We start from the raw sequence: 57,671 nt of genomic DNA, 5'->3' as shown, positions 1-57,671 counted from the left end.
CCTAGAATTTCCACTCATATCCTATATAATAAAAAGTAAATAAAGAGAAAAGAAGGGGATTTCATGTATCCAACGAAATACAGAAGACGCAATACGGTAGCATTTACCGTCCTGGCGTATTTTACATTCTTTGCAGGAGTCGTCATGTTCGCAATCGGTCTATATAACGCAGACAACTTACAATTAAACGAAAAAGGGTATTATATCGCCGTCATGATTTTGGTGGCAGTCGGTGCAATCTTGACTCAAAAAGTGACGCGTGATAACGCGGAAGACAACGATATCCTGGCGGAACAGGAAAGACAATTTAACAACACAAGAATTCCTAGTGGATCTAAGGAATCTTAATAAAACTTGAAGAAATCGCACTCCTTTTGGGGTGCTTTTTGTTTAGACAGTGAAGTCGGCTTAATTAGGAGGTAAACTTATGTTTATTGTTAATGTTGAGGGTGCAATTTATCATAATGAAAAGTGGTTGTTAATCAGACGAAGCGAGAAAGAAGAACATGCTGGTGGAGAGCTGGCTCTAGTTGGCGGACAGGTTGATAAAGAAGGAGTATCATCAGACATTTTGGAAAGAACACTTATAAGAGAAATTGAGGAAGAAGTAGGCATTGAGGTTACCAATCTTCGGTATGTGAATAGTTCTTCCTTTGTAACGGATTCAGGCGAGCATGTGGTCGACATTGTGTTTCTGTGCGATCACCACTCGGGTGAAGCGTTTCCTAAGAGCGCGGACGAAGTTGATGAAGTTTTGTGGATGACAACCGAAGAAATCATAAATCATCATGATTTGCCTGGTTATTTAAAGGACAATATCAAACTGGCGGATCGATTAGCACAACATCATGCAATAGTCAGTTTTTAACGTCATGAGGAAAGACCAGAGGGGAAAAGAATGAAGAACAATCCAAGGAAAAAAGAAGATGGTTTTTTTAGACACATGTTTAGGGAGATTCGAGATTCAATCCTAGTTGAGATTATTTTAAACATCTTTACTTTTATCCCGAGACTGATTATTCGTGTAGTAAGCAATTTGTTTTAATTGCTGTATACGCCATATTAGGATCTAGCTAACATCAGTAAACTTGAAAGAACCGCTAAATAATTAACGCAAGGTAATGTAAGAATTCACATCAAAAAATGTGGGGGAATATGCAGATGTTTGAAAAGTTTAATTTTGACTTAATTCATCGCGAACGTAATGATGCAACTCCTTTAGTGGTGATGATGTGTGGTGTGGCTGGTTCTGGGAAAACCACTTTTTCACAACGATTACAAAAGGAAGGTTTTGTACGTCTTTCTATTGATGAAGAAATATGGGCTACTAATGGTCGTTGGGGGATTGATTTCCCAATGGATAAATTTGAAGAATACAGGAAAGAGGCAGAAAGAAAATTACGCATCCGTTTAATAAAGTTAATTCACGATAAACAACAGGTAGTAATTGACTTCAGTTTTTGGGATCGTGTAAGAAGGAACCAATATAAAAAACTTATAGAGGATTCTGGCGGTAAATGGAAACTTATCTATTTAAAAGTTCGTCCAAGTGATTTACGTGAACGACTTAAGTTACGTAACAAAAATTTTGATGCAAATTCTTTTCCTATTTCAGAAGAACTTTTAACTTCTTACCTAAATGGTTTTGAAGTTCCAATTGGTGAAGGAGAGATTGTAATTAGTAATTAGACCAATCAAATAGATCCCATTAAGACTTACTTCAAGTAGGTAAATACTGTATTCTAGTTCAACAGGTGTGCTTTACTTCGATGTGGGGTAAGCATTTTTTTGTTTAACTAACATTGCAGATTAGTTGAAGAATAAGGAAATTAAAGAAGACTATAGGTTTAATAATTATGAAATATTAGTTTCACTAATCCAAACAGGGATTAGTGTTTTTTTGATTGAGAGATACAATGCATTGACACGATTAAGAATCAGAGTTATATTAACCTTACGAACGTTCGGAAGGGGTAAGCGTATGACTGCGGAACAAATAAAGGAAATCGCTCTTAAATACTTTGCTCAAAATGGCTATGAAGGGACTTCATTAGCCAATATTGCGAATGATGTAGGGATTAAAAAACAATCGATATACACTCATTTCAAAAGTAAAGACGAGCTATTTCTCTTACTATGTAATGAGACATATGAGAACGAATTAGAATTTGTTTTAGATTTTATTGAAAAGAAACAGGATAGCCATATAAAGGAATTCCTATATGATTTTCTCATTGAATCAAAAGTTCGATATGAGAAACACGATTCCGCCAGGTTTTGGCTTCGCACGGCCTTCTACCCTCCTAGCCATTTGAATAGCCAGGTGATGCAGAAGGTTTATGAGTATCTGGATAAGTTAGAAGATTATTTGCTACCTATTATTGATGAAGCTATAAAAAAAGGGGAAATTAGTTCAGCTATCGAAAAGGAGAGAGTAACTGCGGCCTTTTTAGGTGTATTAGATGGTATATTCGTTGAAATGTTATATGGGGGTCCCATACGTTTGGAGAAAAGATTAGATGCTTCTTGGTATCTTTTTTGGCTTGGATTGTCCATAAAATAGATAATTAGGAGGAATTATGAATAGAAATTGGTTACTTGTCGTTTTCGCTGGTATTATTGAAATCTTTTGGGCTATGGGGTTGAAGCATTCAGATGACTTGCTTACTTGGAGTGGAACCCTTCTTCTTATCATCTTATCTTTCATAGTTCTGATGGCTGCTACAAAAAAGGTGCCTGTAGCTACCGCCTATGCTGTATTTACTGGAATTGGAACAGCAGGTACGGTATTGGTTGAGATCATTTTTTTCGGAGAACCATTTAGTTGGATTAAAATAGGATTTATACTTTTGCTCCTGGTGGGAGTGATTTGCCTTAAGCTGGTCACAACAGAATCGGATCAGAAAGAAGGTGCTGCATAAATGGCGTGGATATATCTTATTTTGGCCGGAGCGTTTGAAGTAGTTGGTGTGAATGGTATGAACTTAGTTAATAAAAAAAAGAGTATTGTATCCTTCCTAACATTAATAATTGGTTTTGCTGCAAGTTTTATTTTATTGGCTTTAGCCATGAAAAGCCTCCCAATGGGTCTTGCCTATGCTGTATGGACTGGAATTGGAACAATAGGGGGGACACTCGTAGGAATGTTGTTTTATGGGGACCCTAAAGATTGGAAACGCATTGCATTTATCGGAATTATTATTGCGGCAGTAGTCGGATTAAAATTAACAACATAATAGTGATAGATTAACGGAGGAATTGAAATGGAAGTATGGTTTACCGAAAAGCAAACAGAATCCTTTGGTATTAGGCAAGGGTAAAAACAGTGCTTCACACTGAACAAACAGAATTCCAGAAATTGGACATGATTCAAACTGAGCAATTTGGCAATATGTTATTGAACAAGGAACAAGGAAAACAATAGTTTTAGATCAAGAAAAGCTATCCCTTTGAGAATGGCTTTTTCTTATTACCCACAAGAGTTAGTTCGTAAAAGTGTACCTTTATGAACTGGTATTTCATTAAGATCTAGATGAGATTTTTATTCGTATCGAATGCCTTCTGATAACCTTTCGACGATTGGCCAATCATTGATAATCAGTTGGGACCTTGTTTTTTGGAGAATACCATTTTCATGCCACTTTTTTATAACTCGATTTAAATGACGAGGAGTAATGCCTATTAGCGAAGCGATTTCTTCTATATTATTGGTTGCGAGTTGTTTCGCAAACTTATTATCTATTTTTATAGTACATAAATAACTTGCGAGTCTTGTTTCTGCAGAAGCCAACAAATTGACGCGGGAAGCAGTTGTGCACGTCTGCAGTTTATAAGCCAATTCTTTTAATAGTAGTTGTAAAAAGTCAGGTTCAAGAGATAGGGAATACTTATACTGATCGATTGGGATAAAAAGAAATGTGCATCCCTCCTCGGCGTGTACTTCAGATTGAACTGGCACGTTTTGAAAACACTCGATATCTCCCAAAATGGAAAAGGGAGAACAGAAACGGAGTAAGAGTGATTTTCCTGTAATTTCATTGGTAGCTATACGGCATTTTCCATCTACAAGTAAGTAAAGTCCATCGATTTCAGCGCCCTCGTGTAAGATTTGATCGCCAGCTCCAAATGTTTTTAATTGAATGAACTCTATATAGGGTATAAGCACATGAAGTTGATATTCTTTGATGTATGTTTGGATTTCTATAAGTTTCATCAGTATTTCACCTTTCGGACAGATGTCCTTTTTAGTATAGCAAAGATTAGATAAGATATTAGTGAGGTGACTTATCATGAATTTTGTATTCGATCTTGATGGAACCATTTGTTTTAAAGGACAACCCTTAACGCAAGAAATTTGTGCTGCTTTAGATGAATCCCAGGCAATGGGACATGAAATTATCTTTGCATCTGCAAGACCGATACGTGACTTACTGCCAGTGTTACCGGAAAAATATCATCATTTTAGAATGGTCGGGGGAAACGGCGCTTTTCGAACTGTTGGTGGCTCTATTGAAGTGAATAGTTTTGATACAGGTACTTGCCAACAACTATTTAACATTATTGATACGTACCAAATTTCTTATTTGATTGATAGCAGCTGGGATTATAGCTATACCGGAGAGCTGACCCATCCGATTTATAAAAATATCGACCCCTTGAAGAATGCTAAAAATATTCCGATTGATTTACTGGAAAATATAGTGAAAGTGGTTCTTTTTACGAGCAACCCAGAGATACAAAGAAGTCTTGAAGCCCTCTCTTTAACCTTACACCTTCATCAAAACGAAGGAATACTTGATTTAAGTCCTCAAGGAATTGACAAGTGGGCAGGGCTGCAGCAAATAGGAGTTAAAGAGAAAGAATTTATTGCATTTGGTAATGACTCAAATGACATCTGCATGTTTAAAGCTGCAAAAGAAAGCATCTGTATAGGAAATCACCCCATCGCCCAAGAAGCCGCAAGTTTACAAGTCGCATCGGATGATGTAGCAAAAATGATATTGCACATGAGTGAGAAATATCTTGCTCAAGAGATTGAAGTTATATAGTCCGCATTAATACAAAATTTAAGAATCACCAGTTTACTTATTGTCCATTATCGGAAAAAGGAAGACCAAGTTGCTTAATTTTCAGCACTTGGTCTTCCTTTTTTTAGTGTAATTCACGAATGATTTATGAGAGTTATACTAAATTACTGATACGGGTTACAACTATAGAGTAGCGGTATCAACCGTTTTAATTGCAATCATCTTAAATCGTCATTTTAGGCGTTCTTCCATAGCGGACATACACGGCGTAAAACAACGCGGCACTTAACAGTCTAAGCCCCGAGTTCAAATACATGGCATTTTCGACTCCCCATATATTCAACAGCCAGATCCCGACTTGTGGCGCAAGAAATGCCATGAATGCTAGCAGTACGTTGTATGTGGTGATGCAGTACGTGCGAGTCGCTTCAGGTGATTGTTCAAGTAACAGATTGAACAAAAGTAAAACGACTCCAGACAAGAAGAAGCCAGATATGGTTTGGACCGCAGTTAAATAATACAAATTTGTTGATAACACCGTTAAAAAGGGAGTAGTCGCCATCCCGATAGCGGCCCATACGAAGACACGGACATTCGATTTGCGCTCCGCCCATTTCTTCCATAGCGGGAACGTCAATATCTGCATCAACATATTACCCGCGGAAAACATACTGATCCAAAAAATCGTTGCCCCAACTACACGCACATGATAAATATTGAAAATTCCCCATGCCATTTGCCAAGCAAAGTTGAAAAACAATGCTGCGACTAAAAACCATACATAATTGGAATGCTTGAAAATGGACCAATCCATCAATTTCTTTTTCAATACCGGACCTTCCGCAATAGAAGGATTTTCTTTATGCTTCATCATTAAAAAAGCTTCAACCAAGCCAAAGCCGAAAGCAATGGCAAATAAGACTTGATAGGCTGTGGTGTTCTCCGAAAAGTCCTTCATCACGATGCCAATAAGCAAAGTGGATATAAGACCAACCATCGTCAGTAAACGATTACGGTCACTAAAGAACTCGCCACGCCGCGACTCGTTAATCATGCCGCTGATCAATGTCTGCCAACCGATATTCGCCACCGTATTCGGTATGCTCATAAAGGCGATAATGCCGAGGAATGCCCATGCTTGCATAGACTCGGTAGGTAAGTAAACAAGCACGACAATTAATAAGAACATAACGCGTGCCAGGACGATTGACAGCGACACTAGTTTTTTATATTCGTGCGCTCGGTTCACCAAAATGGCTGCGGGAATGGTCATCAATAAAGCCACCAATGGAGGCAAGGAACTGATCAACCCGACTTGGTAATTGGTCGCATTCAGAATGGTAATCGCAAATATTGGAAAGAAGTTATTGGAAAAATTCATGGCAACGGTCGAAGCCATACCGTTATAAATACTAATTTTCTCGTTATAGGGTCTCATATGAATCTCCGTCATAATATAAAGAATAGGTGGATATGTTTTGAATTATAAACGTGTCCTAGGGGAATACAAGTGCTTCGAGACCCAAAATTTTTGGGACACTGTAAATTTCATACCACACTGGATACCGACAACCATTTCCTGCCGTTTCTCAGCAATTTGAAATCAAAGTGTTTACTTTTAAAAAAATACATGATATTATTATCTCGAATTAAAGATAAATTAATTCAAGATAATTCAAATGGAATTGCCATTAATATTAAAGTAAACATCATTAAGCTGAGTTGCTTTCTAATTGAAGTTTAAATTTTTTTAACCATATATCTCGAATTCGAGATAATTATATAATCACCTAAAAGGAGCGGATTTTTAATGAACGAAATAAAAGGAATCCATCATGTAACCGCGATTACCAGTAGCGCTGAAAAGAACTATGAATTCTTTACGTATTTCTTAGGCATGCGATTGGTAAAGAAAACAGTGAATCAGGATGACATACAGACGTACCATTTATTCTTTGCAGATGACAAAGGCTCTGCCGGTACGGATATGACGTTTTTTGATTTTCCAGGCATCCAGAAAGGGTCACATGGAACGAACGAAATTTATAAAACAGCATTCCGTGTCCCGACTGATGAAGCATTAGACTACTGGATTAAGCGTTTCGATAAATACGAAGTGAAACACAAAGGCATCCAAGAAGTGTTCGGCAAGAAAACCATTTCGTTCGTTGACTTTGATGATCAGCAATACATGTTGATTTCAGACGAGCACAACGAAGGAGTAGCATCAGGAACACCTTGGCAAAATGGTCCGGTGCCATTGGAATATGCAATCACAGGCTTGGGTCCGATTCACATTCGCGTTGCGGAATTTGATCAGTTGAAAGAAGTATTGGAAAAAGCGATGCTGATGCGCGAAATCGCAAAAGAAGGTTCCTTCCATCTCTTCGAAGTGGGAGAAGGCGGTAACGGGGCTCAAGTAATTGTGGAACATAACATCTTGCTCCCTCGTGGACACCAAGGGTTCGGTACTATCCATCATGCGGCATTCCGTGTGGCCGATACCAACGTCTTGCAGGAATGGATCGACCGCATGGAACAATTCGGATTCAACACATCCGGCTATGTCGATCGTTTCTTCTTTGAATCACTTTACGCTCGCGTGGCACAAGGAATTCTTTTTGAATGGGCAACAGACGGCCCAGGCTTTATGGGGGATGAACCATACGAAACGGTAGGAGAAAAACTATCCTTGCCTCCATTCTTGGAATCAAAACGCGTACAGATTGAACAAATGGTCCGTCCGATCGACACCGTTCGCAGTACATTAACCATCGATAAAGAGTATTTGTAGGGAGATGAAAGAACAAAATGAGAATTTTCAATAGACTATTTGGAACAAAAAAAGAGGAGGAAACAACAATGACAAAATTAAACATCGGAATTATTCTAGGTTCAACACGCGAAGGACGCTTAAGCCCACAAGTAGGAAACTGGGTAAAAGAATTGGCAGACAAGCGCGGAGACGCGAACTATACAATCATCGACATCGCGGATTATAAGTTGCCGTTACTTGGTGAAACCGGTGCAGACGCTTCTGGTGCAGCTGCGTGGTCTGAAGCAGTCGCAGCACAGGACGGATTCGTATTCATCGTACAAGAATACAACCACTCGATTACAGGGGCACTTAAGAACGCATTGGATTACTTGCGCGTAGAATGGAACAACAAAGCAGCTGGCATCGTTTCATACGGTTCAGTCGGAGGCGCTCGTGCGGCAGAACATTTACGTGGAATCTTAGGAGAATTATTGGTAGCAGATGTACGCGTACATCCTGCATTGTCTTTATTCACGGACTTTGAAAACGGAGCGGAACTGAAAGCGGCTCCAGTCCAAGCGGATTCCGTCAACCAAATGCTTGATCAAGTTATCCCTTGGGCAACTGCATTAAAAACGATTCGTCAATAAACTTAGTTTAAAACAAAACACAAAACGTGCATGAACTCATGCACGTTTTGTGTTTTTATTCTGGCTTCATATGTGGTAATCAATGATAGCGAAGTGTTCGCTTTGGGCATGTAAACGGATTAATCTGAACAACTGAATCTTCACCGCATGCCGTTAAGATTTTTTCTCCTTCGCACGCTCTTTTTGACCGGCTTCATACCGTGCACGCATGCGCCAACTTTGGATGAATGAGATCGAATAATACATGCCGACATAAAGAATAACAAACAGCAGAACATCCAACACAAATTTGAAAAGGGCTGCCCAAACAAATTGACCGTCACTGAACAAATTGTATTGGAAAAACTCTAATTGCAAATACGTGAATTGACTAATGAGCCACGCGGAAATGAATGCAGCAACAGCTTTCCCAAATGTCATTTTAAACACCATCCTTTATAATCGTCTCATTTTATTTCCTTCCGATATTTCAATGTGTACTTGATGCGCGGTTCCACCAGATAAACCTTTTAATTTGGATAATTCCACTTCGGTTTTTATAAACACTAACTTTGATTCATGGCCTTGAAGTGTAACGGGATAGGGGCCATTTTCATTGATTAAAGGAATCACATTGAATCGTTCTTCAAACAACACTTGGTTAGCAAATGAAACGTCAAAAGTAACTGCTTTTTCACTTAAGTTCTCAAATGGTAACTGACACTGGACTTTCATCCTCGTCTCATCCAATTTCTCAAATTCACATTGGCTGGAGTCCGATTCATAATGTATAGCGTAAATACCAGAGGCTACTGTATTTTGGTAGATGTTAATGAAGAAAAAGGGCAAGATTGCGTATAAGGCAATGGCCAGAATAACAAGTCGAGCACGATATCTTTCGAGTGAACTCGCAAGTAAGTAGACACCTAAAATAAATAAAACGAGTAGTAGGAGGCCGCCATACTTGTAACCATCCCGATCCATGATCGGAATATTCATCGCAGACGCATTCCCTGCAACAAAAGGCTCTGCATGGGGGAAAGGAAAGTTTAGAATCATCACCAACACCATCAAGCCAATCCCCATAATCAACTTTTTACTGTTTCGGACAATTTTTTGTTGATTCTTCATCATGGAGTTCCTTCTTCTAACGATTCTTCAATATTCGCTTTCTTCGGTAACCCTTTCTTTAATTGCACTATTACCCATCCGATTAAAACAGAACTGATGACGAGGACAATGGCGTTCGGTAACGCTTTCTCATATAATTCAGAGCTATTCAGTATGCCCCATTTCGGCCAAGTCGGTGCAACGTACGTCCAAATGACGGCAATCGAATTATTGATGATATGCAACAAAATCGGAATTAATAAATTGCGTGTCTTTATATATAGAAGAGAAGCGATGACACCAAAAATAAATGCGCCAAATATATCGGCGTGCAAAATCCCGAACAGAATGCTAGAAATGATGATGCCACCCCACATCGACGTTTTCTTCATCATGCGGTGCAATAAAACACCACGGAAGATAAATTCCTCTGCAATGGGACCAATAATGGCGATACTGATCAGCATAATGCCTAAATAAACCGGGTTTTCCGCCATCGGAACGGGGTCTAACAAGAAATCTACAAAGCCCGGAAACAATGGGTACAAAGCAAATAATTGTAGCCAAAATACACTTATTGAAAAAGCGATGGAAATCACAACAATGCCAAGTAAACGAGGCAACCACTCAACAGCCCCTTCTTTAAATACCACTTCACGAACAGACCGACCTTGATTTCGGAAATGGTACCAGAAGAACAAAACCGGTGTTACGACATACAAAACAAGTGTAATTCCAGCTTCAATAAATTCATCGCCATTTGGCATGAAAAGGGAGATTACCCCAAAAAGAATCCCAAATACTATGCTCAACAGAAGGAACAAACCGATAAAATAACGCGTCTTCATCTCTTCAAACATTCACTCAACCCCTATCTTTCTCTACTTACCTATACGTTATTGGGAGGAAATGGTTTCGGGTTGAAAAGGAAATTCCTCTGGCTGCGATTTTTCAGCTACTTTTCGTCTATCGGAGTATATGCTTCTTGCCAGATACACGATGATGAAAATCATCAATAGGAAACTAATCACAAGTAACGTGCTTTTCAGGACAACGTTGACATGGATATCATCAGAACTTGCTAAGAAAAGGGATTCGGTCCAAGCGGGGAATATGGACGTTTGAATAAAGACAATTGCATTATGAACAATGTGAAGGAGAATTGGAACGAATAAACTTTTCGTCTTTAAATAGATGAGTGATGCAATAACACCAAAAAGAAAAGTAGCAAACAATTTTTCCCACTGCATATGCACAGACGCAAAAGCCAAACTTGAAATCAGAATGCCGAGCCACATATTTGTTTTCTTAATTAAACGGTTCAACAAGAGGCCACGAAAGACGAATTCTTCAGAAATGGGGGCGGTTAACGTCGACGTGATCATCATGAAAATTAACAAAAACGGACTTCCAGTCGGATGTAGAATGACAAAGGGATTCAAGGTGACTAAAGAATACTGTATATAAAGGTAGAACCAATAAGAAGTCAGTGAAAAGACATTGAAAATAAGGGCAATCCCTAGGATGGATAGAACCGAAATCTTCTCTCTGCCCTCAGAAACCACGGTATGTAAAGGTGTCTTCTGCTTATAAAAGTAATAGCCAAAAAACAACAAAGCCACTGTTTCAAACGTAACGAAATCTGAAATTAGGCGTTTGTGGATTTCAGGAAGGTCGTACATGGTTAAAATCCATTCCGCTACGACTGCAAAGACAATCATCAAGCCAACAAAAACACGTATTTTCATCTCTTTAAACATCTAGGTCCTCCTCGCAAGAATTAGCCTCATTGTATTCAGACGCATCCAAAATCTCTTCTAGTTGAAACCACATGGACAAACGTATTTTCAGGTAAAAGGATTTTGATAGATCGTCATTTGAGCGAACAGAAACCGCATAATAGTCATCGTCCTTCCCATATATAGTGGCTCTCAAATCATTCTCACACTGATAAGTTTCTTCTATATATGCTACTGACAAGGCCTTCGCCTTAGATTCATGAAGCAAATTGTACATACTGAAAATGAATCCCACTACAGAAATGGCAAGAAGTACGATTAAAATACGTTTTTTCACTTGGTCACCGTCCTAATCGTGAAATTTTAGAAAAATATGTATATGGATTATTCTACCATAATAGTACTAAATTTATTTCCGACACATTTGTCAGGCTTATTAGTTGTAATTATGTAAGGTACTTAACATACTGATAATGTAGACTACAAAACTAAAAAATTACGAAAAGAATGGAAGTGAAACGATGTTTTTGGCTTGGAATGAAATTAAAAAGAACAAACTGCGCTTTCTGTTGATCACAGGTGTTTTAATGCTTGTCTCCTATCTCGTCTTTTTCCTATCGGGATTGGCAAGCGGGCTTGAAAACTTGAATAGGGAAGCGGTGGATAAATGGCAAGGGGATGGCATTGTCCTGACAAGTGAGTCAGATAAAAGCATGCCGCAGTCATCCATGACGCTTGATCAACTGGATGATATTGAAGCAGATAATGTCGCTGTTCTTGGACAGTTGAATGCCATCGCGACTTCAGGAGACATCAAAGCGAATGTTGCCATCTTCGGCATCGAGAAAGACGAGTTCATCATGCCTGATGTCACGGAAGGTGAAGCGTTCAACGGTGAAAACGAAGTCATAGCAAGTGATTCATTAAAAGAAGAAGGCTTTCAAATAGGGGATGAACTGGAACTTTCTTCTACCGATGAAAAATTGACGATCGTCGGATTTACGGAAGATGCACGGTTCAATGCAGCTCCTGTACTATATGGTGAAATGGCCACTTTCCACCGTGTGAAATTCGGGGAAGCGGCGGAACAAAATGATGACCAGATCAATGGCGTTGTCCTGAGAACAAATGATTTGAAATCCGTTACGGACAATGAAGACTTAGAAACCATTGAAATGGAAGAATTCATTCAGAACTTGCCAGGTTATACGGAACAAAATTTAACGCTGTCATTCATGATTTACTTTTTATTCGTCATTTCATCTGTCATCGTGGCGATTTTCCTATATGTCCTGACGGTGCAAAAAATCAGTCTGTTCGGCGTTATGAAAGCACAGGGGATTTCAAATGGCTACCTGTCACGTTCCGTCATTGCACAAACATTCATCTTGGCAGCGGTTGGGGTTGCAGTAGGCTTTGGGCTGACGTTATTAACAGGTGCGTTCCTACCGGCAGCGGTTCCAGTATCCTTTGATATCCCGACAATGCTTCTCTATGGATTGGTTCTCATTGTCGTGGCGATTTTAGGCGCGGTATTCTCGGTCTTGACCATTGTGAAAATTGATCCATTGAAAGCGATAGGGGGTTAACTCATGGCGATTCTAGAATTGAAAAACGTGAAGAAAACGTTTGGCACGGGACATAAAAAAGTAGAAGCATTGAAAGAAACACAGTTCACAGCTGAAAAAGGAGAACTGATTGCCGTCATCGGACCGTCTGGATCGGGGAAAAGTACATTCCTGACCATCGCGGGTGGTTTACAGACGCCGAGTGAAGGCGATGTCATCATTAACGCAAACAATATCACCGATATGAGCGAGAAGAAACGCTCTAAAATCCGTCTGAAGGAAATTGGCTTCATTTTGCAAGCATCAAACCTAGTGCCTTTCCTGACAGTGAACAATCAAATGAAGCTGCTTGATAACGTTAAAAAAGGCAATATGACGAAACAAGAACTCGAGCAACTGTATGAAGACCTCGGGATCAGCGACTTGCGACACAAGTACCCGGCTGATTTATCAGGCGGGGAACGTCAACGCGTGGCGATTGCCAAAGCGCTTTATAGTAACCCATCGATTTTACTTGCAGACGAACCGACTGCTTCACTCGACTCGGACCGCGCTTATGAAGTGATGGAGCTGCTGCAAAGAGAAACGAAAAATAAAAACACGACCACCATCGTTGTTACACACGATACGCGTCTCATCAGTTACTGTGACAAGGTATACAAAATGGTCGATGGCGATATCAAGCTTGAAGCGAAACCGGTTGAAGAAGAAATTCATTAATTTATTAGATAACACGTAAATAAAACCATTCCCTGCACAGTAGTTGCTGTAAAGGGGATGGTTTTTTGATTTTAATTAATGGCTTGATACTTCATTACATACGGAAGAATGAGAGTAGAAATAATGCCGATCGAAACCATGCTTAAAATCGTGTAACCTGTAGAGATTTCCCATTGAGAAGCTAAAAAGAAACCAAGAAGGTAAATCGGTAAGACAACCATGATAGACGCGACAATTCTTGAAGTATACAGTACCCGATGTTCTGTGCCGCATTGGCTGCATTTGATGGGTTTATACAGATAGGTATTAGACTTATAAATTTTGCTCCAGCTGAATCGGTGGGTACAACGCTCACATTTTTGTATGCCCAAGTTGATCATTCCTTTTCAAGGTATTTACCGACGGATTCCTATTACTGATAAGATTCCAGGACAGTGCAAGTAAAATGGATAAGGAACAAAACAGTAGAAATGTATTAACGTTGAAGTACTGATTGTTGAGGTGAATGGACAACGACTGGAAAGATGTAATTTGATCAATATACACCCAATCCACGTAGCCATATTCTTTTTCATTCGCATTGGCAATGACCTGACGATAGGCCAGGAAAGCACTTCGTTGATACAGGATGCCGAGAATAAAATGAGCGATGTTCGCTGCGATTACTATAAGTTTAGTAGTGCGCGTGAGACGTAAGGCATCTATAATTCGTTTCCACAAGTACACCAAGAAGAAAAACAGCACTAGAAGTATCCCCATGAAAAGTATTGCTGGATTTCCATTTCCAGAGGTTGAGCCAGGAGATGGTGTGCCCAAATTCCCTAACCAAAAGAGAGCAGCGGTGACCACAAGAATGCTGGTGACCATGAATATTTTCTTTATCATTGTGTCCTTCACCTCTTTTCCTACTTATACGAAATTGGGAGGAAATGGTTTCGGAAAAACAAAAATTTAATAGGTTTAGCGGATTAAAAACAGGGTATAAACTTGATTGGGTAGAAAATACTAGGTCAATTGTCTGAAAATAGAAGATTAGACCTTTGTTAACAATGTTATTATATGGTTTATTTAAGAGGATATAAGTAAGTCAAAGTTCGTTATTAATTTTAAGGGGGATTAAAATGGTAACTACAATTTTGGATACGGAACTGAAGGCATACTTTCAAGAAAACAAGCAACAGTTCGAATGCAACTTAATTGAAGAAGCGGTGAATGTGAAAGATAAAATAAATGATATTTTAAGAGTCGGAGATATCGACCTCATCAACAATGCGCATCGGCTTGTTTTTTATGTGCTGGAAGGGCGCGAAACAGAACTTCAAGCGTTTGCAAGGCAAGAAGGAATCGCATGGGCTACGCATTCTTTGGCGGTATCTTTCAAACTAGAATGGGTACAAGCCATTCGCAGAACGATTTGGAAATTTGTTCGAGAATTTAATGAAGGTACACCCGATATATTAAAAGGTCATTTTTTCAATTTAGAGAAACGAATAAACACCCTGATTGACCAATTTTTGAACTCATTCTTTATTGACTACTCGTCTTATAAAGATCAGTTGTTAACTGCTCAAAAAGAACTGGTGCAGAACTTATCGGTACCGGTGATTCCAATCACTTCTACGATTTCTATTTTACCTTTGATTGGAGCGGTCGATTCTTTCCGCAATAGCATCCTAGAAGAAAAAGTATTAACGGAAGTTGGAAGACTGCGTATCCAAACATTAATTATGGACCTATCCGGTATTGCCGACATGGAGTCGGAAGTCATCGATCATTTAATGAAAACGATTGATGGTTCATCCATGATGGGCTGCCGCACCGTCATCACAGGATTACGAGCGGATGTCGTCAGAAAAATGCTGACACTCGGCATCAAATTCGATAAAGACACCAAAACATACGGTACATTACAACAAGCATTAAATATCTATTTAATTAATCCAGATAAGCAATAACCATATATCCAGTACCATATTTAGAACAATGCACGAGCTGAGCGAAGGAAACTTCGTTCGGCTTTTTTTTATAGGAAATGATTGGCTTTAAGCAAATGTTTTGGTTAAATCAAAGGAGGAGTATGAAAGAACGTTAAAGGGTGGGTAGGAATGAAGAGTTACATAGAGCGCATTCAATCCGGACCTAGTCGTTAACCAATGAGAACAAAATGAAAATGGACAAAATAACGTTGTGTTGATGGTAAACAAATCACTGGTTTTCCGTTTTCCAAAGTATGAAAAAGGAATCGAGCAATTAAATCGAGAGACGGCAATTTTGGAAGCAATACATAACCGATTGAAGTTGCCGACACCTTATCCACGGTATCAATCATTCGAACCAAGAGAAGTCGGCATGGTTTTTACAGGATACCATTTAATAGAAGGTACCCATTTGTGGAAGCAAGACTTCTTAAAAATCGAGAATGAAGAAACCGTGAGTCAACTTGCCGCACAACTCGTTTCATTTCTGGTGGAACTGCATGCCACACCACTTGAGTCGATTTCTGGACTGGGTCAGAAACAAGTGAAAACTCCACAAGAAGAAATCGGTGAATTGTTTAAGAACATTCAAACCAAGCTTTATCCGTTTATGCGAAAGGATGCACAGGACCAGGTATCGCATCGATTTGAATCGTTCTTAAACGATGATCTTCAAGTCATACCTACCTTAATCCATGGTGACTTCGGATGTTCGAACATTTTATGGAATCCACAAGAAAACCGAATTTCAGGCATTATTGATTTTGGTGGAGCGGGTATAGGCGACCCTGCCTATGATTTGGCCGGAATCCTTTCGAGCTATGGAGAAGACTTTTTCAATCGATGCATCGCTCTTTATCCAAATGGGAAAGAAATTGCACAACGAGTCCATTTCTATCGGAGTACGTTTGCTTTGCAAGAAGCCTTACACGGATTAGACAACAACGATGCCGAAGCATTTGAGAATGGAATACAGGCATATAGATAACACCAGGTGCATTAAAGAGAGGGTCCACATGATGAAAAAAATAATGGTCATTGGGATATCAGCTGGCGTTGGGAAGTCAACATTTGCACGAAAATTAGGTGAATCCTTGAATCTTCCCGTAGTCCATTTAGATAAGCTATTTTGGAAACCTAACTGGGTGGAAGCTTCCCTAGAGGAATTTACAAAAGCCCAACAGGAAATCGTCATTCAAGATCAATGGATTATCGAAGGGAACTACACCAATACATTTGACCTTCGAGCAGCACATGCCGATACTATGATCTACTTGGAACTGCCTCTACAAGTGTGTCTCTTCCGGGTCGTCAAGCGTTGGTTAATGAACCTCGGGAAAACGAGGCCAGATATGACAGCTGGCTGTGAAGAAAAACTCGATTGGGCATTCATTAAATTTATCATCACAACCTACTATCCAAGAAAGCAAAAAATGAATGATCGTCTTCAAAACTTCCTGAAAACAGGCCCTGCCAAACAAGTCATTACGTTGAAGAGTAAAAAAGAAATTCAAGCGTATTTGGAGAACGTAAAGAAGTAGAACTTCAAGGGCGTTTTGGTAAACGAAACAATGGTCACTCACTTTACAAAAAAGAAGCAGCTGAAGATACAATTTCAGCTGCTCTTTGTTGTTCTTAACCAGAAAAGAACTCCTTTGAAAACCGAAATCAGTGAATTCCATGATAAAGGTTCTTCTGAAAGGGGTATTAGAATATCCTTTAATGATAAGACTGAATATTCAATCAGTATTGAGCGAAGCTGAAACGTTTCACATAACCGATGGAAAGGGAGTGGAGAACGATGGAATGGTCCTACTGGAAAGTCATCATGAGATACGGCCACGTTGGCTTACGGAAAGAAGTAAGTGTAGCCAGACACTTAATCAAACCTGCAGATTTCACCTTACTCGATGTCATGACAGATGCGCAGCACATGCCAGGAGTAAAAGCGAAGGGCATTTTATCGGCAAGACGCATCACACAGGAAGACTATCTAGTTGGAAGTCGTGAAGAAGCCGAGAACTTTTATTTGCAGAAGTTGAAAACGTTTAGTCAAATGAGCAGTTGAGGATAGGGGGTATGTTTCCGGGTTGCTATGGACAGCACTCGGATGCACCATAATCGCATGAATGAAAGAGGGATGAATGAAGTGACCTGGTCACTTCATTCGTCCCTCTTTTTCTTATCGGAAATCCAGCGGCTGGGGTCCGTCCTTCTCAACTCTTTAACCTTTATTCGACTAGTATTTTGGTTTTGGTGGACGAAAGAATAGATACTTTCTTTATAAAGAGGAAGCAACCGAAGATGCAATTTCGGCAACTCACTGCTTTCATTATCTTTTATGTATAATGACTATTCTTGAGAAAGCTAACCTATTGAAGGTATGCTAGGATAAAGTTAATTAGATTTTCCAGTAGAGTGGGGTGAAAAAGTTGAGTCAAGGATGGCAATTAAAAGAAGGGGCAGGCCAATATCATGTCGTCTCAGAAGATCAAATTTGGACAGCAATAATGAAAGTACTTTCTCCACAAGCGAAGAAGACGACTTCCTACAAGTTTGCGTTGCTTAGGGCTATCATTGAAAATCTATACAAGTCGAATGGAGATTTGGAAATCCACTTTAATATGCTCGCACAATCGTTTGCGAAGCTCTATTGGAATTTGGTGGTGCGAAACGGTTATACACAAGGTCCCCGCACCCAAATTGAAAAAGAATTACTGCTGTTTAAGGAAGTGCAATCGATTCCCGATGGCGTAACCTTCGACTCGATTCCAGAAGAAGTCAAAGGGGTGCTTGTAAAAGCCATTGAAAGAAATATAATTCATAAAGATGTAGTGGGAGCACTTTTTGCAGATACAGATGGAATCCTGTATGGGTTTGTGAAAAAAGAACGCAAAGTAAAGCTGACCCCTTCAGGATATGGATTTCTTTTAAAGTACCAAACAACGGTTTTCAAATTGGTGAATTATGAACTCGCGAAGTTTCTTCAGAAGAAAAATTCGCTTGTGACGCATGGGATATTGCTGGAGGAAATCGAAAACATTACACAACGAGAGTCACTGCTCCAGTTCCAACAATTGCTGGTAGAGAATTCAGGGAGTAGCTGCTTTTATACCGGAAGATCTTTAGACATAGGGAAAAAATCAATCGCAGTGGATCACTTTGTCCCATGGAGCTTTGTCCATTCAGATGAGTTGTGGAACTTCGTCTTGACTACGGGAGCACTTAACTCAAGCAAAGGCAGTAAATTACCAGCTGAGCGATACTTGGAGAAAATCGATGAACGCAACCGTCTATTCCAGCAAGTAGGAGACGTGTATGTGAAGCAGTACATGGAGAGCTATGACTTTATCCACTTTGTGAAACTATACAAATATGCTGAGTTAAATGGTTTTGAAAAAGGGTGGGCGCCGGTAAGTTAAATTCAGAATGGTTCCTAGAGAAGGCTTTTACAGTTTCCAATCGAATAAGTTAATACTGAGTAAATACCAATTTGTGGAATTTTATGAGTTTGGTCTGTCTATTTATGATAAAATTGTATTAATTGTAAAATGGAATGTGTTTTTCACTAAAATTATCACTGTTTAAATCTTTTCAGACCAACGAAATTATTAGAAATAAGGTGAGATATATGAAAGAAAGTAAAAGAAGAGAATTAGAACTATTACATAAACTTTGCAAGGAACAAAATATTTCGACTGCTCTTGCACAGGAATTAATTACTTCAAGTAATAAATTTTCTTATGAAAATGTAAATCAAAGTACAAGAATTAAAGAGTATCAAGAATTAATAAACTACCATACTAAACTTAAGTAGGTGATAAACAATGTTATTAAAAAAATTAGTATTTGATAATTATAAAACCTACTATGGCATTCAAGAAATTGATCTTTTTATTCCGAAAAATATTAGAGATGAAAAAGGTCAAAATATTATTTTAGTAGGTGGCCTGAACGGGGCTGGCAAAACAACAATTCTTAAAGCAATTCTATATGTTCTTTTTGGTAAAAGAGGCATGAGTGAAACCGAACATAAAAGATTGTTCTCCAATGTAATAAATAACACATTCTTCGAGGAAGGAGGTCTGGAATGCTCGCTCTCTTTAGTCTTGGAAACAGATTCTGGAGAAGAATGGAATTTAAAAGCAAAATGGTTTTTTGATAAATATAAAAGAGTTACACATGAGGAAAGAAACCTAGAAGTAAAAAAACCAGGGTCTAGTTTATCTAAAAAGGCAAGAATAGATAACATTGAAGTATACAATAAATTTATTGACCGAATAATTCCTTATCATGCAGCTCCATTTTTTATTTTTGATGGAGAAGAAATTAAGGACATCATATTAAGGCAAAATAGTCATGAAATGAAAGAAGCAATTCATAAAATTACTGGCATGGAAGCATATAAGCAACTATTATCTGATTTACAATTTTACAAAAACTCCGTTGAGAGTAAGATTGCAAAATCAGTTAGTGTTGTTAAATTGAAGAATATTAAGAATGATTTAGAAATTATAGATCAAGAAATAAATAATTTAGAAGTTAAAAGGGACAAATATCTTGCAGAGATTCGAAATTTTGATAAGTTAATTAATGCAACAAAAGAAGCACGTAATGCAAAAATGTCACGAAATTCAAAATCTCGTGAAGTGATTGTTAAAAAACAATCAAGAGTTGAAACAGAACTTAAAATCAAACAAGATGAGTTGGAAAATTATTTACAAAAATATACAATAAATATAATATTAAGAGAAAAAATATACAAACTTAAAAAACAATTAAAACTCGAAAATGAAATAAACCATAGAAGGATCCTTCAAAATGCTTCATTAACACCATATCGTAATTTCATTAGTCAGCTGCTTAATAAAAATATTGACCCTGCATTAACAAAAGAACAAGTAATTCAAATTCAAGAACTTGGAGAAGAAATATGGATAAAAGAAAATTCAATTCAAAATAATGTTTCTTCTGATTATATTGAAATTCATGATATATCAAATAATGACTATAATCATCTTGCTAATATTCCCATTAAAGATGAAATTCAAGTCACTAAATATATTAATGAAATTGAAAAATTACAACAGAGTCTTAATTCTCTAGAATTAGAAATTCGAAGCGCACCAGAATCAGTAGATTTAGATGAAGAAAATAATAAAATTGATTTGCTCACAAAAAAACTGGGTGAAATTGATTTGAGGTATAAATCTATTATGAAGAAATTAAGTTTAAAGATTGAAGAAAGAACCAATCTTAAAAATCAAGTTTCGCGATTAGCTGATCAAGATGGCAGTTTAGAAGATCTTCAAAAAACAAAAGAAGATATGGGCAAAATTATAAATACTTTGGAACAATATGTTGCTGAAGTTACTACTATGAAAGCGACATTAATAAAAGAAGAATTTTCTAAGATGCTACAAAAATTGTTTAGAAAACAAGATGAATTTGGAAATATCGAATTTGATATTAAAACTTATTCTATACGTCTTTATAATGATAAAATGCAGGAAATTAGTATAGAAGAGCGATCTGCAGGGGAAATGCAAATGATTTCTTCTGCTTTAATTTGGGCTCTTACAAAGGCTTCTGATTTGTCTCTGCCAATTGTTATTGATACTCCTTTAGGAAGACTTGATAGTTATCATAGAAATCACTTGATAAATTATTATTATAAAGAACTAAGTGAACAAGTAATTATTTTATCAACAGATACAGAAATTACAAAAGAGTACATCAAAGTGATGGAAGAACATTCTTATAAACAATATATGTTGGATTACAATGAAACAAAAAAATATACTATTATTAGAGACGGTTATTTCGATTTTATAAAAGGGTGAATTTATGTCTAATCGCAGAATGAACTTATCAGAAGAGGGTAAGAAAATACTTGATTTGATAGTTGAGATTTTAGAAGTAGAACGACCAATGGCTGTCAAGGTAGCTCTTGCAAAAGGTATTTCAGTTTCAAATGGACCAGTATTAGAGACGTTTTCTAATTCTAAAAACAAATGGACAATTCCAGATAATATAATAAAAGACAAGGAATATTTGTTATTTAAGCATCTTATTTTAAACGAGGTCCAAAAGCCTTTAGATGAAGAACACTTGCATCAACATATGTTGTTATTTATTGAAAAAGGATTACACACACTTAAACACGAATATGAAGGAAAAACTTCTCTGGAAGACTTCCGCTTAAGTATTTTATAAAAAAATTCCCACCAAATTGGTGGGAATTTTTTTATTATATTCTCTCAGAAAGAGGAATTATGTTTACAACCGTTACCGTGGGGTTGGATAATTCACCATTGTCTTGAAGAATTGGTCCATGAACGATACACTGGCCTTTTCTTAAAGAGCTCAATTTATTTTCCCAGTGTTTTTTTTCTTGAGCATCTTTAGTTAAACTAGAAGCTATATTTGATAGCTCTTGTTCTGGTGGTGAAAAATAAACCTTTTGAGATGAATTTTGTAACCTAGCCAGTTCATCAATATCTAATTGTGATTTTAGAAATTGTGTTGCATACCAAGCAGACCAACCAAATTTTCTACCCTCTGTTAATACTCTCGCGGAAGGAGACTTTTCTGTATGGTCTAAATTCTGTGCTTCATCCATAATAACTGGAATTGGTTCGTTTTTATTACCAAATCTTACAGAATAATTCCATAAATCCCATAGGATAAATTCAGTAATTATTAATTGTACATCTCTTGGAAAACCAGTTAATTGAATAATATAGATTTCGCCATTACTCTCAATATGTTTCTTCCAGTCTATCCCGTTATCTAGACTGAAGGGATTCCGATCGATTAATGGTCTTATTTGAGAAAGAGCAGTTTTAGCATAACTAGAACCATCCTCCTCGAGAAGTTGCTTCAACTTCACTAAATTTAAATTACTATTATATAATTCTAATCCTTTAGAAACAGCCTCATAGATCGCGTTAAGCTGTTGGATGCCTAATGTTTTATAGACAGCAGAAAATACGCTTTTTATGCGTTCTGCTACATCTGTATTGGATTCAGGTAATTGTATACCGCCAATGTCACGTATATTTCTTTGAAAAGGATTTATCGGTAACTTTTCGCTGTATACAATTTTTTGATTTATTTTGTCCCCTAAATATTCTACGAATTCTGGTTCTAACTGATTAGGTAAGAATCCTTCGGTATAATCGATCACAATACTTGGGATACCCAATTTTGACTTTTCCAAAAGTAAACATTGCATGAAGTATGTTTTTCCTTGCCCTGATTTTCCAGAAATCAATAAATGTCTATTAGCTAATCCATTATTTCCATATTCCCAGAATATTTCTCTACTAGAGTTTTCAGCTCGGCCAATTTTAATTCGTAACTTTTCAAGTGGAATAGAGTCCGTTTTTTCATCGTTCACTGGAACTATAATAGGATCTTCCTTTTCGATGGAATTACCCATACTTTCTTTATCGGGAGAATCATTATCTAAACCTTCAGAGACCTCAATTTCAATCAGAGTATCATCAATGCTAGGAGACTCTACTGGCATTTTGTCTGAAACATTTGTGTCGGTATTCAGAATATACATTCCTTTTTCTACAGATGTAGTTAGTGGCACACTTATTGTTTTTATTGCTGGAGAGATTGTCCCTACTTTATATATGTTAGACAGCATTTCTTCCTTAATAAAATCATTTTGTTCTTCATGCATCCATGTTCTCATCTGTTTTATTGATGCTATTAAGCCTTCATATCCATCTTTTTCTGTAAGGTTTAACAATAAAACTTCATCCTCTAATAGAGCACTTCGATGATAAGCATCCTTTTGGAAAGATAAGATTGCGCCATCACCGATATATTTAGATAGACTGTTTGAAACAATATAGTCATCTTTCAATAATTTTTCAATGACTACATCAGAGAGTGAATAATTTTTTTCAATCCAGAAGTCACTCTGCTCGAGTTTTTTTGCATTGGAGATGACCAGTTGAGCGAAGAAATTACGATAAAATCTCCCAGAAAAAGTTTCTCCCATTTCTCCCGTTAATGCATCAATGAAAATATTCTTAGTGTTTTTAACTTGTGATCTTGCTTTATTTAAGACTTCACCTTTATTTAAACCGATTTTAACTTCAATAGGATAGAAGTGAAGAGCGATTTGCCCATTATTAATTTCTAAACCGATTAATAGCAAGTCGTCGCTTTTGCTTCCTTTCATTTGAAGGTTTTTTGCAGTAAAAACACCTTCACTTTTGCTTAATCCTACCACACCGGCTACACGCAGAACTTCTTCAAGAGAGATGGGAATCCATAAGATGTTAGGATGATCAAAATAAGAAACAGAATATTTTATAGCAGATATTATACTTAATTTTTCTCTATCAAAATGTCCCTTGCTTCCAATGATTCTTAATAACCATTCACCATTAAAAGTATTAAAGGCTTTGATTGTATTAAGAACATTTTCGTCGGTTCCTTCTACATTCTTTTGAATAAGAAACTCTTTGATTACAGCATAATATTGTTGAGATTTATCCGTCACTGTAATGGCATCAAAACGACTTGACGAAGAATATTGATCACTATAATGAATTACAACTAAATTACCATTGTATTTATTAAAGAATTCTAAATCCACAGATGGGTCAACAAACGTTACCCAATAAGAAGATTTGAAAATCTTTTCTAAAGTCACTTCATCTGCCGTAGTAATACGAGATAAAATGGCTTCCCCTTTTCTGTAGCTATCATTCCCACCATTCCGCAAATTTGCTGCCAATTCATTAAAATAGTAAGCTACAGTAGTTAGGTAGTTAAGATCTTCTATGCTATTACTATAACCTTTAGTTCCGAAACCGCTCTTGTAAGTTTCCTCGTCTCTCATAGAAGGGACACTAGAATAAAGGCCTTCGATTGCTAAACCGGTATTCATATCGTTAATAGGTTGAACAGCATGATGTTCTTGGGCATGCATTTTATAAAAAGAAATATGTGCATATCTAAAGTCTGAGCTTGGCTCTTGGCTATAAAAGAAAAGTTTTTCTCTTATTATTCTTAGTACATCATCTGAATCCATGTCCTTAATCTTGTTTAACCTTAATTGGAATAATTCCTCAAATTGTTCAACTGTATCTGTACGGGCATAAATTTCAAAAGCGCTTTCTACATTCTCATCTTTGTATAAAGTTACTTCTATTGGTTTTAAATTTTCGGCACCATTTTTTTTAATCTCCTCTAACATCCATTGTAAAATCCCTCTTACAACCTCTATATCATTCGAAATGTTTATAACATTAAGTTGAAGAGGGGCCTGAGATAGTTGAATAAATAAGTAAGAGAAATGTTCTTTGAACTGTGATATTTTATCACTAACTACTTTAGCTAGATATTGATTAGCATCAGATACAGAAATTTGATTCACTGGTTTAAAAGTTAACCACTCCATGACCGCTTGCTGATGTTCGGGTTTAAAAAGTGTTTTTTCGTCATATAAAAATGGAACGAGTGAATCAGGGGTAATACGGCTTAAAATACTGTTTTCAATTTCCTCTGTATTCAACAATTCATAAACTTTTAATTTAAATGCGAGCATAATTGGGTGTAGTGGAGTAAAATACAAAGTTTCATTAGAAACAATTGTTCCTAATTTAAATATATCTCTTCCTTTTGATCCAGCTGGAGATCCATCTTTAAAAGTACTTATTTCATTTTGATATTCGTTTATATACTCTTGAGCACGGGCTTTTAAATCCGCCGTTATTGTGCATAAACTAGGGATGGTATTACTGATTTTAAAGTAAGTTATTAGACGACTATACGCCTCGCGTAAATTATCACTTAAATTAATATTTTGTGAGATGAGCTGACCTGACTCGAATTTTGCATGTTTTAGACCTTTCTCGATCCAGTAACTCTCCCACTCAAAAAATTCACGGTATTCTGAATGAAAATAGAACTCTCTGTTTTCAAGTATTAATCGGTTATTCTCTTTAATCCATTGAATATCTTGGCCAGATTCTCGTATCAATTTCCATAATCGATGACCGGTTATTGGCAGAGATTCCGGTAACTCATTTTTAAAAATAATAGGGATGCTTACTTGATCAAAATCAATTGTAATTTTTAATTCATCGTCATCATTATAAGCTTCTGGTAGAGGAACAATAGTAAGTCTTTCGTCTTGCGATACGGCAGTGCGTTGATTATTTTCTTTAATCTCTATTTTTTTACTGACTAAACCATTGCCAAAATGCAACTCTTCGTCTTCATATTGAATTTGTATGTGACCATTATCTGCATCGATTAAATAACTTGATTTATATTCATCCAAATATATAGGGTCAATAGGTAAAACCGCAATAGAAAACTCTGCTCCTAAAGCTGCTTTATTATCATGCTTATATGAGAACCGTACGAAAGTTGGTTTGTAAGGTTCAGTTTTAATCTTTGCAGTTAAATTTGTCAACATAACCTTAACGTTTAAATCTGCAGTAAAATGTCTGGGAATTTTAAGATATTGGGAAGATAGGCTTTTTGAACTTCCTACTAAACTGAAACCCATTTGAAGATCTACTTCTTTTTTGCCATCTGGGTTAAAAATAACGATATTTCTTTTTCTTTTTCCGTTAGCTTTTTCACTTAAAGGTTTGTTCCAGAGAATTAATTTATCCAAAACCTTAAGGGAGTTTAAATCGATTTTTGTCTTTTTATTTAAGTTAATAAAATCACTGTGATGTTTAAATACTTTAGGAAATTCCATCTCCATCCAGTTTTCTGCAATTAATTCATTTGCACCTGTTGGACTGAATCGATTTTCTAATTCTTCCTTATCTAATCCAAAGTTATGAACTTTTTTCACAAAATCAAATAAGTCTCTGTTTTCCTCAATTCGTTTCTTTTGTTCTTTACCGTTAAAGGTACTTAAATCAGGATCTTTAAAGAGACCGAATTTGTAGTATTCTTTATCACTAATTCTGCCTTTATTTAACGTAGAAAATATATCTTCAAAATCGAACAAGTTTATCTTAAGAAAAACTTGTTCTTTAAGGAGACTATCTAAATTATCCAATAAAATAATTTGATCTGTTTTTTCAAGAGTGCTATTTTCTATCTTGTTTTTTAAACTTACGAAAAGAGAGTTAGGATGTAGAGGCATGCCCTCTTTTTGCAAATCACTGCTACCTCCTTGAATTGAATCTAGTTGTTCCGAAACTATACTAATTAGTGCAGTATCTTTCCAAATGCCTTTCTGCTCACCTACTAAATTTCTTAACGTTACTAAGAAATCCGGTTTTACAACTTCAGAAGTATTAGCCACAACTAAATTCACTTCACCAAGTGGGAGTGAGAAAGTATAGTATTCATCACCAAGTTCATGCTTATAAATAAAAATTTGCGAATCATTTTCTTTCATTCCATTAACTAGTTTTTCCACATCAGAATCATTATCCAATTGAAGATAATATCTATCTCCAGATTTTATACCCTCTCGAGTAAAATGTTCAATTATTAATGTGGATATATATTTAAAGAATTGGTTTGACATACTGAGCATCACCACTATCGCTTTTTTTGTCTAGAATGTTTAACTTATCCAATAAAGTTATGATTTCTTTTTTAGAATATCTATCTAACGCTATTCCTCTTTTACGAAATTCTAGGAATAGATCATTAAGGGGAATCCGTTTGTTTTTCACGGATATTGCTGTTAAAAGAAGAAGGAAATCATGTTTAATATTAAAGACTTGCCCTGTACTTCCTCGACTTTTTATAAATTGACCTGAGCCTAAATCTTCTAAATTTTTCCCGTATTTATCAATAACTTCACTGCTCATACCTTCTCTTAAGCATTGAAATAAAGCTTTAAAGGCAGCAGCTAAATCTTCAGGTTCTTTTTTAGGTTCAATGTTTTTAAGTCTGGAATACTCAACAATCCATCGCTTTAATTCATTTAAATAATCTTTTTCATATTCATGTCCCATCGCTTGAATCTTTTGTTGTAATTCGTAATATGGAATAAAAGATCTCTTTCCTTCTGAATTCGGTGGATTAAGAGAATTGTGGTTGAGATGAGAGATCGTGTGAATGTGAGGAAAAAGGTTTATAGCTTTTTCTTTTATATACCTTAGTCCCTCAAGTTCACCCGCAGCCTTTCTTCTTTTACTCACACTTTCCCATTCAAGTGTGAAATATAATGGATGTACTTCGTCAAAAGTACTATCAGTAAATCGCTCAAAATTAAAGACTAACTGGCACGCGTACATGAAAACATAATAATGAGTCAATAAAGGGAAAGACGTTAAAAAATAATCTTTATACTGAGAAAGATAAATTATATCTTCTTGATATAGACTTGTAAGAGGTTCAAATAAAGCTTGATATTGTTCCTTTTTTTCCTGCTTTACTTCTTTTAATACGTCCATCTTGTTTAAAATCAATTCAGTAAGAATATCATCGGTTTCTTTACTTTTGAAAATATTCTTAATTTCCCTATTGCCTCTGACTAAAACGTCATTCATAAAATGAGAGTACTTCCCAAATTCATTTAAATTAGAATCAATCTTTATAAAATTAAACAAAAATGGATGTATCGGTTTGATCTCTTCTTGGTTAAATAAGTAGTGATCCATAAATCGAATAAAGTCATGTTTATCGTCGTCATGATTAAATTCGACACTACTGGCAATATGTTCACTTAACTCGTTTTCTTCTTGAGAGGAATAAAAATCATCATTTCTCTTTAATGATTTTTCATCAAGTTTAACCTCACAGATATTTCTAATATATTCACCAAGGACTTTGTTAAATTGCCCCTTTATTTTCCTAGTTCTTTTTGATAAAAAGGGCAACACATCTAATACTTCACCAGTTTCATGATTTCCTTTACTAAGAAGATTATTTAACTTTTCTAGATCCAGAGTAGTTTGCACCACTAATTATTACTCCCTTTCAAATACAAATGATCCAAAATCATCACGTTTAACCATGTAAAATTTATTATCTTGTGGAAAATGAACAAGCATTTCTTTCTTTTTATCTCCAAATTTATATATCTTTTCGATAAACTCTACAAACTTAATCCCATCCTCAGCATCTTGTTTATTTGGTCGATATCCAGTCTGAACCTTTCTAAGCAGTTGGTATAGTGGGAAATCAATTTCCAAATATATGTTGTCTGAATTCTCACCATTTTTATAACCCAAGACAATCGAAGTTTTGAAAGTATCAATTGACTCGTCAGTTCTCTTTGAAAGATGCTCCAAAGTTGGGCTTAAGTTTAACTTCTGAGATAATCGAAACTTTTCAGATGGATTATTAAGGTATATAAAATCCCTTTTAGGACTTCCTTTCCATTTGAAAATAGCGGATTTAATTTCTTCATAAACATTTCTAATATGTTGCAGATTGCCAATATTAAAGAAATATAAATTATTAAGATAATCTTTATAATTATGGGTGCTAATTGAAGAAGAAAATTCCTTATTAACTAAGTAATTTAATCGAACAAAAAACTCAAAAAACATATTAAAAGAGTGATTAATTAAATTATTGTCCGTTATAATTGGAACTAACCATTTGTTTGATACTTCTTCTTGAATATACTCATTAATAATAGGAGTCCAATTACTAAGCGTGTTCAAATTTACGGCTAGCTGATCAGTGTAAACGGATCTATAGTGGATGGGATCTAATTGGCTGACTGCTTCCAAAATGATCGATCTCTCTCTTCTATTAAATAAAAGGTTTGGCAGTGATTGTTCTAATACTTCAAAATCATTTAGAAGCTTTCTATTAACAACTTCATCGGGAATTAATATATCTGCTAGAAAATTTAGAAAGGCTCTCGCTGAAATTACTAATTTTTTCTTTATAATTGCTTGGATTATAAGTTGTATAATTTGTTCTTGAACAAATGAGTTTTGCATAAACTTATAATTTTCATGAACGATTGTATTAAGATGTCGATCTTCGTCTTCTTGTAAAGCTAAATAAAACGGATTATTTGAAGAAGGACTAAAAACTTTGTTAATCAAAGCAGAATAAAATGTTGATGTGGGTCCATTTACAGTAAGTTCGTATGAATGATAATCGCCAAAACTTAATAAATCGATATTTCCTCTGCTATAACTTGCAGTTATATTGTTTAAAAATAGTTCACTATTTTCGACAAATATTTTTAGATTATTATAGGTATAATTTTCATGCTTTCTATAAATAAAGTTATGCAATACACCCATATTTATTGCGAGGATTATTTTATCTGTAGAAAAGTTGATTTTCTCATCAGAAAAATTGTTCAATATTTCTTCTAGCGTTTCCATTGAGTCTTTATTTGGAGAAAAGCTTTCTGTAGCATCATTGTATATAGTGTAATTTTTTATTAACTCTGGTCTTTTTTCTTTCAGATAGGCTAATAAGTGGGATTTTCCATCTCCAACACTACCACATAATAAAATGAGATTTCCCATATTTGAATCTCTAGTGTTTAAAATATTTTCAAGATCTAATTGGATCTTACGGTCAACGTGCATGTAGTCTTTAAAAGTACTAAATTGACTTGCATTCTCAATAGCTTCTTGTGAAGAGTCCTTCAAACGAGTTAGTTCCCTCAATAAATAACTTTGATCACTTTGTAAATCCTTAGTGAGAATATTTGTTGATGTTTCTATATTTTCATTTATCTTAGCTTTAGGAAGGTCTGCTCGAACAGAACTATTACGTTTCAATTGGTTAAAATTAACTAAACCTATAAGTTCTCCAATTTGTTTTCTAACAATGTCTTCTATATTTTCTTTTGGTTTTATTTGAGGTATTTCATATAAAGGTATTTTTAATTGCTGTTCAAGAGAATAAACCTCATAAAACCATACCCCAATCTTGTACATTTCTTTATGCAGCTTAAATGCTTCTGTAATATCATTAAATTGCCCATCATGCGCAGCTTTGTTACCAGCTAAGCGGATAATATCAAAAGATCTTTGTATATCCCTCTCAAAGTAACCTTCTTTAGAGAGGAATGAAATTTTATCGTTTAACGATAGATGAAAAACCTCTAAATTCTCATGTTTAAATACTTGGGAAATAATTTCTTCTGCAAAAACTCGAGCTTTTATAATTGAACTACTTGGGTCCTCGAATATTAGATCTTCCATTTTTTTTGCAATCTGAGCTCCTATAGGGCTACTGTCTTCTAAAAAGTTTAAAAAACCTCCGTTGAAGTTCATCAATTATCAACTCCAAAATTTCATTTGTATTAATAACATTTTAACATAGGGGATTGTAAATAATAAGGAAGTTAAGTTATAATGACAAGCTAATTTTTGGGAATGCGAATAAAGGTTCGTCTTTTTCCTTGTGTTTTTTGCAAAACGGTCTTATACTATTATTAAATATTACGTACGTAAAAGGGGGCTATTACATTGGACGCGACTTTTAGTTATAATTTCCCTGCTATCCGAGGTATCCAAGCAGGAAAGGAATATTTTGTTGCTATGTGTCCACTCAGAATTATACCGAAAATATTTTTATTTGATGAAGATGAGATTCCACCGGAGCATCGCTCTCAAAGAATTCTTAACAAGGCTCGAATTCCTGAAATGACCAACTACATTGTAGATAATATAAATGATTATGTTTTTTCTTCAATTACTGCTTCTGTTGATGGTGAACTTAATTTCACTCCGTTTAATCAAGCTGCTAATTCAAAGGATTTAGGACAATTAAGGATTGCTTTAGACGCACGCTTTTTAATTAATGATGGGCAGCACCGTCGAGCAGCTATTGAGGAAGCATTAAAGTTGTCTCCAGAATTAGGGAGTGAGACAATATCTGTTGTATTTTTTCATGACGATGGGTTAAAAAAATCGCAGCAAATATTTTCCGATCTAAATAGACATGCGGTAAACACCACTTCATCAATTGGGATTTTATATGATCATCGTGATAAATTATCCATCATTACAAAAGATATAATTGCTAAGATTCCTTTATTAACAAGATACACCGATAAGGAAAGGGTTTCTTTATCTAAGAATTCCCCAAAAATATTAGCGTTGAATCATATCTATAATACTAATTTGAAGTTACTAGGTAAAAATAAGGGTGAGAATATCTCCATTAAAGATGAGGAGTTTGTGTATGATTTTTGGTCTTTATTATGTAACTCGATAATTGAATGGAATTCTGTTTTAAATAAAGAGATTAATACAAGAGAATTACGTGCTAATTATATTGTTGGACATGCGGTTTTTGTTGAAGCGTTAGGAGTGGTTGGAAAATATCTACGTGAATACCACTCAGATGATTGGACTAATTATATAAAAAAATTGTCAAAAATAGATTGGCATAGGACAAATAACTCTCTATGGTTAGGTCGTGCTTTTAATCATAATGGTCGTATACAAAAAACAAGCCAGACAATACAGTTGACGGCTATTCAAATTAAGAAGCTTATAGGTTTACCTTTAACTGACACAGAAAAGCAAAACGAAGATAAGTTTAATAAAGGAGTTGAATGAAATGAGCGCTGGATTAATTAGCGATTTATTCACAAATAAATTAAATATCGTTCAAGAAGCTAAAACTCAAATAAAAATAGCTTATAAAATGGATGATCGACCATGGGTAGTAGGATATAGTGGGGGGAAAGATTCTACTGTTGTTGTACAGTTGGTTTTTGAGGCTTTGAGTGAAATGAAAAAAGAAGAGCTTCACAAAAAAGTATATATCATCTCATCAGATACTTTGGTAGAGACACCTTTAATAATTAATTCAATAAATCAAACTTTGAGAAGAATTCAAGATGAGGCTTTAAATAGAGACTTGCCTTTTGAAACTCATAAAGTAAAACCGAAAGTAGATCAATCCTTTTGGGTAAATATTATTGGTAGAGGGTATCCCTCTCCTAACCAACAGTTCAGATGGTGTACTGACCGCTTAAAGATAGATCCAGCAAATCAGTTTGTTACGGATAAAGTTTCTTCTTTTGGAGAAGTAGTAATGGTTCTTGGAGTGCGAGAAGATGAAAGTACAACAAGAGGTAATGTGATTCGTTCCCATACTGTGGAAGGAAAACTATTTATGAAACATACTACACTTTCAAATGCATTTGTATATGCACCAATTCGTACGTTTGCATTGGATGATGTTTGGGATTACCTATTAAACCATCCCTCGCCTTGGGGAGATGACAATTTTGATTTACATCGATTATATCAAGATTCTAGTAGCGGGGAATGTCCATTAATCGTTGATAAATCTATAAAAGAAAGTGCTGGGTCTTGTGGGAACAGTCGATTTGGCTGTTGGGTGTGTACTGTTGTAAATGAAGATAAAGCACTTACTGGTTTTATACAAAGTGGCCACGATTGGATGAAACCATTGTTAGACTTCAGAAACTGGTTGGCTTCTATCCGAGATGATCGTACAAAAAGAATGAAATATCGAATGAATGGCCAAGTCTATTTTAAAGAAGTTAAAATAGAAGAAAAGGACGGGAAAAAGCAAGTTTTGATTCCCAAAAAGTCAAGCAGAGCTAAGCACTATATACCGGTTGATGAATATACAATAGTTCAGAAAAATGATCTAAAAACATATGTAGCAAACAATAATATAGATCTTAGTAATAAAATTGATCATAAAATTCTTGTGCAGTATGAAGAAGAATCTCTAGATGGCCAGATTGTCACAAAACATGCACTTTTAGGTCTAGGACCATTTAATTTAGATACAAGAAAAGAAATTTTAGAAAAATTATTAATGGCTCAAAAATATCTTCAACATCCTGACGATCCACACTACGAACTGATCAGTGTAGAAGAACTTAAGGCTATACGTAAAATATGGTTTAAAACTGGAAACTGGGAAGATTCTATACCTGCTATCTACGAGAACATTATAGGTCTCTCTTATGACTGGGAAATAGACGATCGACCACTATTTAACAAAGAACAAATATCCGATTTAGAGCTTTTATGTGATCAATACAAAATTGATCTAAAAGTTATGAAAAAACTTATCTCCATTGAAAAAGACTATGCAGGCTATAAAGTAAGACGAGGTTTAATGGAAGAAATCGGCAAGACTTTGAAACAAGACTACTTACATTTGTGAAAATGAGGTTTAACTATGATTATTAATGAGATTCAGTTAACAAATATTGGGCCATATAAAGGATTCAACCGCTTTGACCTTCGCACAGTGAACGGTAAAAATGTCATTCTCATTGGGGGCGAAAACGGAGCAGGTAAAACTACCTTGTTAAATGCAATTAAACTAGGCTTGTTTGGAGCGTATAGCTTTGGGCATAAAAATGAAAGTAATGAGTATTTTAAAAGAATAAAAAGCATGTTGAATCATCAAGCGAAGAAAGAAGAAAGTGATGATTTTAAAATAAAACTTGATTTTACTCTAATTAACAATTTCGAAAAAATTGACTACTCTTTATATCGAACATGGCATATAAAGAAAATGACTCTTAAAGAAACATACGATATTCTTGCAAATGGCAAACACTTAAGTGACTCCGAGAAAGATCTATTTCAATCACAACTTAAGGAAGTAATGCCTCCTCAGCTATTAGATTTCTGCCTATTTGACGGTGAAGAAATAGCACGAATTGTCAATAAGGATTTATTGTCTGAATACTTAAGTAAGTTATCGAGAGTTGTATTTAATTTAGATCTATTTGAGGTTCTTGAAACAGACTTGATGACATACTCAAATCAAACACTTGATTTTAACAAAATGACATCATTTGAAAAGGAATTATTCCGTTTAAATGAAGAAGAAAAACATTTAAAAGAAGAAATTAATAAAGTAACTGCTTTATTAGAGGATCTTAATAAACAAAAGCAAGAATTCAGTGAGGAATATATCTCTTTTAAACAAGACTTTGATACACATGGTGGACTAATCAAAGCTCAAAGAGATCAGATCTTAAAAGAAATAAATATATTAGAGCAGGAAAGAAAACAAAACACAGAAAAGATTAAAGAATTCGTATCTACACTTTTACCTTTCCTAATATCAAAACAATTGTTAACTAGAACAAGAAGTCAAATTGTTAATGAAGAATCTAACCATTTATTTAGACAGTTAGACCAAAAGTTATCACCAGAAAAATTAGAAGGATTGATTAGTTTGTTTTCTGATAAACTAAGCGATGAAAATATAGCTGCCAAATTAAAAATATCGTTATTGGATCTAGTTAAACCTGAAACAGTAATTAGACAAATTCATGGTGCATCATTTTCTGAAAGTAGTTTAGTTGAAAATATGTATCATTCTGTTTGTTCTAACGAGGCTATCGGTATTACTTCGATGATCAGTGAAAATAGAAAAAAGCTTGAAAATCTACAAGTTCTTCGTGGAAAACTAAAAGTAAATGATTCCACCAATGAGTTTAATTCTATGCTTAGTAATATGGAGAAACTGCAAATACAATTAGTTAATATAGATCAAAAAATAGTGAATCTTGGTTCTAAAATAACGGATTTAAGAAATAAACATAATAATCTTTCCACATCAATTGAAAAGCATCAATTAGTTATTAAAGATACGGAAAAAACTAAAAGTTCTTATCTAGAATCTCAAAAAATCATAGAATTGAGTAAAAGATTTAGAGAATTACAACTCAAGAAAAAACTTCAGGAAGTTCAAATTGAAGCATCGGTTTTGCTGAAAAAAATGTTTAGAAAGCAAAATTATATAAACTCGATTAGAATTGATCCGAAAACTTATAACGTTGTATTGCTTGATTCCCAAAGCGAAGAAATTGAAAAAACAACGTTATCTGCTGGAGAAAAAGAAATTTTAATAATTTCACTAATTGGATCTATTTTTAAGTGTTCGGGAAGAAAAGTTCCTTTCATTTTTGATTCTCTATTAGGTAGATTGGATAAAACACATAAATCAACTTTGTTAACAGAGTTTATCCCGAATTGTGGTAGACAGGCAATTATCTTATCCACTGATACTGAAATAGATGAGGTACATTATAAAATGTTGAAAAATCATATCTCTAAAGAATATATATTAGATTTTGACGTTATTAACAAAGAAACCCATATTAAGAATTATTATTTTCCTGTCATTAAAAATGAGGTGAAAATATGAATTTTCGACTTAAAACATCTAAACATACCGGAGAATTGCTAAATTCTCTTCAGAGTAGCACAAACCTAACATGGAACGTTTTGGCCCGGATTGCTATAGCACTATCAGTGAAAAATCCTGCTCAACCTCCAAAAGTAGAAGATAAAGCAGGGGTTGATATTCATCGTAATGCTTTAACGGGAGAAAATGATTACCTATTTAAAGCGATTATTAGACAACATGCCCAATCAAGTATATCTGACGAAGAATACTTTCCCGATTTGTTTAATGCTCATTTAGAACGAGGAATCATCCTCCTTGAAAATGAATATAAGCATGCAGGGAATTATGAGAAATTATTATTGAATCTATTAAAATTGGAAGAATAGGTGATGAAATGCTCTATTTAGACAATAGTGCAACTACACAAATTTTACCGGAAGTAAGAAGTGCAATGCTTCCATATTTAATGGAGGAATACGGAAACCCTTCTAGTAAATATTATTTAGTAGCTGAAAATGCTAAAAACGCTGTAAAAGACGCAAGAAATTCTATTTCCTCCTTGCTTGGTTGTACAGATCGAGAAATTATATTTACTAGTGGGTCAACTGAAAGTAATAATATGATTATTAAAGGAGTTGCAGATTATTATTCTGAAAAGGGTAATCATATTATTACCTCAAAGGTTGAACACCCTTCAGTTTTAGAGGCTTGTAAATTCTTAGAAACAAAAGGATTCGAAGTTACTTATTTAAATGTGGATAACTTCGGAAGAATTGATTTGAGTGAACTCTCCTCTATCATTACTGATAAAACTATATTGGTTTCGATAATTTGGGGTAATAATGAGTTAGGATCTTTAAATGATATGAAAACAATCTCAGAAATTTGCCTTGAAAGAGATGTATTCTTGCATACAGATGCCACGCAAGTTGTTAGTAAAGTTGCAATCGACTTAACAGAGTTTCCTGGTATTAAGTTCTTGTCATGTTCGGCTCATAAATTTCATGGACCTAAGGGAATCGGAGCGGCTTTCATACGTAAAGATCGTTATGATATATTAGCAAAAATTACCCCCCTTATGCATGGAGGGGGTCAAGAAGAGGGTTATAGAAGTGGTACATTGGCTGTCCATAATATTGTCGGTATGGGCAAAGCCGGAGAAATGTCGCAAAAGAATCTCTTAAACAACATTAAGAAATTATGTTTTTTAGAGGGGTATTTAACTACTATTCTGAATGATAAATTTAAGGGTATGCTAATATTTAATCATGATAAAGAGCATAAGATACCGGGGATATTAAGTGTTCAATTTAAGGGGATAAATAATGAAATATTAGTGAAAAAGTTAGCTCCTTTCATAGCAGCCTCTACAGGATCGGCATGTAGCTCAAGTAAACCTTCACATGTACTCGATGCAATTGGTTTGTCCATTGATCAAGTGAGAAATACAATAAGATTTTCATTATCTGCAACTATTGAAAAAGAAGACTTAAATATTTTTAATGAACTATAGATAATGACTTATGTGGAATATATGTATTTAATATATAAAGGGAGAGACGTCAGGGGAAATACTTTCAGTCGTTCTTACTTGCGCCTTTATAAACTAAGGAGAATCTGAAATGGAAGAATTAGAAACGGTATATGTGATTGAAACATTAGAAGATTTATATGTAGTGGAAGATGAAGTTTTTGAAGGGAAAGTTTTGGATGGAGTATTAGAACTAGCCACACAATTTAACTCCCGCCGAGAAGCAAATGATTTTTTAGCAGAGATGAGTGAAGCGGGAATCTCTGGAAAAATAAAGGAAGCTAAAATCTTTATTAAAGTGATGAAATAATAGTAGAAAATAAAATCATATCTTGGTTGGCTTGTCCTATTAAAGGATGGGTCTTTTTTTATTTCCAATATATATAAATTAATAATGAACTAATCTACAATAGAAAGTAAGTTAATAGAAAAGTTTGCTTGTTCAAATCGTTTAGCTTGAAGTGGTTTTATTTATGATAAATCAGATTTAAAAGGAGTTCTGTCCCTTTGGAAAAGAAAATTCACCATAAAAAAGATGCCAGTATCATTTCAGATCCGGAGGTAAGTTATTTAGAAGAAAATAAAGAAGAAATCAAAGAATATTACCCATTGATTCCACCTCATTTCCAGATTAGATTATATCAACAAAATGCAATTAAGAATTGGTTTCGTAACGATTGTCAAGGTCTATTAGAAATGGCAACGGGTACTGGAAAAACAATTACAGCTCTATCAGCTATAGCAAAATTAGGAGAGGTAACTAAACGCCTTGCTGTTATTATAGTATGTCCCTATACACATTTAGTTGACCAATGGGTTAAAGATATAATTCAATTTAATATGTCTCCGATTGTTGCTTACCGTTCAAGGAAATTATGGGAAGATGATCTAGCTAATTATGTTTCGGCATTTAATAGTGGAGTAGTCAGTCACTTTTGTTTAATTACAACTAATGCCACGTATGCCACTGCTTCAATGCAAAAAATAATTAGTTCCTTAAAAGGAGACATTGTTTTTGTTGCTGATGAAGCACATCATTTAGGTGCGGCAAAAAGCAGGAAGCATTTAAATGAAAATTTCCCCTATAGGCTTGCATTGTCTGCAACCCCTAATCGATGGTTTGATGAGGAAGGTACATCAGAATTAATTAACTATTTTGGGGGGGAAGTTGTATTTGAGTTTGGATTAGATCAAGCAATAGGACAATTTCTTACTGAATATTATTATTATCCTCACATAATCGTATTAGAGGAAGATGAGAGTGAGAAGTATTTTGAAATTACAAGAAAAATTATGAAAATGTATCCAAAAGAAGATGCTTCCAGAGATGATAATAAATCAATTGAAGGTTTATTAATTGAGCGTGCACGAGTTATTAATCATGCTAGAAAAAAGATCGGAAAATTAAAAGAAATTATGCAGGAGCATAAAGATGATAGTCATAATATCGTTTATTGTGGTGACAGTAATGTAGATGGTGAGAAGCAATTAGATACTGTTGTAAAATTACTTGGCACAGATTTAAATATGAAAGTGCATACATTTACTTCACGTGAAGATGGGAAAACCAGAAAGAATCTGTTAGAAAGATTTGAGTCAGGTGAGTTGCAGACTCTTGTAGCCATTAAATGTCTAGATGAAGGTGTAGATGTCCCGGCAACACAAAGAGCTTTTATATTAGCAAGTAGTTCAAATCCACGAGAATTCATCCAACGTAGAGGAAGAGTTCTAAGAAAACATCCAAATAAGAAATACTCTTATATACATGATTTTATTGTGATACCTAGAAACTTAGAGGATATAAAATATATTGAACAAACTTTATTTAATACTGAAAGAAATATGATAAAACGAGAATTAAATAGATTTAGTGAGTTTGCTAGTCTAGCTATAAATGGTCCGCTAGCTCACCAAAAATTAGATCAAATAAAGCATGCTTATAATTTATTAGACATATAGAGAAAATTAAAGGAGGAGTTTTGTATGAGCATGGAGAGAGAAAAAATAGAATCTTTATTAGCTGAGTTACCTGATTCTAGCGCTTTAATATTGAAAGAAATACTACAAGCAGAAAAAGAAGTCTTACATCTCAAAAATTTACAAGGGACTACAATTATTAACGATATTGTTAACATTGTAAAAGAGAGGATTAATGAATAATGTTAATTCAATACATTAAATTGAAAAATTTCAGACAATATTATCAAGAACAAACGATTGAATTCTCTAGATCAGCCAATAGAAATGTTACCGTTATACACGGTGAAAATGGATCTGGTAAAACGGCTCTTCTAAATGCTTTTAGTTGGTGTCTGTATGGATTGCATAATCTTCCAAATGAGAAAGATATCATAAATGAGCATGCAATTGCAATAGCAATAGAAGAAGTCGAAGGTTCAGTTACGATTAATTTTATTGATAGTGGAAAAGAATATACTGTAACTCGAAAGGTAAGAGCTAAAAAATCCTTACATGGTGAAATTACTTATTTTGAACCAGAAGTTCAAGTAAATTATATAGAAAAAGGTGGATTATTTAAAACAGTAAATAATCCTACTGTTGAATTAAATAGGATACTTCCTGAAGATTTAAGAACCTATTTCTTTTTTGATGGAGAAAGAATAGATAACTTATCAAAAGAAAGTGGAACTGAAGATATAAAAAAAGCAATCAAAAATATTATGGGTCTTGAAATACTTGAGAGAGCAATTACACATACAGAAAAAGCTAGGATTAGATTTAGAAGTGAGCTAAAGAAGTTTGGTAATTCTCTAATTATTAACATCATTGAAGAGCTTGATAAATTGGAAGGAAACCGCGAAGAACTAAAAGAACAAGAAATTCTTCAAAAAAGTAACTTAAGTGCATTAGATAAACAAATATTAGCAGTTGAAACCCGGTTAAAGCAAATTGAAGGAGCTAAACAATTACAATCTCAAAGAGACAATAAACAAACAGAGCTGCTTGAGACTAAACAAACGATTAAAGATATAAGAAGAAGTCTCAAAGAAAAAATGAGTAAAATCGGTTATATTGCATTTAGCTACTCAGCTACTCAAAAAGCGGATACAATTATCAAAAAAAATAGTGCCGGAGATGTATTTACAGGTGTTAGTAGTGTATTTATAGAGGAACTCATTTCTAAAGGTCAATGTATCTGTGGGAGTTCACTAACATCAAATTCCATACATTTAGACCATCTAAAACTCCTAAAAGATAGATTAAATCTTAATAATTACCAAAATAATATTTATGAAATGGTAGGCAATTTAAAAGTCATTAAAGAACGAAAGATAAATCTTATTTCTGAATTAAAAAGATTGAAGAAAAATGAAATTACTGAAATACAAAAGGTAAATATGTTGTCAGAAGAACTTGACGAAATAAGCTCAAAGCTAACAGGGAAAGAGTCTGAAGAAATTGTTCAATTAGAAAATAAAAGAGTGGCACTAGTAAATCAAAAAAGTTTGGTTGAAAGACGATTAGGCGTTATAGAAAATGATTTAGAGACCGTTCTAAAAAATATCAATGAAAAAACCACTGAACAGAAAAAGTATCAAATACTTGAAGAAAAAGGGCTATTGACCCAAAAACGCATGGATGCATTGCAGCAGCTCGAGATTGTGATGCAAGAGATCCTAAAAGTACGGGAAAAACTTGTTAAATCACAATTACAAGAGAGAATAACGAAAGTCTACTCTCAGTTTTTAAGAAAAGGTTATGACGTTCAGCTTGCAGATAACTATGAATTGAATGTCTTAAATGAAAACAAAAATATAGTTGGAATGTCCCAAGGAGAAAGACAGATTACTAGCCTATCTTTCATAGGGGCAATAGTTGACATAGCGCGAGAACACTATAAAGATCAAAAAGTTGATTTTGATGAAGGAGGTATATATCCTCTGGTAATGGATTCTCCATTTGGAGCTCTCGATTCGGATCATCGAGAAAGAATTGCAAATGGAATTTATAAACTTGCTGATCAAGTCGTTGTAATAGTTTCTTCCTCTCAATGGAAAGGAGAAGTTAGTGAGCATTTAAAAGATTATATTGGAAAAGAATATAAACTTCTTTACAATGATCCACGACAAAATAAAGTAAGACCTTATGAATATACCGAAGTTGTAGAGGTGGTTAGTACAAATGTCTAATAGAAGAATTAAACGACCTAAGAATCAAGAGGACGGTTATAAAACACTCATAGATTCAGAAGAATTTGGGGTTTTTTTAACATACAAAGATGTTTTTATGACTTCTGGAGCCCTTGGGTTTATGGAACAAAAAAGAATGAAATTCTCAAGTTCTGCGGAAGGAATTCCTTGGAGTGTTTTCACATTAGATACAGATGAGACTATAATTAATGCAATAGCGTTAGCAGAGACGGAAGATATCTCCATTCTTAGAGATGATCCAGATTCGTTTGATAAAAAGATGCAAATTTTTGAAGAATATGCAGCGGGTGGTTTTGAGATACTTTATAACCTTGTGACTGATAATCCAAAGGTTGCATTAACTTCGTTATTTGACTTTATTATGAGTATGGAAGATGAAGTGAATGATAAAGACAGAAATTTAAGAGGTATAGCAGATATGCTATCATTTTAAGCATTAAACAATTGAAATAATTAGAGAGGGATGTAACTTGAATGGATATCCTAGATATTGTGAATTCTCATCTTAAGGATCGAGAGTTACTCGTAGAAGATAAACTTCATGATATTGTAACTAAACTAAATGGTGGAGACAGTCTTGAACAGTTATCCAGTTTATATAAAGTAGAACCCGCTATAATAAAAAATTATCTTAAAAAAGAAAACTACTATCTTGATCCGAATTCCAATAAATGGTTAAAGGGTAATCTGAAAACAGAAGTTGGAGATTATATCACTACTGAACAGATAAGTACTATTCCATATAAATTATTCTACGGAAGTAATTTAACTTTTATAGCGCAACAAACTAACGTAACTATAACTACTTTAAAAGAATCACTAAAAAGGTTTAACTATAAAAAACGGTGGACTTATACTTATAATGCTAATAATCAATCCATAATACACCCGGATGTATTAAAGATTGTACATTTAATTAATTCAAAGAAATATAGTCTTGAAGATGTAGCGGAACATTTAAAAACTGATGTAAATGAATTGAAGGAAACGCTTAAAGCAGCTAACTTTCGAAAGGTGTGGACTTTAGAATCGAATGTAGAAGCTTCAACAATCGAGACAAATATTGAAGGATTAAAAATTGTAAGAGATTTAGATACAGGAACACTGGAATATATAATAACTAGTGGAACTAAGTTTTACACTAGTCTTCAAGTAAATACTATTTTAGGAATTAATTCAAACTACTATTTTAATTTGTCATCAAATAGATTTACAATGAATAAACATTTTTTACAACTTAATAAAGAATTTGCAAATAAAATAAATCTAGCAATTCCTTCACTCAACGCTACGCAGTTTGAAATGTTATATAGTGAATTCGGTTTAAAATTATTAGCAGAATTAAGCAATCGGAACGGCAATTTTATCCAATTTAGAGAATTGGAATACCAAAAACGTGACCATCAAATCGAAAATCAAAATAGTATAACTAATAACCAGATCAAAAATGATGAAATGATAAAAAATGAAAATGGAAATATTATTAAACATGCGACGGATAAACTCCAAAATGTTTCATATAAACAACATACTCCATTAGAGAAAGTTATAAAAGATGTAGAATCTTTAGAAAAGATAGTAAATAGGTTGAATAATGGAGAATCTCTGTATGATGTATCTAATGAATTTGTAATAAACAGAAAATTGAGAGTGCCATTTGTTACAAATTTACAGGCTAGATTAGAATACGAGGGATATCTTTATAACAAGGAAATGAAAAAGTGGATTAATAGTATTAAAACTGAAAAAGAGTTAAAGAATACAAAAAAAATTGACACTTCTAAAAAAGAATTAAATATTGAGGAGATAATAAGTTTTCTTAATAAGGAGAATTCATTTGTAAAGGTAGTAGACACATTTGGCATAAAAAATTCAGAGTTAAGACTTCTATTAAAAAGTAAAGGTTACAAATATGATGGCTTCTTTAAGTTATGGACAAGAAAAGATAGAAACGAATTACTAAAAAAAGTGTCTGAAGATTTAAAAGAAGGAGTACAAACACTCGCTGAGTTAGAACAAAGAGGGGTAAACACATCCGCTCTAACAAAAGAAATTCAACACCATTCAGTAATGAATCAAATTAATGAAAAAATAAATAAAAATAACAATGAAATTGAAAATGATAATGTCGATAATATATCAAGTGATGTAACAACTTCTTTGTCTAAATGTAAAAATGAAAAAGATGTAATTAAAAATGATGAGCACAATGAAAATAATAGCAAGAATCAACAAGTATTTGATGTAGAAGAAACAAAATTATTACGTCAAATGCTATTAGAATGGAAAGCTGAAAAAAGTAGTAAAGCAATAAAAAATGATTTTAATTTAGAGGTAACTTTTAGATTAAATAATAAAATACTTAAACAAATTGATAATTACTCTGAAGAGAATATGATAAGTAAATCGATGGTCTTAGAAGAAGCTTTAATACAATTTTTTGGGAATGAAAAGTTGTTAAATAATGAAAATGGGCATATAAAGATGAGTGAAAAAGATGATAGAATTAACCAAGAGAAAAATCTAAAAATCGAAAAAGAATTAGTCATTAATAATACAGCTAATCCTAATAATTGGGATTTAGCGAAAGGGAATTTTCTTATTTCATCGATATTAAATGGAACTCGTGAAGGACGAACGCTAAAATCCATTATAGAAGATGTATCCAATGAAATTGGGATTTCAGCCACTGCTTGTCAATCATATTGGAGTAATAAGGTTCCGGAAAAATATAAAGAAGAATTTTATGCCATCAAGCTAGATCAAGAATTGAACTGGTCAGATGAAGACATGAAAATACTAAATGATCTAATATTTGTAGAGTTTGCTCATCTTACACCATATGAAGTACTACCCATAGCAAGTAACAGATTGAAACGCCACATAGATGTGGTAAGAAAGAAATTGTTTGAATTACAAAGATCAAAGAGATTAAAAAATAATTAATGTTTTCCCTTTAATTATGACCATAGCCCTTTTCTAGTGGATTTGGAAGGGTTACCATCTGACTTCATTCATTATAAAAGACCTTTCCTTCCTTTGTACAAAATTAGGTTAATCCTTAGGATAAGGACCGACAGGAGTTTTGAACGTCCTCTCACCGAACGGTACGAACCGTTAGGTGAGAGGACGGGAGTAATACTTCCTTCCTACTCGATTGAAGTTTATTCAATTGTGATTTATTTATGGGAGTCTAGAGTAGTTAATGACCGTTTAATTCGCTCATTCAGTTCCTGATACTCTGCATTTTCGTACATCTTCATCATGGCCGGGCTTAGTGTCTATAAATATTTAGAAATGACATTTGAAGAAGCTCGAGAGTACTTAGGGAATCCACATCGGAAAGCGAAGAAACTTGATCCTTTTCGGGATTGGATTGTCTCATGGTTAGAAGAGTGCCCGCATTTAGGTGCGGCACATATCCAAGACTGGCTTTTGAAGTGTTATCCATTTTATATGTAAGTGAAGTGCGTGAAATCTATCAAATTGAGAAAAAGCGGTTTCGAGGCAACAAGAGGCCATTGTTGAACAACCGGTGGGTAAGTAGCTTCAGATCGACTGTACCACTCTGGGTCGCCTGAGCAGCATGTTGAAAATATTTTTCGGTAAACTATTCTGGACGTAAATGTAAATACTTTATTTCTTTTTTCTATAGCTTTTCTATTTTGAATCCAACTCTATTTATATAGGTATCTAAAGGTTCTAGACGTATTGAATTTAAAAACCAACTACTTTCATTCCATATAAAGTGAATAACAACATCTATTTGGTTAAAAGAGGAATTTGCAATCAATTCATCTCCTGAGGCATTAAGATATATTTGTAAGTTATTTTGTCCCCATTCTACAGGATTTAATGCAGAAGGTATTTTCTTTTCAAGTTCCTCTGTCCACTCATCATCCCACCACTGATCATGTAACGTGTTTTCATCTAAATTAACCGTCAAAATGTTATGGTTTGCTAAACCATCCGAATTCATACTATAGGTACAAAATGTAACAAGCTTATGTCTTGATTGGAATATTGTTGGTTGATAAACATAATCACTATAACGATTATCATATTCGAACCATCGAAATGCATACCAAACTACCATTTTTTCAGGGACAGGGATGATTTTTATATTTCCAAATTCATTAATGAATTTTAATTCATTGATAAAAAAATATAAATCACTTTTCTCCATATCAATAAAGCTAGATAAAGTAATTTCAATTGGAAATGGAACATAGGATTGATCCATTTCCTTTCGGTGAGCCACAATTAACCCTTGATCAGATCTAGAGCTAACATAATCATAAGGAAGTATGATCTCCCAAATAGAATAATCTTCAGCCAAATAAATTCACTCCATTTTATATTTTTCTAATTTATTATTCTTGAGAGGTTATTTTTATATTTGCATTATTATGTGTTGAAAAGACACACTACCCCCTAACAAGTTCGAAAAATGGAATATTTTATAAAACATGATTAATTATTTGGTTAAGTGTTAAGTGTTTCTTGCAAACTCAATATTTTTCTTAGTGCTCACATCTTACTTTATTATATTTTCATTTTTATTAAACATTAATAAAATTTGAATTAAATAAATTATATCATTTCAAATTATTCAATTTTAATCATCTCAATCATCCCTTATCGACCTCTTATAAAAAAGTGAGGAACACACAGTTCGTGCCATGAGGATCTGGCGGACATACAGGTTTGGACAAGACGTTGCTAATCAGCATGGAGGAATCCGTAAAAGACCTGGAAGCAATTCCCATGGCTCTGGGCATGGATCAATGGGGATTTGCTGGCCATTAAAAACCGGAGGGATGTTGGGACTTCAATACGCTACTCAAGCACCCGATTCACTCACAAAACTAATCGCTGGAGGAACCAGTGCAAGTAAAGAATATGGTGCTGACTCTGGCAGTATTTATTGCCATAAGAATCCGAACTTCAATCGCATCATGGAAATTATGAATCAATTGAATGATCCAGCTACTTCTGTGGAACTACGCAAGCAAATAAGTCGTGAATTGGCGTCGATGTCCTTTTATTCAGAGGAGAAATTAGATTATGCAATGACACTGCCGAACAGCGGAAAAACAGTAGGTGACCGTTTGAATTATTATATCCAGTCGGAATTTCCTACTTATGACTTGAGAGAAGAATTATTAGATGTAACAGTGCCCAGCTACATATATGCTGGGAAATATGATGCAATGTCCATATGAATATGGTATAGAGATCGCCAATTTAATACCAAACACTACGTTGACTACTTTCGAGGAAAGTAACCATAATCCATTTGTTGAGGAAGAGGATAAATTCATGGATTTTGTGAAATCGACACTTTAAATGAGAAATGCAAGATTCTATATGAAGTATTTATTTTTAATAAATGATAATCCCTATGAATTTTAATCAACGCTCCTTTGCCTAAAAATCTTCGGAATCAAACTATGTCCACCAACTTAAATTAGCTTGAAAGGTGTACCCTTTATAACTTCATAAAAAAATCCATTTTCTAAATAAAGTCTTAATACATCATTAACATCCTCTCCATATTCATCCACTACACTTAAGTTGCAAGCTCAAATCCAAGGAGGTTCTACATGAGTCAAACACGTTTGAAAAAGAGACCACTACCTATCGCAATCCTTTCATTTTTAGTTATCAGTGGAGTCGCTGGAACTTTTGCTACATTTCCATTTCATAAACGACAACGGATCCCTCTAAAAGTTAGATAAAGGAATAACAAAAATGCGATTTAAAGGAGAGTCATTAACGTGGAAATTCAACGAAAATCTTGGGGAAACATTTTTTTAATCCGATTTATCGACTTCTTAATTAAGTCCACTCAAAGAGCTAAAGCAAAGAGATTATCTTATTCAAATTCATCACACACACCTTGGATTTAACAAATCAAAATTTTTGACTTACTTAGTATGTTAAGTGAGGTGAGAAACTTGGATACTATTCGTCTTGTATGTCCTGTAAACACCAAACTGATAAAAAAATCAGGAATCACCACTTTTTTGATCACACTCTATCTGTTGGTTATTTAAATATAAAATTCTTGGAGCTCTCGTAATTCTGATTTCTAGAAAGATTTTTCGAATAGTCGATCCGAACTATTAGCAATTAAAAAAGACTGGTACCTTTTAAAGGAACCAGTCTTTAAACTTGTCTATAAAAGAGGTTTCTTATCGTTGGACAACAATGAACCGCCAACATAAGATTATCTTAAGATGGTAAGGGGAATAGTACTTTTAGCGAAATTAATACATCACGATTAAAGCTTTAGAAGGGGGAATTTTTAATGGAATCTATTTGGATTGAGTATGCTTGGGCATTGTTAATTCTAATCGGATTAGAAGGTTTGTTATCGGCTGACAATGCACTTGTCCTAGCAGTAATTGCTAAGCATTTACCCGAAGATCAGAAGAAAAAAGCAATAAACTACGGAATTATTATGGCCTTCTTTTTCAGATTCGCTGCACTTTTTGCCATTTCATTTATTGCAAACGTCTGGCAGGTACAGGCGATAGGAGCAGCTTATCTTCTTTACTTAGGCTTAAAGCATGTTATTCAGGCCAAGTTCGGGAAAGAAAATGAGAATATTCGCGTGGAAGTTGAAGAAGAATCTGCTGGGAAAGGTTTCTGGCCAACAGTAGGGAAGATTGGTTTAGCTGATCTTGCTTTTGCCATTGATTCCATTTTAGCTGCGGTTGCTATTGCGCTGGGTCTTCCGGATTCACCGCTCGATGATTTTGGTGGCATGGATGGAGGAAAGTTTATCGTTGTAGTTCTTGGAGGAATTGCTGGCCTTATATTGATTAAGTATGCAGCAACCTGGTTTGTTCAGTTACTCGATCAACGACCGGCACTGGAAACAACGGCCTATGCCATTGTTGCTTGGGTCGGTGTCAAGCTTGCTGTAATAACTCTTGCCCATGATGATATTGGTGTCCTAGACCATGATTTTCCCCACAGTACCATTTGGACATTGATTTTCTATGGAGTATTAGTGGGTATTGCACTAATCGGTTGGTTTGCACCGGCCAATAACTCACTAGAGAATGAAGAATTATAAAAGGGAAAAAAGTGTAAGGTGAGTATAAGAACAGACGGAATTTTTATGTAAGATGAGTGTTTGGCTGCCTTTACAGGGCGGCTTTTCTTATGTGTGCCAGGCATGGCAACTATCTAGGTGGTGAAAGTCCACTGTGGAGGTACACATCGACCAACCACTAAGGAAGCGCAAGGTACTTACCGTGAGGTAAGGGCTGGAGGAAGCGTGGAATAAAATCTTGGCTCGACGAACAGAAATCTGATACTAAGGCTCTATAAAGGGATGAGACTCCATAGCAAGTTAAAGTCCAAAAGATGTGCGTAACTTTATAGAGTAAATCAGGCGAGTAAAAGAGGAAAGATAGTTGTCTTACCCTGGGAGGTCTTGCGGATGTACAAAATTACAGTCGAAAACGGTTAGTCGCAAGAAGTCAGCAGAAGCCATAGTAGTGAACATGATTCATGAAGGGCCGAACAATTTATAGTGTTTCAACACCACGAATGCGTAAGTGACGTACCCCGAATGAGTTAATGGCAAAAGTATGAGCGTATCTCAGAGGATAACCAAAATGGGAGCTATCACTTACTACGTGAGAGGGAAGGAGAAACGAGTGTGGAACTTTTAGAACAGATCTTAAGCAACCAGAATATGAATGAAGCCTACCTGCGTGTTTACAGAAATAAAGGGGCAAGTGGGGTCGATGGCATAACAGTCGATGAACTGAAGGAATATCTGAGAGAGAACAAGGATGAGTTGCGCAAGCGCATCAGAACAAGAAAATACCAACCACAAGCTGCCTTACGAGTGGAAATCCCAAAAGAGAATGGCAAGATGCGCAAACTGGGCATACCAACAGTAGTGGACAGGGTCGTTCAACAGGCCATTCATCAAGTTCTCAGCCCAATATTCGAAAATCAGTTCAGCGAACTCAGTTTCGGTTTCAGACCCAAAAGAAGCTGTGAGATGGCGATTATCAAAAGCCTGGAATTTCTGAACGATGGATACGATTGGGTCGTGGACATCGACCTTGAGCGATTCTTCGATACCGTTCACCACGATAAGCTCATGCGTTTAATCGCAAACACAATAGATGATGGAGATGTCATTTCGCTTATTAGAAAATATTTGGTCAGTGGCGTCATGGTAAATGGAAACTATGAAGAAACTCCCGTCGGGACTCCGCAAGGAGGGAACCTGAGCCCCTTACTGAGCAATATTATGTTGAACGAACTGGACAAAGAACTCGAGAAAAGAGAGTTGCGGTTCGTAAGGTATGCGGACGATTCACTTATCTTTGTGAAAAGCGGAAAAGCAGCGGATAGAGTGATGAAAACCATTGTCAGGTTTATCGAGGAGAAACTCGGATTAACTGTCAATGCGGAAAAGAGTAGAATTTCTCGTCCAAAAGAGCTGAAATTCCTGGGGTTCGGATATTACTATGACTATCAAAGCAAACGGTACCAAGTGAAACCGCACCCGGTTTCAGTTCAGAAATTTCAACGGAAACTCCGGCAACTAACAAAACGAAACTGGAGTATTCCACTGGACTACCGAATCATGAAACTAAAACAAGTCATAGTCGGCTGGGTAAATTACTTTCGAATCGCAAATATGAAGAAAGCAATGACTCGGATAGATGAGAAATTGCGCTCTAGAATTCGGGTTATTATCTGGAAACAGTGGAAAGTACCCCGAAAACAAATCAAATCGTTAATTCAACTAGGCATCCCAGAAGAAGAAGCCAAGGGCTTACCATTCTGCAGAAAAGGCTATCGGTACATCGGATTATCAAAAGTGGTTCACAGAGCACTCTCAAATAAACGACTAAAGCAGAGGGGCATCCCCTCTGCTTTGGACCGTTATCTAAAAGTACACACTGTAATATAAATTGAAACGCCGTATACGAGAACCGTACGTACGGTGTTGTGAGAGGGGCGAAAATAATCATCTTATTTTCCCTCTACTCGATTGAATAATGAAGTTGAATACTCTTCCATCGGGGAGTTATAAGAGGACATGAAATGAAGAAAATTTGCCTGATATTCAATATGAATGGATAGGCAAATTTTGATGTGATCGGAATTCGAATCCTTCCATGTTTACAAAGATAAAGGCGCAGGGAGTCGTATAAACATAAACATGATAAAGTTGGCGTTTCTACAACTAGTAGAAGCGTTTATTGTTGTCAAAAATACCCCATATAATGAGTTATCAGCCGGGTTCGACTTGAATGGGTAAATTAAGGGTCAGAAAGATGATTCAACTCTTTTTCAACATCAAAGTATATTTGTAAAAGAAGAGGAATGAGGAGTTTTTACAAATATTTAACACGGAGAAAATATTCGAAACGTATACTAAATAAGGATGAAGTAAGTTTGAAGGAGTTTGTATGAAAATTAATCAACTAACGACCTTATTTAAGTACTTTAAGTTTCTGCATGCGAATCATCATCATTTCACTCAAGAATTCGTAATGAGTGAAGAGTTTAAAAGTTTAATACATAAACACAAAATAACAACGGTTTTTCAACCCATTGTGTCCTTAACAGAAAATGATACACTGGGATTTGAAATTTTAAATCGGCCAGAACCTACGCTCTGTTTTCCTACGACAGACAAGTTTTATGACTACGTTGGCCAAAGCGAAACGGTTTTTATGGTCGAAGCTTTCTTACGGGATCTTTCATTAGAAAGATATTCTGAACAGGTTATACATACGCAAAAACATAAAAATCAATTGGTATTTCTTAATATACAACCTCAGGTATTAACTGATTCAGCCTATCGAAGTGGAAAAACATTGGAGTTATTAAGTAAATATAACCTTTCACCGAGTCAGATTGTTTTAGAGTTAACCGAAAAAGAGGCAGTAATTGACTATAGTCGATTTGAAAAAATTATTGATAACTATCGTCAGCAAGGATTTAGAATAGCGGTAGATGATGCGGGTACCGGATACAATAGTTTAAAAACACTCGTATACTTAAAACCGGAATTTATAAAAATTGATAAATCGCTAATACGTAATATCCATAATAATCCTGCGCAACAGCATCTCGTCGAGTTGTTACTGGAATTTGCAGCACAATCCAATACCAATGTCATTGCAGAAGGAATTGAAACCTTATCAGAACTAAGGTTTCTACAACGTTTAGGTGTTTCTTATGGGCAAGGATATGCCTTAGGTAAACCCAACTCTCTATTATGTAATGGACAGTTACCTGCGTCATCTATTATCAACGCTTCGCCATTAGCTCAAGCTATTTTATAATTTTAACCACAAATAACGGTATATCTAAGAATGACAGAACGCCCATCTGGATAACTCAAATAATTGAGTATGGAGATGGGTTGTTTTTCGACATTATACTTCCATTTTATAGAAGAATGTTACTCTTATAGAACTACTATAAAACAGTGCAATAGAATATATAACCACTGTAGAGCTTGTTACCTTTTCAAGAATCTTGCTTCTTATTGTGACATTAAAAATTATGGAGGAATTTGTGTGATTGCCTATATCGGAGATATTGCTAAAGACACGCCAATTGTGCCATTTGAAACACCATGTCATCAAATTGATCAAGTTTTTCAAGAAAACTCAAGTTTACAAGGCATCGTTTTAATAAATCAGAAATTTGGGGCTGGGTTAATTACACGTACGTGTTTCTACCAGAAAATAGGTACTCGATATGGTTACAATCTGTACATGATGAAATCGATAGATGTCTTAGCTAATAAACACCCGTTGATTGTGGACTATTTCACATCAGTCATTGAAGTCAGCCAATTAGCCATGAATAGACCGGAAGAAGAAATATACGATGATATCATCATCGTTATGGACAAAACAATCATGGGAGTTGTCAGTATCAAAAATTTGCTCATGAAAGTGGCCGATATACAGGTTGAGTTTGCCAGTTACCTGAATCCCCTCACAAGACTCCCTGGCAACAAAATTATTAATGAAAATATTACACACGCGCTGGAACAATCAAAGGAATTCAGTCTATTATATATTGATTTAGATCGGTTCAAAGCTTACAACGATTATTATGGTTTTAAAAAAGGAGACGAAATCATTCAGCTTACTGCCGACATATTAGCTGATGCACTAGAGAAAGGTGGTTTCTTAGGTCATATTGGAGGAGATGACTACATAGTAATTTTCAATCACTATGGCTTCCATGAATTCTGTCGTAGCGTTATCCAAAGATTTGATGTGGAAATTAAAAAATATTACTCAAAGAAACATCTCGAAAAGCAGTTTATTTATTTGGAGAATCGGTTTGGAGAAATGGAAAAAATTCCTTTAGTGACACTCTCCATTGCCGTCGTCACAAACCAAAGAAAAGCCTTTAGCAGCACTGAAGAAGTGGTTGAGGAGGCTACACGTTTAAAGAAAATGTGCAAAATGAAAAGTGAAAGCTGTTTTTATGTAGAACCTACCAGTCAGGCTGGTTGTGAACTTGCATAACACCCAGAGGAGAAGGAACGTGATATGGATTATATCAAGAACTCTCTAAAAGGTCGTTTGCTTAATTACAAGTAGGTTCTATGTTAGACTTTTTGTAGGGATGGTTAAGATAGGACTATGTCAATTCAGATTAGAAGGAGCTCGATCATATGAAAGTATTCGTAGTAGGAGCAACTGGACAAATTGGGAATCACCTTATCGACCTCTTACAAAAAAGTGAGGAACATACAGTTCGTGCCATGGTTCGTAAAAAAGAGCAGGCTGAAGAATTGAAGAGCCAAGGAATTGATGTGGCCGTTGCAAGTCTTGAGGGAAGCGTTAAAGATATCGCAGATGCCGCAAAAGGTTGTGATGCGATTGTTTTTACAGCAGGATCTGGCGGACATACGGGTTTGGACAAAACGTTGCTAATTGATTTAGACGGAGCGGCTAAAACGGTTGAGGCTGCTGAACTAGCAGGTATTCATCGCTTTGTAATTGTCAGTGCGCTTCAGGCAAATCATCGTGAAAACTGGAATCAAGAAATGGTTCCATATTATGTAGCAAAACACTATGCAGATCGAATGGTTGAAACAAGCAATTTAGATTACACCATTATACGACCAGGTGCATTACTAAATGAGGCAAGCACCGGAAAAGTTACAGCATCGGCAAACCTTGGAACAGGTTCAATCCCTCGTGAAGACGTTGCTAAAACTATTTATGCTGCTTTAAATGCCCAAGAAACATTTAAGAAATCCTTTGACCTCATCAGTGGGGAAACTTACATTAATGAAGCCTTGAAACATATATAAGCGTTTGAAAATCCAAGTCATGGAATACTCATGACTTGGATTTTTTTTAAATCCACAAATACAAAAATTGCAGTGGAACATCAGACAATAATGATCGCGGCCATTTAAATCATTATTCGTTAAGAATGTTGATTAACTCAATTGCTAGTGAAAATATTTTCTTATTCTTGCTTATCCTTGAGAATCGGTGCAATCAAATCAATCCGATTTGTCCAAATACCACCAGAATAATCAACAGGCAACCTGTTCAAGTCTTCTTCCGAATCAAATCCTTCCGACCAACCTCCGTCACCTGCCACTACAATGACTCTCGTATCTACCTTGTCCATACGGTTCAGGAATTTGTTTGGCCACCCCCATATCCAAGGGGCATAATTTTCAGGGATATGAATCTGTGTATGTTTACACGCCTTAGGCATTACGCCAGTCCAGCCAACACCTATGTATGGTAGAACACAGCTTTTTAAAGTTTCTTTAGACATAACACGCATGTGAGGCATACGTTTTTTTAAAGATGCGATGGGTGCATCGCCGCCATAGACCGTCAACTGCTCGAGTCGATCTTCAGCGAGATCAGAAAGGAAGTCAGCTAGTTGTTCACCTTCTTCTGGATCATTGCTTTTGATATGAATCAATAACAATTGATTTGGAAAATGAGTCAACACTTCATCCAAGGTTGGCATGAGACCAACACCTTTCCCGCGGAAGGGGTAGGTTATGCCGTTATCGGCTGTATAGCCATAACCGATATCCATTTTCCTCAGCTCGTCCATCGTATAATCGCTTACCATTCCTTTGGCGTTGGTACGGCAATCCAAAGTCCAATCGTGGAACACGGCGAATTGCCCATCTTTTGTTGGTTTGATGTCCAGCTCGACCATATCGGCACCAGCATCAAATGCTGCTTGCATGGATGGTATTGTATTTTCGAGGTAAGGGTGAGCAGGTTCAAATATTCGCTCCGCCGTACATGTATCCCCTTCGATTCCTTCCATGCTAAACGTTTGGCCTAGACCCCGGTGGGCAAGGAGGAAGGGCTCGGTCTGTCTTTCTTTCGTGAAGTACGAGCTATTATTGAAAAACATGAACAAGATAAGTGCAATGATAAAAAGTAAGGAATTCTTTAGAAATTTTTTTCGCTTCAACGACTTCTCCTCCAAAATTTTCATACTTCCTAAAATGACGTCAAATGTTTACTTTATGTTCATTGTACTTTGTAGATGGGAATTGAAAACAGTTGATTCTTGTGGTATAAAAACTTGCACATCTCACAGTAGGACGAAACTGCGCGGTAAGCAATAAACTGGACTAATTATATTTGTTATAGGAGAAACCATTGAAAAAGTAGTAATGTTACCACGCAGTAGGCAGAAAAGATATGGCACTTAAAAATGCCTTGGACGTGATTTGTCCAGTGCATATAAGTATTATACTTTTCTATTGAGGGAATACCTTTAAAACTCTGGGGAAATACATTGAGGCTTTTTGCTATTTGTTCATAAGTAATAAAGGTGCAAAAAAGAGATTTGTTTGTGAAAGAATTAAAAACGCTATAACATAGATACTAGAATCACGACAAAAGGGGAGAAGAGCGATGAGTCCAACCAAAACCTTATCAACTGAAGAGCAAAACATGTTACTAGAAACGCTACAAAAACGCTTTGAAAAACACACAGAACGCCATGAAGGAGTCAACTGGCAGGACGTGAAAGCTAAGTTAGAAGCAAGACCGGAAAAGCTTTGGTCCCTAAACGAAATGGAACGAACTGGCGGGGAACCGGATGTCATCGGCTACGATGAAGAAGCTGGCGAATATCTTTACTGTGACTGTGCCAAAGAAAGTCCGAAAGAACGCAGAAGTCTATGCTTCGACCGTGCAGCCCTCGAAGCACGCAAAAAATTCAAACCTGAAAATACCGCGGTAGACGTAGCGTCGGAAATAGGGATTGAATTATTAAACGAAGAGCAATACCGACAGCTTCAGACACTTGGCGAATTTGACACCAAGACATCCAGTTGGGTCCAAACGCCAGACAATATTCGAAAACTCGGTGGCGCACTGTTCTGTGATCGTCGCTATGACACGGTCTTTGTGTACCACAATGGAGCCGATTCGTATTATGCTGCGAGAGGCTTTAGAGGATTATTGAAGGTTTAAAGTAGGATTAAATGGATGGCAGGGTTTATTTCAGATAGCCTTGATTCTTTATTTGGTATATTTTCAATAAAAATTTCACAACAACTCAACAAACATAAAAAAACGACCTTGAGGATCAAGATTGTTTTTTTATGTTTATTTATTGAATGGAATCATGCAATGCCTAGCATATTTTTATAGAAAACCATCCAGAAGAGCGTTTCGACTAATGGCTCTGAGATTTTGATTAATAAAAACTTCTTTTATCTTAAATACTTTAAATGTAATATTATAGAAACAATTGGAAAAATATATATTTTTATTTTTCTGAACAAGGTATAATAATCAATGGATAGGACATGCATCATTTGAAGCAATTCTTATTTCGAAAAAGGCAAATTTATCGAAAGATGAAGACGCAAAGTTACAGACCTAAGGCATTGAAGCTATGGTGGCTGGACTGCCGAAGAATAATGATTGAAAACTTAAAATAGTTTATTTCATAATTCTTCCTAGTAATTCTATTTTAATTTAGAAGAGGGGAGATTTTTTATGTCAATTTTTAAAAAAAGTTTACGAAACACTGGATTCACACTTATTATGGTTGCATTGCTAGTGTTTATGGTTGGAGTTAATCCTTCATTTGCGAATACAGATGAAACTGTCACTCCAGAACAAAAAGGTGCAGGTACAGAAACTGAAGCAGGTGAAGAAGATAAGGAGATAGAAGAACCATCATTGTTACCCGGGGACTTTTTCTACTTCATTAAAAAAATCCAAGAAAATATGCTTTTGTTAGTTACTATTGATGAAGGCAAAGAAGCGGAATTGCTTAGCGCCTTTGCCGAAGAACGGATTCTTGAAGCAACAGCATTATTTGAACAAGGCGATGAAGATAAAGCTATCGAAACACTTCAACTAGCAATCGATCAACAAGAAGAAGCTCTAAATAATTACGAAGAAATTGTTGAAGAAGATATAATTGAAGAAGAAACAAATGATGAAGGTTCTACTGAACTAGGTGGTACTGAAGAAGATGGTGCTACTGAAGAAAATGGAACTTCTGAGGAAGATGGTACTACGGAAGAAGATGAATCCCCTAAAGTAGAAGAAGCAAAAGTAAAAGCAGAAGAGAAAAAGCGAGAAGCTGCTAAGAAAGCAGAAGAAGCAAAAGTAAAAGCAGAAGAGAAAAAGCGAGAAGCTGCTAAGAAAGCAGAAGAAGCAAAAGTAAAAGCAGAAGAGAAAAAGCAAGAAGCTGCTAAGAAAGCAGAAGAAGCAAAAGTAAAAGCAGAAGAGAAAAAGCAAGAAGCTGCTAAGAAAGCAGAAGAAGCAAAAATAAAAGCAGAAAAGAAAAAGCAAGAAGCTACCGAGAAAGCAAATGAAGCATCCAATAAGTCTGAAGAAAAGAAACAACAAGGAATCACAAAAGAAGAAAAATCAAATAGTGGGAAAAAAGACAAAGAGGATTGATACTCTTTTATTCAGACTGTAGACAAAATCGTATAAATACGTGTTGTCTACAGTCTTTTTTAGATTTCATATGTGGATTTTTTTAAGAAAATATTCGTATGAGGTACCTGTGCCAAGAAAATCCTAGTTCCAATATTTAATCAAAAATTATTATTTCCATCGAATTTCTGTCCGATTTTATTGTGAAAAATGCAGGGCTTGGTTTATTTCAGGTAGCCTTAATTTTGTTTGTATGAGTTCAAAATAAATTCCACAACAATTCTACAAACAAAAAACCGACCTTAAGATTGAACTGACCTAGTGTTATGAGACACATATAAAACACCTATATTAGGCTGCCAAACATCCAAATTCTTTTGGTGTGAGGTAGCCTAATTTTTTTTGAATTCGTTCTTCGTTATAGTGACGAAGGTAT

The 57,671-nt window shown here is 35.2% G+C and carries 51 protein-coding genes, 4 pseudogenes and 1 riboswitch; of the genes and pseudogenes, 42 read left to right on the top strand and 13 right to left on the bottom strand.

Translation table 11 applies throughout. The annotated features are described in order from the left end of the window. Positions 1 to 63 precede the first annotated feature (63 nt). From M9R32_RS14190 to M9R32_RS14160, 7 genes and pseudogenes are all read left to right on the top strand, one after another. Positions 64 to 348 carry a YiaA/YiaB family inner membrane protein gene (locus M9R32_RS14190; RefSeq protein WP_016428722.1) on the top strand — a complete coding sequence of 95 codons (285 nt, stop codon included), beginning with the start codon at positions 64 to 66 and terminating at the stop codon, positions 346 to 348. A gap of 79 nt (positions 349 to 427) precedes the next feature. Then, entirely contained in the window at positions 428 to 868 is a 441-nt protein-coding gene (locus M9R32_RS14185; RefSeq protein WP_269927404.1) for an NUDIX domain-containing protein, read from the top strand. Positions 869 to 1,161: 293 nt separating this feature from the next. After that, complete coding sequence (locus M9R32_RS14180) at positions 1,162 to 1,689, top strand: P-loop nucleotide/nucleoside kinase family protein (RefSeq protein ID WP_269927403.1); 528 nt, start codon at positions 1,162 to 1,164, stop codon at positions 1,687 to 1,689. Positions 1,690 to 1,981: 292 nt separating this feature from the next. Next, positions 1,982 to 2,563: a TetR/AcrR family transcriptional regulator gene (locus M9R32_RS14175; RefSeq protein ID WP_269927402.1), complete on the top strand. Its 582-nt coding sequence runs from the start codon at positions 1,982 to 1,984 to the stop codon at positions 2,561 to 2,563. Positions 2,564 to 2,579: 16 nt separating this feature from the next. After that, positions 2,580 to 2,921: a DMT family transporter gene (locus tag M9R32_RS14170; RefSeq protein ID WP_269927401.1), complete on the top strand. Its 342-nt coding sequence runs from the start codon at positions 2,580 to 2,582 to the stop codon at positions 2,919 to 2,921. Continuing rightward, on the top strand, positions 2,922 to 3,236 hold the full coding sequence (locus M9R32_RS14165; RefSeq protein WP_269927400.1) for a DMT family transporter: 315 nt from the start codon (positions 2,922 to 2,924) through the stop codon (positions 3,234 to 3,236). Positions 3,237 to 3,263: 27 nt separating this feature from the next. Continuing rightward, positions 3,264 to 3,400 (top strand): annotated as a pseudogene (locus tag M9R32_RS14160) (spermidine synthase); the annotation flags it as partial. 141 nt (positions 3,401 to 3,541) lie between these two features. Here M9R32_RS14160 and M9R32_RS14155 read toward each other — a convergent pair. Further along, entirely contained in the window at positions 3,542 to 4,213 is a 672-nt protein-coding gene (locus M9R32_RS14155) for a Crp/Fnr family transcriptional regulator (protein WP_269927399.1), read from the bottom strand. 76 nt (positions 4,214 to 4,289) lie between these two features. Here M9R32_RS14155 and M9R32_RS14150 point away from each other — a divergent pair, with 76 nt between their 5' ends. Continuing rightward, positions 4,290 to 5,048, top strand: coding sequence for an HAD-IIB family hydrolase (locus M9R32_RS14150; RefSeq protein ID WP_269927398.1), 759 nt, complete (start codon positions 4,290 to 4,292; stop codon positions 5,046 to 5,048). A 202-nt stretch (positions 5,049 to 5,250) separates the two neighbouring features. On the opposite strand, the gene M9R32_RS14145 is transcribed toward M9R32_RS14150, so the two are convergent. After that, positions 5,251 to 6,465, bottom strand: coding sequence for an MFS transporter (locus tag M9R32_RS14145; RefSeq protein ID WP_269927397.1), 1,215 nt, complete (start codon positions 6,463 to 6,465; stop codon positions 5,251 to 5,253). Between the two features lie 372 nt (positions 6,466 to 6,837). On the opposite strand from M9R32_RS14145, the gene M9R32_RS14140 reads away from it, so the two are divergent. Further along, positions 6,838 to 7,821: a ring-cleaving dioxygenase gene (locus M9R32_RS14140; protein WP_269927396.1), complete on the top strand. Its 984-nt coding sequence runs from the start codon at positions 6,838 to 6,840 to the stop codon at positions 7,819 to 7,821. A 17-nt stretch (positions 7,822 to 7,838) separates the two neighbouring features. Beyond that, positions 7,839 to 8,435: an NADPH-dependent FMN reductase gene (locus M9R32_RS14135; RefSeq protein WP_269927395.1), complete on the top strand. Its 597-nt coding sequence runs from the start codon at positions 7,839 to 7,841 to the stop codon at positions 8,433 to 8,435. A gap of 153 nt (positions 8,436 to 8,588) precedes the next feature. On the opposite strand, the gene M9R32_RS14130 is transcribed toward M9R32_RS14135, so the two are convergent. Genes M9R32_RS14130 through M9R32_RS14110 form a run of 5 tightly spaced genes read right to left on the bottom strand, consistent with a single transcriptional unit; the run spans position 8,589 to position 11,600 of the window. After that, positions 8,589 to 8,855: a hypothetical protein gene (locus M9R32_RS14130; protein WP_269927394.1), complete on the bottom strand. Its 267-nt coding sequence runs from the start codon at positions 8,853 to 8,855 to the stop codon at positions 8,589 to 8,591. 15 nt (positions 8,856 to 8,870) lie between these two features. After that, positions 8,871 to 9,545, bottom strand: a complete 675-nt coding sequence (locus M9R32_RS14125; protein ID WP_269927393.1) for a hypothetical protein — start codon at positions 9,543 to 9,545, stop codon at positions 8,871 to 8,873. Then, entirely contained in the window at positions 9,545 to 10,384 is an 840-nt protein-coding gene (locus tag M9R32_RS14120) for a CPBP family intramembrane glutamic endopeptidase (RefSeq protein WP_269927392.1), read from the bottom strand. Before M9R32_RS14120 ends, M9R32_RS14125 begins: the two co-directional genes overlap by 1 nt. Positions 10,385 to 10,420: 36 nt before the next feature. After that, entirely contained in the window at positions 10,421 to 11,284 is an 864-nt protein-coding gene (locus M9R32_RS14115) for a CPBP family intramembrane glutamic endopeptidase (protein ID WP_269927391.1), read from the bottom strand. Continuing rightward, entirely contained in the window at positions 11,277 to 11,600 is a 324-nt protein-coding gene (locus M9R32_RS14110) for a hypothetical protein (RefSeq protein WP_269927390.1), read from the bottom strand. The genes M9R32_RS14115 and M9R32_RS14110 overlap by 8 nt, the downstream gene beginning before the upstream one ends. 184 nt (positions 11,601 to 11,784) lie before the next feature. Between M9R32_RS14110 and M9R32_RS14105 the strand changes: the two genes are divergently transcribed. Then, entirely contained in the window at positions 11,785 to 12,852 is a 1,068-nt protein-coding gene (locus M9R32_RS14105) for an ABC transporter permease (RefSeq protein WP_269927389.1), read from the top strand. Between the two features lie 3 nt (positions 12,853 to 12,855). After that, positions 12,856 to 13,551, top strand: a complete 696-nt coding sequence (locus M9R32_RS14100) for an ABC transporter ATP-binding protein (protein ID WP_269927388.1) — start codon at positions 12,856 to 12,858, stop codon at positions 13,549 to 13,551. A 71-nt stretch (positions 13,552 to 13,622) separates the two neighbouring features. Here the strand turns inward: M9R32_RS14100 and M9R32_RS14095 are convergent, their stop codons facing one another. Beyond that, on the bottom strand, positions 13,623 to 13,922 hold the full coding sequence (locus tag M9R32_RS14095; protein ID WP_269927387.1) for a TIGR04104 family putative zinc finger protein: 300 nt from the start codon (positions 13,920 to 13,922) through the stop codon (positions 13,623 to 13,625). Positions 13,923 to 14,308: 386 nt separating this feature from the next. Between M9R32_RS14095 and M9R32_RS14090 the strand changes: the two genes are divergently transcribed. From M9R32_RS14090 to M9R32_RS14050, 9 genes and pseudogenes are all read left to right on the top strand, one after another. Beyond that, positions 14,309 to 14,506, top strand: a complete 198-nt coding sequence (locus tag M9R32_RS14090) for a hypothetical protein (protein WP_269927386.1) — start codon at positions 14,309 to 14,311, stop codon at positions 14,504 to 14,506. A 166-nt stretch (positions 14,507 to 14,672) separates the two neighbouring features. Then, positions 14,673 to 15,506, top strand: coding sequence for an STAS domain-containing protein (locus M9R32_RS14085; RefSeq protein ID WP_269927385.1), 834 nt, complete (start codon positions 14,673 to 14,675; stop codon positions 15,504 to 15,506). A gap of 220 nt (positions 15,507 to 15,726) precedes the next feature. Further along, positions 15,727 to 16,515: pseudogene (locus M9R32_RS14080) on the top strand (phosphotransferase family protein); the annotation flags it as partial. Between the two features lie 31 nt (positions 16,516 to 16,546). Further along, positions 16,547 to 17,068 (top strand): P-loop NTPase family protein, encoded by a 522-nt coding sequence (locus tag M9R32_RS14075; RefSeq protein ID WP_269927423.1) that lies wholly within the window; start codon positions 16,547 to 16,549, stop codon positions 17,066 to 17,068. Positions 17,069 to 17,328: 260 nt separating this feature from the next. Further along, positions 17,329 to 17,595 carry a hypothetical protein gene (locus tag M9R32_RS14070; RefSeq protein WP_269927383.1) on the top strand — a complete coding sequence of 89 codons (267 nt, stop codon included), beginning with the start codon at positions 17,329 to 17,331 and terminating at the stop codon, positions 17,593 to 17,595. 364 nt (positions 17,596 to 17,959) lie between these two features. Further along, positions 17,960 to 18,949, top strand: a complete 990-nt coding sequence (locus M9R32_RS14065; RefSeq protein WP_269927382.1) for an HNH endonuclease domain-containing protein — start codon at positions 17,960 to 17,962, stop codon at positions 18,947 to 18,949. Positions 18,950 to 19,158: 209 nt separating this feature from the next. Next, positions 19,159 to 19,344, top strand: a complete 186-nt coding sequence (locus M9R32_RS14060; RefSeq protein WP_269927381.1) for a DNA modification system-associated small protein — start codon at positions 19,159 to 19,161, stop codon at positions 19,342 to 19,344. Between the two features lie 10 nt (positions 19,345 to 19,354). Continuing rightward, positions 19,355 to 21,370 carry a DNA sulfur modification protein DndD gene (gene dndD, locus M9R32_RS14055; protein WP_269927380.1) on the top strand — a complete coding sequence of 672 codons (2,016 nt, stop codon included), beginning with the start codon at positions 19,355 to 19,357 and terminating at the stop codon, positions 21,368 to 21,370. Positions 21,371 to 21,374: 4 nt separating this feature from the next. Next, positions 21,375 to 21,743 carry a hypothetical protein gene (locus M9R32_RS14050; protein ID WP_269927379.1) on the top strand — a complete coding sequence of 123 codons (369 nt, stop codon included), beginning with the start codon at positions 21,375 to 21,377 and terminating at the stop codon, positions 21,741 to 21,743. A 34-nt stretch (positions 21,744 to 21,777) separates the two neighbouring features. Here M9R32_RS14050 and dptH read toward each other — a convergent pair whose 3' ends face one another. From dptH to dptF, 3 genes are read right to left on the bottom strand one after another with little or no spacing between them, the layout of a single operon-like run. Further along, positions 21,778 to 27,057, bottom strand: coding sequence for a DNA phosphorothioation-dependent restriction protein DptH (gene dptH, locus M9R32_RS14045; protein ID WP_269927378.1), 5,280 nt, complete (start codon positions 27,055 to 27,057; stop codon positions 21,778 to 21,780). After that, a complete protein-coding gene (gene dptG / locus M9R32_RS14040; protein ID WP_269927377.1) occupies positions 27,038 to 28,444 on the bottom strand; it encodes a DNA phosphorothioation-dependent restriction protein DptG in 1,407 nt (468 codons plus the stop codon). The genes dptH and dptG overlap by 20 nt, the downstream gene beginning before the upstream one ends. 6 nt (positions 28,445 to 28,450) lie before the next feature. Then, positions 28,451 to 30,736: a DNA phosphorothioation-dependent restriction protein DptF gene (gene dptF / locus M9R32_RS14035; RefSeq protein WP_269927376.1), complete on the bottom strand. Its 2,286-nt coding sequence runs from the start codon at positions 30,734 to 30,736 to the stop codon at positions 28,451 to 28,453. A 195-nt stretch (positions 30,737 to 30,931) separates the two neighbouring features. On the opposite strand from dptF, the gene dndB reads away from it, so the two are divergent. From dndB to M9R32_RS16110, 12 genes and pseudogenes are all read left to right on the top strand, one after another. Further along, complete coding sequence (gene dndB, locus M9R32_RS14030; protein WP_269927375.1) at positions 30,932 to 32,029, top strand: DNA sulfur modification protein DndB; 1,098 nt, start codon at positions 30,932 to 30,934, stop codon at positions 32,027 to 32,029. 1 nt (position 32,030) lies between these two features. Next, on the top strand, positions 32,031 to 33,623 hold the full coding sequence (gene dndC, locus M9R32_RS14025; protein ID WP_269927374.1) for a DNA phosphorothioation system sulfurtransferase DndC: 1,593 nt from the start codon (positions 32,031 to 32,033) through the stop codon (positions 33,621 to 33,623). Between the two features lie 15 nt (positions 33,624 to 33,638). Next, on the top strand, positions 33,639 to 35,627 hold the full coding sequence (dndD, locus tag M9R32_RS14020; protein WP_269927373.1) for a DNA sulfur modification protein DndD: 1,989 nt from the start codon (positions 33,639 to 33,641) through the stop codon (positions 35,625 to 35,627). Continuing rightward, positions 35,624 to 35,995: a DndE family protein gene (locus M9R32_RS14015; RefSeq protein WP_269927372.1), complete on the top strand. Its 372-nt coding sequence runs from the start codon at positions 35,624 to 35,626 to the stop codon at positions 35,993 to 35,995. The genes dndD (M9R32_RS14020) and M9R32_RS14015 overlap by 4 nt, the downstream gene beginning before the upstream one ends. Before the next feature lie 8 nt (positions 35,996 to 36,003). Further along, positions 36,004 to 37,122 carry a cysteine desulfurase family protein gene (locus M9R32_RS14010; RefSeq protein WP_269927371.1) on the top strand — a complete coding sequence of 373 codons (1,119 nt, stop codon included), beginning with the start codon at positions 36,004 to 36,006 and terminating at the stop codon, positions 37,120 to 37,122. Positions 37,123 to 37,231: 109 nt separating this feature from the next. Then, the gene (locus M9R32_RS14005) at positions 37,232 to 37,450 is read left to right on the top strand and encodes a hypothetical protein (RefSeq protein WP_269927370.1); all 219 of its coding nucleotides are present in this window, start codon (positions 37,232 to 37,234) and stop codon (positions 37,448 to 37,450) included. Between the two features lie 197 nt (positions 37,451 to 37,647). Then, positions 37,648 to 39,099 carry a DEAD/DEAH box helicase family protein gene (locus M9R32_RS14000; protein ID WP_269927369.1) on the top strand — a complete coding sequence of 484 codons (1,452 nt, stop codon included), beginning with the start codon at positions 37,648 to 37,650 and terminating at the stop codon, positions 39,097 to 39,099. 24 nt (positions 39,100 to 39,123) lie between these two features. After that, positions 39,124 to 39,300, top strand: coding sequence for a hypothetical protein (locus M9R32_RS13995; RefSeq protein WP_269927368.1), 177 nt, complete (start codon positions 39,124 to 39,126; stop codon positions 39,298 to 39,300). Continuing rightward, positions 39,300 to 41,291: an AAA family ATPase gene (locus tag M9R32_RS13990; RefSeq protein ID WP_269927367.1), complete on the top strand. Its 1,992-nt coding sequence runs from the start codon at positions 39,300 to 39,302 to the stop codon at positions 41,289 to 41,291. The genes M9R32_RS13995 and M9R32_RS13990 overlap by 1 nt, the downstream gene beginning before the upstream one ends. Then, complete coding sequence (locus M9R32_RS13985) at positions 41,284 to 41,745, top strand: DNA phosphorothioation-associated protein 4 (RefSeq protein ID WP_269927366.1); 462 nt, start codon at positions 41,284 to 41,286, stop codon at positions 41,743 to 41,745. The genes M9R32_RS13990 and M9R32_RS13985 overlap by 8 nt, the downstream gene beginning before the upstream one ends. Positions 41,746 to 41,786: 41 nt before the next feature. Continuing rightward, entirely contained in the window at positions 41,787 to 44,258 is a 2,472-nt protein-coding gene (locus tag M9R32_RS13980) for a hypothetical protein (RefSeq protein WP_269927365.1), read from the top strand. 330 nt (positions 44,259 to 44,588) lie between these two features. Continuing rightward, a pseudogene (locus M9R32_RS16110) lies at positions 44,589 to 44,856 on the top strand (IS21 family transposase); the annotation flags it as partial. 105 nt (positions 44,857 to 44,961) lie between these two features. On the opposite strand, the gene M9R32_RS13975 reads toward M9R32_RS16110, so the two are convergent. Next, positions 44,962 to 45,651 (bottom strand): hypothetical protein, encoded by a 690-nt coding sequence (locus tag M9R32_RS13975; RefSeq protein WP_269927364.1) that lies wholly within the window; start codon positions 45,649 to 45,651, stop codon positions 44,962 to 44,964. Positions 45,652 to 46,040: 389 nt separating this feature from the next. On the opposite strand from M9R32_RS13975, the pseudogene M9R32_RS13970 reads away from it, so the two are divergent. The 7 genes and pseudogenes from M9R32_RS13970 to M9R32_RS13940 form a co-directional block, all read left to right on the top strand. Next, positions 46,041 to 46,661 (top strand): annotated as a pseudogene (locus tag M9R32_RS13970) (alpha/beta fold hydrolase); the annotation flags it as partial. 257 nt (positions 46,662 to 46,918) lie between these two features. Then, positions 46,919 to 47,053 carry a hypothetical protein gene (locus M9R32_RS13965; protein ID WP_269927363.1) on the top strand — a complete coding sequence of 45 codons (135 nt, stop codon included), beginning with the start codon at positions 46,919 to 46,921 and terminating at the stop codon, positions 47,051 to 47,053. 572 nt (positions 47,054 to 47,625) lie between these two features. Then, the gene (locus tag M9R32_RS13960; RefSeq protein ID WP_269927362.1) at positions 47,626 to 48,399 is read left to right on the top strand and encodes a TerC family protein; all 774 of its coding nucleotides are present in this window, start codon (positions 47,626 to 47,628) and stop codon (positions 48,397 to 48,399) included. A 591-nt stretch (positions 48,400 to 48,990) separates the two neighbouring features. After that, the gene (gene ltrA / locus M9R32_RS13955) at positions 48,991 to 50,265 is read left to right on the top strand and encodes a group II intron reverse transcriptase/maturase (protein ID WP_269927361.1); all 1,275 of its coding nucleotides are present in this window, start codon (positions 48,991 to 48,993) and stop codon (positions 50,263 to 50,265) included. Between the two features lie 502 nt (positions 50,266 to 50,767). After that, a complete protein-coding gene (locus M9R32_RS13950) occupies positions 50,768 to 51,649 on the top strand; it encodes an EAL domain-containing protein (protein WP_269927360.1) in 882 nt (293 codons plus the stop codon). A 237-nt stretch (positions 51,650 to 51,886) separates the two neighbouring features. After that, positions 51,887 to 52,855, top strand: coding sequence for a GGDEF domain-containing protein (locus M9R32_RS16085; protein WP_269927359.1), 969 nt, complete (start codon positions 51,887 to 51,889; stop codon positions 52,853 to 52,855). Positions 52,856 to 53,004: 149 nt separating this feature from the next. Beyond that, entirely contained in the window at positions 53,005 to 53,649 is a 645-nt protein-coding gene (locus M9R32_RS13940) for an SDR family oxidoreductase (RefSeq protein WP_269927358.1), read from the top strand. A gap of 161 nt (positions 53,650 to 53,810) precedes the next feature. Here M9R32_RS13940 and M9R32_RS13935 read toward each other — a convergent pair whose 3' ends face one another. Further along, entirely contained in the window at positions 53,811 to 54,734 is a 924-nt protein-coding gene (locus M9R32_RS13935) for a glycerophosphodiester phosphodiesterase family protein (protein WP_418936250.1), read from the bottom strand. 509 nt (positions 54,735 to 55,243) lie between these two features. Here M9R32_RS13935 and M9R32_RS13930 point away from each other — a divergent pair. Both M9R32_RS13930 and M9R32_RS13925 read left to right on the top strand, forming a co-directional pair. Further along, complete coding sequence (locus M9R32_RS13930; protein ID WP_269927356.1) at positions 55,244 to 55,807, top strand: DUF4256 domain-containing protein; 564 nt, start codon at positions 55,244 to 55,246, stop codon at positions 55,805 to 55,807. 362 nt (positions 55,808 to 56,169) lie between these two features. Then, positions 56,170 to 56,254: riboswitch (cyclic di-GMP riboswitch) on the top strand. A gap of 84 nt (positions 56,255 to 56,338) precedes the next feature. Beyond that, positions 56,339 to 57,256, top strand: a complete 918-nt coding sequence (locus M9R32_RS13925; protein ID WP_269927355.1) for a DUF5667 domain-containing protein — start codon at positions 56,339 to 56,341, stop codon at positions 57,254 to 57,256. Positions 57,257 to 57,671: the final 415 nt, after the last annotated feature.

Origin of the sequence: Paenisporosarcina quisquiliarum, from assembly GCF_027563315.1 — a bacterium.
Classification (GTDB): Bacteria; Bacillota; Bacilli; order Bacillales_A; family Planococcaceae; genus Paenisporosarcina; species Paenisporosarcina quisquiliarum.
The sequence above is the reverse complement of the archived record's forward strand: the minus strand, read 5'-3'. Positions and strand labels throughout refer to the sequence as shown.

Coding starts and splice junctions, on each gene's coding strand:
- M9R32_RS14070 (WP_269927383.1), top strand. CDS start 17,329: ATGGAATGGTCCTACTGGAAAGTCATCATGAGATACGGCCACGTTGGC.
- M9R32_RS14005 (WP_269927370.1), top strand. CDS start 37,232: ATGGAAGAATTAGAAACGGTATATGTGATTGAAACATTAGAAGATTTA.
- M9R32_RS14170 (WP_269927401.1), top strand. CDS start 2,580: ATGAATAGAAATTGGTTACTTGTCGTTTTCGCTGGTATTATTGAAATC.
- dndD (WP_269927373.1), top strand. CDS start 33,639: ATGATTATTAATGAGATTCAGTTAACAAATATTGGGCCATATAAAGGA.
- M9R32_RS13925 (WP_269927355.1), top strand. CDS start 56,339: ATGTCAATTTTTAAAAAAAGTTTACGAAACACTGGATTCACACTTATT.
- M9R32_RS14140 (WP_269927396.1), top strand. CDS start 6,838: ATGAACGAAATAAAAGGAATCCATCATGTAACCGCGATTACCAGTAGC.
- M9R32_RS14085 (WP_269927385.1), top strand. CDS start 14,673: ATGGTAACTACAATTTTGGATACGGAACTGAAGGCATACTTTCAAGAA.
- M9R32_RS14155 (WP_269927399.1), bottom strand. CDS start 4,213: ATGAAACTTATAGAAATCCAAACATACATCAAAGAATATCAACTTCAT.
- M9R32_RS14180 (WP_269927403.1), top strand. CDS start 1,162: ATGTTTGAAAAGTTTAATTTTGACTTAATTCATCGCGAACGTAATGAT.
- M9R32_RS14060 (WP_269927381.1), top strand. CDS start 19,159: ATGAAAGAAAGTAAAAGAAGAGAATTAGAACTATTACATAAACTTTGC.
- dptF (WP_269927376.1), bottom strand. CDS start 30,736: ATGAACTTCAACGGAGGTTTTTTAAACTTTTTAGAAGACAGTAGCCCT.
- M9R32_RS14010 (WP_269927371.1), top strand. CDS start 36,004: ATGCTCTATTTAGACAATAGTGCAACTACACAAATTTTACCGGAAGTA.
- M9R32_RS14190 (WP_016428722.1), top strand. CDS start 64: ATGTATCCAACGAAATACAGAAGACGCAATACGGTAGCATTTACCGTC.
- M9R32_RS14120 (WP_269927392.1), bottom strand. CDS start 10,384: ATGTTTGAAGAGATGAAGACGCGTTATTTTATCGGTTTGTTCCTTCTG.
- M9R32_RS14150 (WP_269927398.1), top strand. CDS start 4,290: ATGAATTTTGTATTCGATCTTGATGGAACCATTTGTTTTAAAGGACAA.
- M9R32_RS13935 (WP_418936250.1), bottom strand. CDS start 54,734: ATGTTTTTCAATAATAGCTCGTACTTCACGAAAGAAAGACAGACCGAG.
- M9R32_RS13950 (WP_269927360.1), top strand. CDS start 50,768: ATGAAAATTAATCAACTAACGACCTTATTTAAGTACTTTAAGTTTCTG.
- dptH (WP_269927378.1), bottom strand. CDS start 27,057: ATGTCAAACCAATTCTTTAAATATATATCCACATTAATAATTGAACAT.
- dndC (WP_269927374.1), top strand. CDS start 32,031: ATGAGCGCTGGATTAATTAGCGATTTATTCACAAATAAATTAAATATC.
- M9R32_RS14145 (WP_269927397.1), bottom strand. CDS start 6,465: ATGAGACCCTATAACGAGAAAATTAGTATTTATAACGGTATGGCTTCG.
- M9R32_RS14015 (WP_269927372.1), top strand. CDS start 35,624: ATGAATTTTCGACTTAAAACATCTAAACATACCGGAGAATTGCTAAAT.
- M9R32_RS14075 (WP_269927423.1), top strand. CDS start 16,547: ATGAAAAAAATAATGGTCATTGGGATATCAGCTGGCGTTGGGAAGTCA.
- M9R32_RS14050 (WP_269927379.1), top strand. CDS start 21,375: ATGTCTAATCGCAGAATGAACTTATCAGAAGAGGGTAAGAAAATACTT.
- M9R32_RS14115 (WP_269927391.1), bottom strand. CDS start 11,284: ATGTTTAAAGAGATGAAAATACGTGTTTTTGTTGGCTTGATGATTGTC.
- M9R32_RS13940 (WP_269927358.1), top strand. CDS start 53,005: ATGAAAGTATTCGTAGTAGGAGCAACTGGACAAATTGGGAATCACCTT.
- M9R32_RS13965 (WP_269927363.1), top strand. CDS start 46,919: ATGAGTCAAACACGTTTGAAAAAGAGACCACTACCTATCGCAATCCTT.
- M9R32_RS14130 (WP_269927394.1), bottom strand. CDS start 8,855: ATGACATTTGGGAAAGCTGTTGCTGCATTCATTTCCGCGTGGCTCATT.
- M9R32_RS14125 (WP_269927393.1), bottom strand. CDS start 9,545: ATGAAGAATCAACAAAAAATTGTCCGAAACAGTAAAAAGTTGATTATG.
- M9R32_RS13930 (WP_269927356.1), top strand. CDS start 55,244: ATGAGTCCAACCAAAACCTTATCAACTGAAGAGCAAAACATGTTACTA.
- M9R32_RS14185 (WP_269927404.1), top strand. CDS start 428: ATGTTTATTGTTAATGTTGAGGGTGCAATTTATCATAATGAAAAGTGG.
- M9R32_RS13990 (WP_269927367.1), top strand. CDS start 39,300: ATGTTAATTCAATACATTAAATTGAAAAATTTCAGACAATATTATCAA.
- M9R32_RS13985 (WP_269927366.1), top strand. CDS start 41,284: ATGTCTAATAGAAGAATTAAACGACCTAAGAATCAAGAGGACGGTTAT.
- M9R32_RS14090 (WP_269927386.1), top strand. CDS start 14,309: ATGAAAAGTATTGCTGGATTTCCATTTCCAGAGGTTGAGCCAGGAGAT.
- M9R32_RS13995 (WP_269927368.1), top strand. CDS start 39,124: ATGAGCATGGAGAGAGAAAAAATAGAATCTTTATTAGCTGAGTTACCT.
- M9R32_RS14105 (WP_269927389.1), top strand. CDS start 11,785: ATGTTTTTGGCTTGGAATGAAATTAAAAAGAACAAACTGCGCTTTCTG.
- M9R32_RS13980 (WP_269927365.1), top strand. CDS start 41,787: ATGGATATCCTAGATATTGTGAATTCTCATCTTAAGGATCGAGAGTTA.
- M9R32_RS13960 (WP_269927362.1), top strand. CDS start 47,626: ATGGAATCTATTTGGATTGAGTATGCTTGGGCATTGTTAATTCTAATC.
- M9R32_RS14135 (WP_269927395.1), top strand. CDS start 7,839: ATGAGAATTTTCAATAGACTATTTGGAACAAAAAAAGAGGAGGAAACA.
- M9R32_RS14175 (WP_269927402.1), top strand. CDS start 1,982: ATGACTGCGGAACAAATAAAGGAAATCGCTCTTAAATACTTTGCTCAA.
- dndD (WP_269927380.1), top strand. CDS start 19,355: ATGTTATTAAAAAAATTAGTATTTGATAATTATAAAACCTACTATGGC.
- M9R32_RS14100 (WP_269927388.1), top strand. CDS start 12,856: ATGGCGATTCTAGAATTGAAAAACGTGAAGAAAACGTTTGGCACGGGA.
- M9R32_RS14165 (WP_269927400.1), top strand. CDS start 2,922: ATGGCGTGGATATATCTTATTTTGGCCGGAGCGTTTGAAGTAGTTGGT.